Genomic DNA, 55,816 nt, shown 5'->3' with positions numbered 1-55,816 from the left:
CGCCGCTCAAGGACCTGCAAGGTCTGCTGGCGAAACTGGCCGTACAGCAACTGCCCGACGCACCGTTGCAGGCACTGCGACCCGCGATCGACCATTACTTCGCCCTGCCGGATGTGCCAAGCATTGTTGAGCAACTGCGCTCCGTTACGATTGCCGACAGCCACGATTGGGCAATGACCACCGCCAACCTGCTCGACAGTCGTTCACCGCTCGCCATGGGTGTAACGTTGGAGATGTTGCGACGCGGTCGTCAACTGAGCCTGGAAAACTGCTTCGCCCTCGAACTGCACCTGGATCGTCAGTGGTTCGAACGCGGCGACCTGATCGAAGGCGTCCGCGCCTTGCTGATCGACAAAGACAAGAGCCCACGCTGGAACCCTCCGACCGTGCAGGCGCTGGACGCCAGACAGGTTGCGAGTTTCTTCAGCGGTTTTGACCAGAGCGGGAGCTGAGCCATGCACGATATCGAATTGACCGAAGAACAAGTGATGATCCGCGACATGGCCCGGGATTTTGCCCGCGGCGAAATCGCCCCTCACGCCCAGGCCTGGGAAAAAGCCGGCTGGATCGATGATGCGCTGGTGGCGAAAATGGGCGAGCTGGGTTTGCTCGGCATGGTGGTTCCCGAGGAATGGGGCGGCACTTACGTCGACTACGTGGCCTACGCGCTGGCGGTGGAAGAGATTTCCGCCGGCGACGGCGCCACCGGTGCCTTGATGAGCATTCACAACTCGGTGGGCTGCGGACCGGTTCTGAACTATGGCACTGAAGAACAGAAACAGACCTGGCTGGCCGATCTGGCCAGCGGTCAGGCCATCGGCTGCTTCTGCCTGACCGAGCCGCAGGCCGGTTCCGAAGCGCACAACCTGCGCACCCGCGCCGAACTGCGCGACGGCCAGTGGGTGATCAATGGCGCCAAGCAGTTCGTCAGCAACGGCAAACGGGCGAAACTGGCGATTGTGTTTGCGGTGACCGATCCAGACCTGGGCAAGAAAGGCTTGTCAGCGTTTCTGGTGCCGACCAACACCCCAGGGTTTATCGTCGACCGTAGCGAACACAAGATGGGCATCCGCGCCTCCGACACCTGTGCGGTGACGCTGAACAACTGCATCATCCCCGAAGCCAACCTGCTGGGCGAACGCGGTAAGGGTTTGGCGATCGCCTTGTCCAACCTTGAAGGTGGTCGTATCGGCATCGCCGCGCAGGCGCTGGGCATCGCGCGTGCCGCCTTTGAAGCGGCGCTGGCCTACGCCCGGGACCGGGTGCAGTTCGACAAACCGATCATCGAACACCAAAGCGTCGCCAACATGCTGGCCGACATGCACACCCGGCTGAACGCAGCGCGCTTGCTGATCCTCCACGCCGCACGGTTGCGTAGCGCCGGCAAGCCGTGCCTGTCGGAAGCCTCGCAGGCCAAGCTGTTTGCCTCGGAGATGGCCGAGAAAGTCTGCTCGTCCGCCATACAGATTCACGGCGGGTACGGCTATCTGGAAGATTATCCAGTGGAGCGCTACTACCGCGATGCGCGGATCACGCAGATTTACGAAGGGTCGAGCGAGATTCAGCGGATGGTGATTGCGCGGGAACTCAAGAACTACCTGGTGTAAAAGCAAAAGATCGCAGCCTGCGGCAGCTCCTACACCGATCATCTGTAGGAGCTGCCGCAGGCTGCGATCTTTTTTGCATTACTTTCCGACGAACTCGGCCTCACGCTTGGCAATAAACGCTGCCATGCCCTCTTTCTGATCCTGTGTGGCGAACGCCGCATGGAACACCCGACGTTCAAAGCGCACGCCTTCGGACAGGCTGACTTCAAAGGCGCGGTTGACGCTTTCCTTGACCATCATTGCAATCGGCAAGGACTTCTTGGCGATCAGCGCTGCCACTTTCAACGCCTCATCCAGCAGCTCATCCACCGGCACGATGCGCGCAACGATGCCGCAGCGCTCCGCTTCCACCGCGTCGATCAAACGGCCGCTGAGGCACATTTCCATGGCTTTGGCCTTGCCCACGGCGCGGGTCAGGCGCTGGGTGCCGCCCATGCCCGGCAACACGCCGAGGTTGATTTCCGGCTGACCGAATTTAGCGTTGTCACCGGCCAGAATGAAGTCGCACATCAGCGCCAGTTCACAACCACCGCCCAGGGCAAAACCAGCGACAGCGGCAATGATCGGCTTACGGCGGTTGGCCACCCGGTCACTGTCACTGAACAGGTCGTCGAGGTAAATCCGCGGATAGGTCAGCTCAGCCATTTCCTTGATATCGGCGCCGGCGGCAAAGGCTTTTTTCGAGCCGGTCAGCACGATGCAGCCGATGTCAGGGTTCGCCTCAAGACCGTCCAGCGCATGGTTCAGCTCACTGACAATCTGCGCGTTCAAGGCGTTCAGCGCCTGCGGGCGGTTGAGGGTGATCAGACCCACGCGGCCCTGGACTTCCAACAAAATCGTTTCGTAGTTCATGCAAACGTTTCCTTTTAAAGATTGCGCGAAATGACCATGCGCTGAATATCGCTGGTGCCTTCGTAGATCTGACAGACCCGCACATCGCGATAGATCCGCTCCAGCGGGAAGTCGCTCAGGTAACCGTAACCACCGAGGGTTTGCAATGCCATCGAGCAGACCTTCTCGGCCATTTCCGAGGCGAACAGCTTGGCCATCGAGGCTTCCACCAGCGCCGGTTTACCGCTGTCACGCAGGGCGGCCGCGTAATGCACCATCTGCCGGGCGACGGCGATTTGCGTGGCTATGTCGGCCAAACGAAAGGCTACCGCCTGATGCTCGATGATCGCTTTGCCGAAACTTTCGCGCTCACGGGCGTAATCACGGGCGGCTTCGAATGCGGCGCGAGCCATACCGACCGATTGCGAGGCAATCCCGACGCGTCCGCCTTCAAGGTTGGCGAGGGCGATTTTGTAGCCTTCACCCTCCTCGCCCAGACGATTGGCCACCGGCACTTTCACGTCCTCGAAAAGGATCTGACAGGTGTCCGAGGCGTGCTGGCCGAGTTTGTCTTCGACCCGCGCAACCTTGTAGCCCGGTGAATCGGTCGGCACGATGAAAGCACTGATTCCGCGTTTGCCGGCACTTGGGTCGGTGACCGCGAAGACGATCACCACCCCGGCGTTTTGCCCGGAAGTGATGAACTGCTTGCAGCCGTTGAGCACGTAGTGATCGCCGTTCAGCCGGGCACGGGTTTTCAGGCTGCTGGCGTCGGAACCGGCCTGCGGCTCGGTCAACGCGAACGCTCCGAGCATCGCACCGCTGGCCAACGGCTTGAGGAAGCGTTCTTTCTGATCGTCGTTGCCGAACTTGAGGATCGGCACGCAACCCACCGAGTTGTGCACGCTCATGATGGTCGAGCAGGCGCCATCGCCAGCGGCGATTTCTTCCAGGGCCATGGCGTACGCCAGGTAACCGGTGTCGCAACCGCCCCACTGCTCCGGCACCAACATGCCGAAGAAGCCGAGTTCAGCCATCTCGCCGATCGCTTCTTTGGGAAAGCGGTGTTCGCGATCCCACTCGGCGGCGAACGGCTTGAGCCGTTCCTGGGCGAATTGCCGGGCCGCGTCGCTGATCTGTAGTTGTTCGTCAGTCGGGAGCATGTTGATTCCTTAATACAGGCATTCAACGGCCATGGCCGTGGCTTCACCGCCGCCGATGCAGATCGCTGCAACGCCGCGTTTCAGGCCTTTCTGACGCAATGCCGAGAGCAAGGTCACGAGGATCCGCGCGCCAGAAGCACCGATCGGGTGGCCCAGCGCACAGGCGCCGCCGTGAACGTTGACCTTGCTGTGGGGAATTTCCAGCTTGGTCATGGTGACCAGGCTGACCACGGCGAAGGCTTCGTTGATTTCGAACAGCTCGACGTCGTTCAGCGACCAGCCGGTTTTCTTCATCAGTTTCTTGATTGCGCCTACCGGTGCTACCGGGAACAGGCCCGGCGTATCAGCGAAGGCGGCGTGACCGTGGATCACCGCCAGCGGCTTCAGACCACGCTTTTCAGCTTCCGAGCGGCGCATCAACAGCAACGCCGCCGCGCCATCGGAGATCGAACTGGAGTTGGCCGCGGTCACCGTGCCGCCCTCACGGAACGCCGGTTTCAGGCTGGCGATCTTGTCCAGTTTGGCTTTCGGCGGTTGTTCGTCATCGGTGATGAGCATCGGCTGTTTGCCGACCATGACCTGCAACGGAACGATTTCGGCGCTGAAGCTGCCGTCCTTGATCGCCTGCTGGGCGCGGGTGGTCGACGCCACGGCAAATTCGTCCTGCGCTTCACGCGTGAAGCCGTTCGCCTCGGCGCAATCCTCGGCGAAGGTGCCCATCAGGCGGCCCTTGTCGTAGGCGTCTTCCAGACCGTCGAGAAACATGTGGTCGAGCACGTTGCCGTGGCCCATGCGGTAGCCGCTGCGGGCGCGGTCCAGCAGGTACGGTGCGTTGGACATGCTTTCCATCCCGCCGGCGACCACCACGTCGGCACTGCCGGCCAGCAGCATGTCGTGGGCCAGGATGGCGGCTTCCATGCCCGAACCGCACATTTTGTTCAGGGTGGTGCAACGGGTCGACTTGTCCAGCCCCGCACCGAGTGCCGCTTGCCGCGCAGGCGCCTGACCGAGGCCGGCTGGCAGCACGCAACCAAACAGCACTTCTTCCACTGCGTCAAAGGCCACCCCAGCACGCTCGACGGCTGCGCGGATCGCTGCAGCGCCCAATTGTGGAGCGGTGAGGCTTTTCAGTTCACCTTGAAAGCCGCCCATCGGGGTGCGAACGGCGCTGACGATAACGATTGGATCGTGGGTAATTGTCATGACAAATCCTCCTTATTTGGCGGCCATACGCAAGGCACCGTCGAGACGGATCACCTCGCCGTTGAGCATGCTGTTTTCTATGATATGCCTGACCAGCGCGGCGTACTCAACCGGTTTGCCCAGGCGTGGCGGGAACGGCACGCCTGCAGCCAGCGAGTCGCGGACTTCCTGGGTCATGCCGGCCATCATCGGGGTTTCGAAGATGCCTGGAGCGATGGTCATCACACGGATACCGAAGCGCGCCAACTCACGGGCGGCGGGCAAGGTCAGGCTGGCAATCGCGCCTTTGGACGCGGCGTAAGCAGCCTGGCCGATCTGGCCATCGAAAGCCGCCACCGAAGCGGTGTTGATGATCACCCCGCGTTCGCCGTCTTCATTGGCTTCGGTTTCGGCAATCGCCGCTGCCGCCAGACGCAGCATGTTGAAGCTACCGATCAAGTTGACGTTGATCACCTGGCTGAAACTGGCCAGCGCGTGCGGGCCGTTCTTGCCGAGGATTTTCTCGCCGCGGACCACGCCGGCGCAGTTGACCAATCCGTGCAGGCCGCCAAACGCTGCGACCGCTGCCTGCACCGCCGCTTCTGCTGCCGCTTCCTGACTGATGTCCGCCACGACGCAGTGTGCGCCGAGCCGTTTTGCCTGAGCGGCGACGGCTTCGGCATTCAAGTCCACCAGCATCACTTTGGCACCGGCGCCCACCAGCATTTCAGCCGTGGCCGCGCCCAGGCCCGACGCACCGCCGGTGACGAGAAAAACCTTGTTTTCGATCTGCATCATTGTTTCCTTCGGTTCAAACCTTGTGAGCCGCGGCCTCTTAAGCCTTGGCGATTTCCTGGTTGCGCAAGATAAAGCGCTGCAATTTGCCGCTTGGGGTTTTCGGCAATTCACTGACAAATTCGATTTCACGCGGGTAAGAGTGGGCCGCCAGACGCTTGCGCACATGCTGACGCAGCTCCTCGGCAAGCTCAGGCGAAGCACGGTACTGCGCACTGAGCACCACGAAGGCTTTCACCAGTTCGGTGCGCTCCGGATCCGGCTTGCCGATCACGGCCGCTTCAACCACCGAGGGATGCTCGATCAACGCACTTTCCACGTCGAACGGGCCAACCCGGTAGCCGGAAGTGGTGATGACGTCGTCGCTGCGGCCGACGAAGCTGATGCTGCCGTCCGGATTCAGCTCGACGGTATCGCCACTCAGGTAATAGTTGCCGACGAAGGCCTTGGTCGGCGCACCTTCGTAACCGGCGAACCAGCACATCGGCGATTGCGTGCGGTCGATGGCGAGAATCCCCGGCTGACCGACCGACAGTTCGTTATAAGCCTCATCCAGCACCACGATCCGGTGGCCGGGCGAAGCAAACCCTGCCGCACCGACATGCACCGGATGCTCCAGGCCGTGGTGGTTGCACAGCACCATGCCGAGTTCGGTCTGGCCGTAATGGTCGTGGATCACCACGTCGAGGTTGTCGGCAAACCAGCGGATCACTTCCGGGTTCAACGGCTCGCCGGCGCTGCTGACGATACGCAATTTGCCTTTGATCGAGCGGGCGAACTCATCGCCGCCAGCGATCAGCAAACGGTACGCGGTCGGTGAACCGGTGAGGTTGGTGATGGCGTATTTGTTGATCACCCGGCAGGTGCTTTCGAGGGTGAACGGACCATCGTAAAAGGTGATCGGATGGCCCATGGACAACGGTCCGGTTACACCAAAGTAAATGCCATAGGCCCAACCCGGATCGGCGACGTTCCAGAACGCATCTTCAGGGCGCAGGTCCACCGCGTCGCGGGTGTAGCTCTGGAACGCGACGATTGCCTTGAGCGGCACCGACAGGGCCTTCGAAGGGCCGGTGGTGCCCGAAGTGAACATCAGCAGGAACGGGTCTTCACCGCTTAGAAGCAGCGGTTCACATTGGGCGGAATAGTTGGGCAGTTCGGCCCAGAAACTGAAATCGCCGCGCACGATGCCCTGACCTTTCGGGCCGCCAACGGTGACGATGGTCGGGCAGTCGGCAACGTCATTGAGCTTTGGGCGATTGACCGCGTCGGTCACCACCACGGCGGCGCCGGAACTGTTGAGGCGGTGTTCGATGGCTTTCGGGCCGAAGGCGGTAAACAGCGGCTGATAGACCGCGCCGATACGCCAGGTGGCGAACACCACAATCAGCAATTCGACGTTGCGTGGCAACAGACCGGCGACCTTGTCGCCCTTTTTCACGCCTTGAGCCAGCAGGAAATTGGCAAAGCGCGCGGCTTTGTCCTGCAGATCGCTGAAGGTGTACGTGGCGCTGGCACCGTCGCGTCCCTCCCAGAACAAGGCAATGCGCCCCGGCAACGCATGGCGGTCGCAGCATTCAACGCAGGCGTTGAGGGCCGTCAACGAGCCTTTGAGCGCCGCCTCGACGGTGTGCTGATAGTTGAACTGTGAAGTCGCAGACAGGTAATCGCGCATTGCCAGAATCCCTCTGTATTTTTATTGGGTTGGGGGAACCGTAAAAATCCAGGAAATACTCGCTCCGCGGGCGGCGCGGGACAATGGTCAAAGCTTTCAAGTTGCGTGACTGGTTTGGCCAAGATTCAAGAGATGTGGCGCCTGGGCGGACGTCATCGCGAGCAATCGAGCGTCGACCGGCTGCTCCCACATTTGGAACGCGTTCCCCTGTGGGAGCAGCTTGCTCGCGAAGAGGCCAGACCGATCAATACAAGGTCTGGATCAGTGGGCTTCGTTAAGGATCAAGCTGCGATAGTGCCCCGGATTGGACCCCGACCATTTGCGAAACGCCTTGTAGAACGAACTGGCATCGGCGAACCCGAGCCGCGTGGCGATCTCGGCGAAGCTGATCGAAGGTTCTGCCAGCCAGACAATCGCCAGTTCCTTGCGCACGCTGTCCTTCAAACCCTGATAGGTCTGCCCTTCTTCTGCCAAGCGTCGACGCAGTGTCGAAGCGGACATGCACAGCCGCTGCGCCAGGCTCTCGGTTTCCGGCCACTGTTCGGCGGGCAGTTGCCGCAAATCGTGTTTGATCCGGCTGGCGAGGCTTTGCGGATCGCGGTACTTGACCAGGATATTGGCCGGCGCATGGGCCAAAAAGCGCTTGAGCTCGTCGCTGCTGCGCTTGATCGGAAGATCCAGGCAATCAGCCAAAAAAATCATCCGCGTGCGTGGGCGGTCGAAGCGCAGGTTTTCGGAGAACATCACCTTATAGTCATCGCAGAAGTCCGGTTCCGCGCAGCGCAGTTCGATGGCCAGAATCGGTATCCGTCGCCCGGCCAACCAGCAGGCAACGCCATGGACGATCATCCAGTAGGTGAAATAAGTGAAGGCGCGACGCGGGTCCTGGTCGTCTTCGAGCAGGACGATTTCTGCCAGGCTTTGCTGATGAACCAACTGTGCTGGCATGCGCTCCAGCATCAACGACAGAAACCCCAGCCCGGACGTCAATCCGGCCGCCAGCGTCGGCTGGGCCATGGCGCAACGGCAGAGAAACTCCAGACTGCCGGATTTCAGCTGGCGCGGGTCCATGCCAAAAAACTCGTCGTCCATGCGCCGCGCCAATAGTCGCCACAGCCGTGCATAGGCCGTGGCCGGGACGCGAGCATCAGCCACGCCAAGCAAACACGGCTCGATCCCGACCTTGAGCAAGACCTCAACGCTGACCGCACTCGACTCGCAGCTTTGCAGCAGTGCTTCGCGCACCAGATGAATGGAGATGGTGTCTTTTTCCGACATTGAACGTGGTGAACCCTGTTTTTTGTTTGTCGGCCATCTTAGCGCAGCCCGCGATCTTTTAATGTGTTCAGCCATCGTTCAGGCAAATGCTAATCATCCCTATTTAGAAATAAGTCTCATTATGTTACAAATTAGCTTCCACTCTATAGCTGACGCGGTGCTGAATGCTGGTTCCCTTTCTAATCATGCTGCGCGAAGGCGTTGAAGCGGCGTTAATCGTCGGCATCATTGCCAGTTACCTCAAGCAAACCGGACGCGGCCAATGGATGCCCGCCATGTGGATCGGGGTCTTTCTCGCCGTCGCGCTGGCCCTGCTGGTGGGCGGTGGCCTGGAGTTGGTCAGCGCCGAGTTCCCGCAAAAACAACAGGAGCTCTTCGAAGGTGTGATCGGCCTGCTGGCGGTCGGCATTCTGAGCTCCATGGTGTTCTGGATGCGCAAGGTCGCGCGCTCGATCAAACACTCGCTGCACGTTTCCCTCGATCACGCGATGGCCGGTTCCAAACACCAGATCACTGCACTGATTGCCATGGTGTTCTTCGCCGTCGCCCGGGAAAGTCTGGAAACGGTGTTCTTCCTGCTCGCGGTATTCCAGCAAAGCGAAGGTCCGGGAGCGCCTGTCGGTGCCCTGCTCGGCCTGGCGCTGTCGATCGTCATCGGGTTCCTCATCTACAGCGGCAGCATGCGCCTGAACCTGGCCGCGTTCTTCCGCTGGACCGGCCTGTTCATTCTGGTGGTGGCGGCCGGCATTCTCGCAAGCTCGGTGCGGGCACTGCACGAAGCCGGGCTCTGGAATCACCTGCAAACCGTCCTGTTCGACTTCAGCGCAACCTTGCCGATGGATGGCCCGTTGGGCTCGGTGCTGGCCGGCATGTTCGGTTATCAGGATGCACCGACCGTCAGCACCCTGGGCGCTTACCTGATTTATCTGGTGGTCGCGCTGGTGATGTTCTTCCTCCCAGGTAGCGCGCCTGCCAAACCAGCCGCCACGCCACCCTCTTCCGTTTCCAGCCATTAAGGGCATTCATGTCAAACCAGGCCCCTCTTCAAACCTCGCCTCCCCGCGCCCTGCGCTGGGCGGTGGCCGGCTCGGTGATCGTGATGATCGCTGCTGGCGGAATGTTCTACTACGCATCGCAAATGGCCGCGGCCAAGCGCCAGACCAACCATGACGAGATCACCGTCACGATCAATCCGCACAGTTGCGAGCCAAATGCTCTGACCGTCCCGGCGGGTCACAGCAGTTTCCGCATCGTCAACCGCTCGGATCGTGCCGTTGAATGGGAAGTCCTCGACGGCGTGCTGGTGCTTGTAGAGCGGGAAAACATCGCCCCCGGCCTGAGTCAGGTGGTCACCGCCAACCTGTTGCCGGGTGACTACGCGATTACCTGCGGTCTGCTCAGTAACCCACGCGGCACCCTGCACGTCACGCCCACCGCAGCATCCGATGCGGCGGCCAAGGCACAGCCGTCGATGGTGGCGTTTATCGGCCCGTTGTCGGAATTTCGGGTTTACCTGAGCAGTCAGGGCAACTCGCTGATTAACGCTGTCACCGCGTTGCAACAGGCTATCGACGCCGGTGACCTGAGCCAGGCCCAGGTACTCTACGTGCCGGCCCGCGTTGCCTATCAACGTATCGCGCCGGCGGCTCAACGTCTGGCGGAACTGGACAAGGTTATCAATGCTCGCGCCGATTACTTTGAAAAGCGCGAGCAGGATCCGGATTTCGTCGGCTTCCATCGCCTCGAATACGCGCTGTTCCAGCAACGAAAAATCGAAGGTCTGGCGCCGATCGCTCAGCGCCTGCTGACCGATGTCACCCAGCTCAAGCAACAACTGCTGGCCCAGTCGCTGCCGCCGGAGCAACTGGTGAGCATCGTCGCCCGCAACCTCCGCAACATGGCCGATGTTCGCGCCAGTAGCGGTGAAGAAGAACGTTACAGCCACATTGATCTCTACGGCTTCGCCGCCAACCTGGACGTCACCCGCAAAGTGATCGATCTGTTGCGTCCGTTACTGAGCAAGTCCGCCGCAGCGTTGCTGACCCGATTGGACACGGCCACCCACGCTCTCGATGCCGAACTCAATGGCTTGCGAGTGAAGGACGGCTACAGCAGTTACGACAGCGTCGGCGCCGATCAACGCGCACGACTCGCCGACAAGGCCAAGGCTCTGGCCGATGCACTCGATGGAATCGATCCCGCCCTTGGCCTTTCCGGCCTGTAAGCAGAAGACAAAAAATCAGATGAACGATTTAGATCAGATCAATGCCCAACGTCGCCGCGTCTTGTTGGGCATGGGCGCCGCCGGCGTCGCGTTGGCAGGCAGCACCTTGAGCTGCCCGGCCATGGCCGCCAGCCCGGCACAAGTCACTGAAGCACCGAACAGCGACAAAACCCAGGACCGCCATGACTTCCATGGCCCGCACCAGACCGGCATCGTCACGCCGCGCCCGGCATGCGGCATGCTGGTGTCGTTCGACGTACTGGCCACCGACCGCGAAGACCTCGAACGGCTGTTTCGCACGCTGAACCAGCGCATTGCGTTCCTGATGACCGGCGGCCCGGTGGCTCAGATCGACCCGAAATTGCCACCCACGGACTCGGGGATTCTCGGCCCGGTGGTGACACCCGACAACCTGACCATCACCGTGTCGGTGGGTGAATCGCTGTTCGACGAGCGTTTCGGCCTGGCCAGCGCCAAGCCCAAGCGGTTGATCCGCATGCTCGGCTTCCCCAACGATGCGCTGCAACCCGAGCTCTGCCACGGCGACCTGAGCCTGCAGTTCTGCTCCAACACCGCGGACACCAACATTCACGCCCTGCGCGACATCGTGAAGAACCTGCCGGACTTGCTGCTGGTGCGCTGGAAACAGGAAGGCAGCGTGCCGCCGCAAGCACCGGCGAAGCCTTCCGAACCTGCGCAGAGTGCGCGCAACTTCCTGGGTTTTCGTGACGGCTCGGCCAACCCCGATTCCAACGACAACAAGACCATGGAGCAGATTGTCTGGGTGCAACCGGGCAGCGATGAGCCAGCCTGGGCGGCCAATGGCAGTTATCAGGCGGTGCGGATTATCCGCAACCTTGTCGAGCGCTGGGATCGCACGCCGCTGCAAGAGCAGGAAAGCATCATCGGTCGGGTCAAAAGTACCGGCGCACCGATGGGCGGCGCACATGAAACCCAGGTCCCGGACTACGCCAAGGATCCGCACGGCAAGCTGACCAAAATGGACGCGCACATCCGCCTGGCCAACCCGCGCACTGCCGCGACCCAGGCCAACCTGATCCTGCGTCGGCCATTCAACTACTCCAACGGCGTGAGCAAAAACGGTCAGCTGGAAATGGGCTTGCTGTTCATCTGCTACCAGGCCGATCTGCACAACGGTTTCATCACCGTGCAAACCCGACTCAACGGTGAGCCGCTGGAGGAATACCTCAAGCCTATCGGTGGCGGCTATTTCTTCACCTTGCCAGGTGTTACCGGCGACAAGGACTTCATCGGTCGTTCATTGCTCAATGCCACACAACCGAAAACCACGGCTTAACCCCTAATCACAACACACCCACGGAAACGCCCCATGAAAAAGTCGCCTCTCGCTTTGCTGGTTGCCCTTGGCTTGCTCCACGCCCCACTTTCGGCTTTCGCCGCCACAGCGCCGCTGGATCTGGTGGGACCGATTTCGGATTACAAATTCTACGTCACCGAACAGCTCGACGGATTTGCCAGTCACACCCAGCAGTTCACCGACGCGGTGAAAAAAGGAGACCTGGCTACCGCTCAGAAGCTCTATGCGCCGACCCGCGTTTACTACGAGTCGATCGAGCCGATGGCCGAACTGTTCAGTGACCTCGATGCGTCCATCGACTCGCGCGTCAACGACCACGAAAAAGGCGTCAAGGCGGAAGACTTCACCGGTTTTCACCGCATTGAGTACACGCTGTTCTCCGAGAAAACCACCGAGGGCCTCGGTGAACTGGCCGACGGTCTGAATCAAAACGTCAAAGACCTGCAAACCCGCGTTGCCGGCCTGACCTTCCCGCCAGAGAAAGTGGTGGGCGGCGCGGCCACCTTGCTCGAAGAAGTCGCCGCCACCAAGATTTCCGGTGAAGAAGACCGCTACAGCCACACCGACCTGTATGACTTCCAGGGCAACATCGACGGCGCGAAAAAAATCGTCGACCTGTTCCGTCCGCAGCTCGAGAAACAGGACAAGGTGTTCGTTGCCAAAGTCGACAAGAACTTCGCCAGCGTGAACAAGATTCTGGCCAAGTACAAAACCGCCGACGGTGGTTTCGAGACCTACGACAAGGTCAAGGAAAACGACCGCAAGGCATTGGTCGGCCCGGTCAACACCCTGGCTGAAGACCTGTCGACCCTGCGTGGGAAGTTGGGTTTGAACTAACCATCGTTTCAACGTTGCCTGAACCGACGCCTTCGCGAGCAAGCTCGCTCCCACATGGGTTCTATGTTGATCACAACAGTGTGGTCAGACACAGATCCGGTGTGGGAGCGGGCTTGCCCGCGAAGGCGGTCTTACAGGCACCCATCCCCTGAAAACAACCGTTAGCCTGCTTCCTTTTATTTCAGACCCGCGCCATGATGCAGCTCTCTAACCGCCCACCCGCGAACGAGCTCTCATGTCTGCGCAACAACCGCCTCCCGTCAGCTCCATGGCGATCACCCTGCAGATCGTCTCCATCGTTTTTTATACCTTTGTTGCCTTCCTCTGCATCGGCCTGCCGATTGCTGTGTTGCCGGGCTATGTGCATGAGCAACTGGGTTTCAGCGCCATCGTCGCTGGCCTGACCATCGGCTCGCAGTACCTAGCCACCCTGCTCAGCCGCCCCATGGCGGGTCGGATGTCCGACAGCATCGGCACCAAACGGGCGATTGTGTATGGCTTGCTGGGGATCGTGCTCAGTGGCGTGCTGACATTGCTGTCGACCTTGTTGCAGAACCTGCCATTGCTGAGCCTGATGATTCTGATCGGCGGTCGATTGTTGTTGGGGATCGCCCAAGGCCTGATCGGTGTCGGCACCATCAGTTGGTGCATGGGCCAAGTGGGCGCCGAGCATACCGCCCGCTCGATTTCCTGGAACGGCATTGCCTCGTATGGCGCGATTGCCATTGGTGCGCCGCTGGGTGTGGTGATGGTCGGTCAGTTGGGGTTCGCCAGTCTTGGGATTGCCCTTTCAGTGCTGGCTCTGGCGGCACTGCTGCTGATTCGCAACAAACCTTCGGTGCCGGTGATTCGCGGTGAGCGATTGCCGTTTTGGGCGGTGTTCGGCCGCATCGCGCCCTTTGGCGCGAGCCTGAGCCTGGCCTCGATCGGCTACGGTACGCTCACCACCTTTATTACCTTGTTCTATATCAGTCGCGGCTGGACCGGCGCGGCCTGGTGCCTGACGGTCTTTGGCATCTGCTTCATCCTCGCGCGCTTGCTGTTCATCTCCAGCATCAACCGCTTTGGCGGGTTCAGCTCGGCAATCGCCTGCATGAGCATCGAAACCCTGGGGCTCGGCCTGCTGTGGATGGCGCCTTCAACGGCGGTGGCGTTGATGGGTGCGGGGCTCACCGGGTTTGGTCTGTCGCTGGTGTATCCAGCGTTGGGTGTCGAGGCGATCAAGCAAGTGCCAAGCACCAGTCGTGGCGCCGGCTTGAGTGCCTATGCGGTGTTTTTCGATCTGGCGCTGGCGATGGCCGGACCGTTGATGGGCGCAGTGGCGCTGAACCTGGGCTACTCGTGGATTTTCTTCTGCGCGGCGCTGCTGTCGATCACCGGACTGGGGCTGACCCTGATTCTGAAACGTCGTTCAGCACTCAGCCCGTCGTAAGACCCTGGCGTCTACGGGGAAGTCTGATCGGCGGTCTGCATCCCGGCCCGGCTTGGCTTGCTCAGGGTCTGAGCAAAGAAACGCCCGGCTTCGGAGAACAGGTTACGGTGAATGTCCTCACGGTCAACGCCGTCAGCATCCGTGCACAACGCCGGCATCGCCGCGAGCTGGTCCTTGGTACACGGCGCCATGAACACGAAGTGCCCGGCCCCGGCCAGCAGTTTGAAATCAGGAGCGACGGGTAGTTTGCGAGCCAGCGCTGCGGCGTTTTTATCGAGCGCGACCAGTTTGTCGCCATCGCCGCTATAGAGCAGCACCGGCACATGCACACCGGCCAAGGTATGGCGACCAAACTTCAGGCTCAATGGCGCCATCAGCAACAGAGCGTGAACCCGAGGATCGGCAACTGGCCGCAAGTCATCGCGGTCGACAATCAGTTCACCGTTGGTGCTGCAGGCGTCTCCGTCGTCAGGACGTTCTTTACAGTAACGGCGTAACCGATTCAGGTCCGGCGTGGCGCCCGAGAGAATCAATGCCGTTTCGCCACCGGCCGAATAGCCGATCACTCCGACCTCGTCGGGATTGACGAACGGTGACAGCATGGGGTCGGCCAGCGTGGCGGTAATGGCTTCGGAAATCTGGATCGGCCGCCCATAGAGGTTGCTCAGCGTGCCGAGGCGGCTGTGGTCCTTGGAGTTGTCACCGGGGTGAATCACCGCCACCACCACAAAGCCTTTGCGTGCCAGCGATGTCGCGAGGTCATGCAAGGCCAATGGGGTACCGATGTTGCCGTGGGACAGCATCAGCATCGGAAAGCGCCCAATGGCGACTCTCGCATCTTCGCTTGCTTGAATTTGATAGCCCTCGACCTTGCTTGAGTGTTCGATACCGGTCGACGGGTAAAAGGCGATGGCCCGCATCGGCTGCAAATCCAGCGGATCAAGAAACGTCAGCACATGGTAGCCAACGCTCCAATTAGTAGGGTGCGGCGCAAACGCGGCTTGCACTGTATTCAGGCTGCTGAGCAGGCAGATCAGTAACGTTGCACAAAGACGCACCATGGGATGCCCCACCTTGTTACCTGATTGGAATACCCGTTCTCTTCCAATTCCTTGGATTTAGAGCCTTGTGTAAGCGTTTGCCGCTTTCAAGGCCTATGCAGAACGGGGGCCGATAACCCGAGACTGCATAACCTGGGCCAACACCTGAAACACCAGCACTTTTAATTCAGAAACAGAAAAACTCCGTACCCCGATCGTTTTACGACGATCAGGGTACGGAGTCTAGTGGGTATTGCCTGAGCTTTTTAACTCTTTACGAAAGCCTTACGCAGCAGCGAACAGTTGCTCGCTGATGTGCGCCTGAGCGTCGCTCATGGCTTTGCTGCGAACGTCGTCACCGTAAGCCAGGCCATGGGCGCGGACGAACTCGAGGTCGGTGATGCCCATGAAGCCCAGCATGACTTTCAAGTACTCTTCGTGGCCGACGCCAGTCGCCTGACCCACGTGCATACCGCCGGAAGTCGACACCACCACGACTTTCTTGTTGCCGCACAGGCCTTCAGGACCGGCTTCGGTGTAGCGGAAAGTCTGGCCGGCAACGGCAATGCGGTCGATCCAGGCCTTGAGCTGAGTCGGGATGGTGAAGTTGTACATCGGTGCCGCGATCACCACGGCATCGGCAGCGAGGAATTCAGCCAGGGTCGAAGCACTCAGCTCGGCTTCGTGCTGTTGTGCGGCGTTACGCAGCTCAGCGGTGGTGCCGGCCGCGACCAGAGTCGCTGCGGAGAAGTGGCTGATGGCGTCGCTGGCCAGGTCGCGGTAGGTAACCACGGCTGCAGGCTCGGCGGTTTTCCAGGCCTGGACGACACTGTGGCTCAGTTGACGGGAAGCCGAGTTGTCGCCAAGGATGCTCGAATCGATGTGCAAGAGTTTCATGTGGGATCTCCAAGTGAGGATCGCCACTGGGCGATCTAGTGGGGACAATCCTACAGACGAAACCAATAGCTGATTAGTCAGCAACAATGCGATAGTTTGTCCTACTGACAGGACAATCGAGTGACACCATGCAAGACCTCAATGACCTCTACTACTTCGCCAAAGTGGTCGAAGCCGGCGGTTTCGCCGCCGCCGGGCGCGTGTTGGGCATTCCCAAGTCGCGGCTGTCGCGGCGCATCGCCGAACTTGAAGAGCGCCTGGGCGCCCGCCTCCTCCAGCGCACCACTCGCCAGCTCAAGCTGACCGCCGTCGGCGAGCGCTACTTGCGCCATTGTCAGGCAATGCTGCTGGAGGCCGAGATGGCTGACGAGGCGGTCGCCAGCATGTCCAGCGAGCCCCGAGGGCGGTTACGGGTGTCCTGCCCCGTTGGATTGGCTCACGAATTTCTGCCATCGGTCATCAGTTCCTTTCTGGAACGTTTCCCTCACGTGCAATTGGAGATGCAGTTGCTCAACCGCCGGGTCGATCTGGTGACCGAAGGCATCGACGTTGCCTTGAGAGTGCGTGAACTGGGTGACGAAGACCCGCTACTGGTCACCCGGCGCCTGCGTCAGGCGCAAATGGTGATGATTGCCAGCCCGGCCTTTCTACGCGATCACCCGATCAGCAGCCCGGAAGATCTGAAACAGGTTCCGGTGCTCGGCGCTCTGGAAGCCGATCGCTTGGTGCATCTGCGCATGCTCGACGCTCAAGGCAGGAGCTGTGACCTGACGCTGGAAGCGCGACTGGGGATCGATGATTTCATCGTGCGCAAGGCGTGTACGCTGGCGGGTCTTGGCTTCACCCTGCTGCCAATGATGTACTGCGAAGAGGAACTGGAAAACGGCTCGCTGGTGCAGTTGTTGCCCGAGTGGTCGCTGCCTGGCGGTTGGCTGCTGGCGGTCTACCCTCATCGGCGCGGTTTACTACCGGCGGTGCGCGCCTGGATTGATCATTTGACCGAAGCATTCAAAGCCTGCGGGGATCGACTGTTATGAAGGCTAAACCGATGACCGAGGAAGACGTGGCGCGTTTCTGCCTGGCGCTGCCCGGCGCGCAAGAGGATTACAAATGGGGCGGCGTGCGGGTGTTTTCAGTCGCCGGAAACAAGATGTTCGCCCTGCAAAACTTGCGGGGCGAATCATTGGCGTTCAAGGTCGACAAAGAGCTGTTTCTGGGGCATGTCGACCGACCGGGCATCGGGCCTGCGCCCTATCTGGCAAGGGCGCAGTGGATCATCATGCAAACGCCCTACCCGCTTGGCGCCGATGAGCTGCAAGGCTTGCTGCAACGTTCTCACCAGCTGGTGGTAAGCAAGTTGCCCAAGCGCGTGCAGGTCGGGTTGTTGCTTTAGAGCAAGCTAAAGAAGCCGGCGCCAAGGAACAACTGGTCGATCCAGAACACCTGATGCAGCAGCACGATGATCCAGAACACCAACTGATAGGACACTTTGCGCGTCTTGTGCCGAAACACTTGCTGGGCGAGCAAGGCACCCGGCCAGCCACCGGCCAGTTCGACTGCATGCAGCACGTTTTCCGGTGTACGCCAGTTGTCTGTCCGGGCCTTGCGCTTGTCGCTCCAGTACAGCAAGAACGCCAGCAGGCTGACAACGGCGTAGGCCGCAAGCGGAATCAGCGAAATCCCGCGCCACCCTAGAAGTATCGAGCCAAAAACCGGCAAGGCGCACAGCATCAGGAACACCAGGCCTTTGAGGCGCGGGTTTTGAATCCCGCGCCCATTGCGTGGCTCGATCATGATGTGGCGGCTGCCCAGTCGACCCAACCGAACTGCCAGGTCGCCAGAATCAGCAAGCCGAACGCGATGCGGTACCAGGCAAACGCTGCGTAGCTGTGGCTGGCAATGAACTTCAGCAAGCCCTTGACCGCGATCATTGCGAAAACAAACGCAGTGATGAAGCCGACAGCGAACACCGGGAGGTCAGCGGCCTGAAACAGGTCGCGGTACTTGTAGCCGGAATAAACCGCGGCACCCACCATGGTCGGCATGGCCAGGAAGAACGAAAACTCGGTGGCGGTTTTACGCGACAGGCCGAACAACAAGCCGCCGATGATCGTCGAGCCGGAGCGCGAAGTGCCGGGAATCATCGCCAGACACTGGGCGAAACCGACCTTCAGCGCGTCTTTCCAGGTGATCTCGTCGACAGTTTCGGCGTGCACGGAGTGCTCGCGACGCTCAGCCCACAACATGATGATTCCGCCCACCACCAGCGCCGTCGCCACGGTAATCGGATTGAACAGATATTTATGGATCACGTTGGCGAAGATCACACCCAACACCACGGCCGGCATGAAAGCGATCAACAGGTTGACGGTAAACCGTTGGGCGCTGCGCTGCGTGGGCAAGCCCGTCACCACGTCGAGGATCTTGCGGCGAAACTCCCAGACCACGGCCAGGATTGCGCCGAGCTGAATGATGATGTTGAACGCCATCGCGCGCTCGCCACCGAAGTTGAGCAAATCCGCGACGATAATCTGGTGCCCGGTACTGGAGATGGGCAAAAACTCTGTCAGTCCTTCTACAATGCCAAGAATCAAAGCCTGAACGGCGGTCCAAAGATCCATCAATCCCCCATGAAGCAATGCCTCCAAGGCATGCCCTCGTTAAAAATAGTTAATCACTTACTGCGATCAGCCAGCGTAGCTGAATGACGACGCACGCAAGATCCTCGCAAAACAGTAAAAATCTCCTGAGAAATCAGCGTGAATTCAGGTTTCTGCTGACGCGGCCGAAATCCTATCAGACATGCCTGAATAACGCTGCGCCGTAATTGGACTTGAGTAGGGTTGGCTTGGCAGCAAAAGCGTGCCTGAATGCGGGTGATCGTTTATGACAAGAACAAGAAACCGGAGTAACAAGGTTATGGATAGCTTGCGCAGTGTGTCGATCAGCCGTCGTTTGTGGCTCATCTTGATTGTGGCTGTGCTGATGCTGTTGACGTTGGGTGTGCTGATGCTCAAGCAGATCCACGATGACCTGTATCAAGCCAAGGCCCAAAAAACCCAACATGTGGTGCAGACGGCCAGTGGCATTCTGGCCTACTACCACGGCCTGGAAACCGCCGGCACCCTGACCCGCGATGCGGCGCAGAAGCAGGCCTTGAGCGTGGTGCGCGGCTTGCGCTACGACCAGAACGACTACTTCTGGATCAACGACCTGACGCCCGTGATGGTCATGCACCCGACCAATCCGAAACTCGAAGGCCAGAACCTTTCCTCGATCAAGGATCCGGACGGCTTCGCGCTGTTCAACGAAATGGTGGTCATCGCCAAGGCCAAAGGCGCCGGCATGGTTGACTATCGCTGGCCGAAACCCGGCGCCAGCATGCCGGTCCAGAAGACCTCCTACGTAAAACTCTTCGAACCCTGGGGCTGGGTCATTGGTTCGGGTGTGTACATCGATGACATGCAGGCCGAATTCTACGCACAGGTGTGGCAAGCATCGTTCGCCGGGCTTGCTATCGCCGTGTTGATGGCGCTGCTGGTGATCCTGATTGCGCGCAGTATCGTGCGCCCGCTCCAGGAAACCGTGAACGCCATGGCCAACATCGCCAGCGGTGAAAGCGATCTTACCCGTAGCCTTGATACCCACGGACAGGACGAAGTGACCGAATTGGCGCGGCATTTCAACGCCTTTACGGCAAAATTGCGTCTGGTCATCAGCCAGCTGCAACAGTCCGCCAGTGCCCTGGGGCAGTCATCCAGCGACTTGGGCAGCGATGCAGCCCAAGCCCAGGCGCGCAGCCAGCAACAATCGCAACAAATGGAACTGGTGGCGACCGCCATCAATGAAGTGACCTATGGCGTGCAGGACGTGGCCAGGAATGCCGAACACGCCGCCAGCGAAATGCGCGATGCGCAAGCTCAGGCACAACAGGGGCAAGTGAACATCGATGGGAGCTTGCAGCAGATCGATCAGCTGTCGAGCACCATCGATCAAGCCGTTGAGGTTATCCGTACCCTGGCCGCTGAAAGCACACAGATCGGCAGCGTGCTCGAAGTGATTCGCTCGATCGCCGAACAGACCAACCTGCTGGCGCTCAATGCGGCCATTGAAGCGGCCCGCGCCGGTGAGCAAGGACGGGGGTTTGCGGTGGTGGCCGATGAAGTCCGGCTGCTGGCACAGCGCACGCAAAAGTCCACGGCTGAAATCCAGTCAATGATCGAGCGCTTGCAGAACCATTCCGAGGCGGCAGTCAAAGTGATCGGCGACAGCAGTCGTGCCTCGCAGCTGACCATTGAACAGGCCGGGTTGGCCGGTGCCAGCCTGAACGCGATCGGCCAGGCCCTGCGCAACCTCAACGGTCTGAACGCTTCGATTGCCAGCGCAACCCTGCAGCAGGCGCATGTGGTCGAGGACATCAACCACAACGTCACCCAGGCCGCGGGCTTGTCTCACAGCACCGCGTTGGCCGCTGAGCAGTCAAGCGTCGCGAGCGTGCGTTTGAAAGAGCTCAGTGAACAGTTGAATGGCCTGTTGCGTCAATTTCGGGTGTAGGTCGCACGGTACAAGGTGATTCTTGTGCCGTTACAATCGGCGCCCTTTTCAACTTCACCAAGGAACCCTCATGTCAGGGCTTGAACTGTTTGCCGCCGCACTCGGCGTGATTGCCGTCTGGTTGACGGTCAAACAGAACCCCTGGTGCTGGCCGATCGGGCTGGTCATGGTGCTGCTCTATAGCTGGATCTTCTTCGAGGTGAAGCTGTATTCGGACATGCTGCTGCAGGTGATCTACGCCGGTTTGCAGCTCTACGGCTGGTGGCAGTGGACCCGCGCCGGTAAAGCGCATGATGGACGGCAAGTCACGCAACTGGACGGCCGCTCGATGGGGGTGGGGTTGGCCGTCGGTGCCGTCGGCAGTTTGCTGCTGGGCGCGGCCATGGCCCATTGGACCGACGCCGCTCAGCCCTGGCTGGACGCGGCATTGACCGGCTTCAGCCTGGTGGCGCAACTGTGGATGGCGCAAAAACGCCTGCAATGCTGGCCGCTGTGGATTGCCGTCGATGTGATTTTCGTCGGGCTGTTCATCTACAAGGGCTTGTACCTGACCGCCGCACTTTATGGGCTGTTTACGCTGATCGCCGTGCAAGGCTGGCGCGAATGGCAGGCCCATCCGGCATTGCGCGCATGAAAGTATTGGTACTCACCGGCCCGGAATCCAGCGGCAAAAGCTGGTTATCGGCAGAGCTTCAACGCCATTTTGGCGGGCTACTGGTAGGTGAATACGTCCGCTATTTCATTGAACAGAACCCTCGTGATACCTGCCTTGCCGATATCCCGCAGATTGCCCGTGGTCAAATGGCCTGGGAAGACAGCGCTCGAGCCCAGAGCCCTGCGCTGCTGATTCTCGACACACACCTGCTGAGCAATGTGCTGTGGAGCCAAACCCTGTTTGGCGAATGCCCCGCATGGATCGAAGAGGCGCTGCTGGCCAGGCATTACGACCTGCACCTGCTGCTTTCTCCCGAATCGGTTGACTGGACGGATGACGGCCAACGCTGCCAGCCGGATCCGAGTCGGCGTCTGGCGTTCTTTAACGCAACAAAAACCTGGCTGGAACAGCACCAGCAAAAACTACAGATCATCAATGGCGACTGGGTCGAGCGCCGTCGCCAGGCATTGGCTGCCGTGGGGCAACTGCTGACGCCGTGACGGCATCCCCATCAGGACTTCCCCCCGATTTCCCCCGTGTTCAGGGCTTATATGTCCGTTTCTGAAACACCCCAGTGCGGCGCAACAGCCCATATCAAGGGCCTTCATCCTCTTGTCATGCTGACTGTTAAGTCATTGGTACACCCGGCCGCAAACACTTGATTTAGAGCTATTCGACAGGTATGGCTGACTCTCGACGGCAGATCTTGTCTCACGGTTGATACAGCTCAAACATCCCATCTCCTGCCTGAATTCCTAACCTATTGAATTCAATCAATAAATAGAAAGCGGCACAGCTTCTGCTCGCTCCTTCACAACGCTGACCAAGGCCAGCGCACAAAAGAAGAGGGAGTGCCGACGTGGAGACAATCGATAAAGGCTTTATCCGCCTCCTGCTGTTCGGATGTGCGTTCAGCTCTGTCATCAGTCTGCCTGCCCACGCCGCCGATGGGATCATCGTCATCCAGCGGGAAGTCCAAACGCGTAACGCGACTCGCCCCCCCATGGTTCCCGACCCTAACCCCCTGACCGTCAATGCCAACCCGTCCAGGCAAGTCATCAGTGCAACCAACGAATTATCGGACAGTGACATTTCCGGTATCAGCAGCGGTGCAAGCATCGCCGGCACGATCACTCAAGCCACCGGCACGCTGAGCGGCAACATCAACGCTCAGTCACAGCTGCCCGGCTTGTCCGCAGGACATTCCGCAGGCTCCGGCAACGGTATTGCCAACAGGATCGACGGCACCATCCAGCAAGGCCTGGGCGCTCTGAAAATGCTATCGGGAGACCGTTGAAATGAATCGCACTCTGCTGATTCTGGCCATGTTGTGCAGTGCGCCGACCTTTGCCCAACCTCCTGCCATCGATACTGCCACCATCGACAACTCCGGCAGCCAGTACCAAGGCAACTTCTCGGTCAACCAGGCGGCTGGCGATCAGCAACAACAGGCCAACGCCCGTGCCCTCGCCATTGACACCGACGCCAGCGCCACCACGCAGATTCGCCAACGGTTGCGTACTCACGTCGATCCCAGGATCGATGCCCAGTCGGCCATTAAAGGCAACGCCTTCAGTAACGGCAATGGCGTACTGGGGGTCAACCAGAGCTCGGGCGCCAGCAACCAGCAAGCCAACGCCCTGCGGATAAGCATCAGTGCTACGCCGCAAAGTATCGACGACAGCGTCCTCATGCAACAGAACGTGGCGCTGCTCAACAACTCCGATTCAACGGATCTTACTCCTGGCCATCGCCAGGTCGCTACCAGCGACCAGGCCTTCACCGGTAGCCGTGGGGTGATCCAGTTGAATCAGAGCGCCGGGGTGGGAAACCGAACGGCCAACACCCTGAGCGTACGGGTCGCGGATTGACCCAAAAGGTAAAAAACAACACTTAACCTAAAAATAAAGTACGGAGAATCAGCATGAAACCCACAATGGCAATCAAGCCTCTGGTTTTCGCAATCGCTGCGGTAATGGCTATTGCTGCACAAGCTGGTCAGGGTGGTGACGAGCATCATCATCGTCATCACGTAAATCCAAAAGACACCACCAATGCTGGCGCCACTGCCAACGCTACAGATAAACAAACCAGCACTAACAACTACATCAGCAATGAAGGGACTAAAAACACTGCCAACATGACCAACTCGGCCACGGGTGCCTCCGGTAACGTGGGCGTCAACGTTGCAGCAGGCGACGGCAACCAACAAGACAACGCTGCGGCCATTGCCAGCGGCGATGGCTCGTTTGTCTTCGGGTCTGTGGTGGCAACCGCCAAGGTCACGCAAACCCAACGCAACAACGAGGTCGACAACCAATCCACCAACAACAGCGCCAATATGAGCGGTTCGGCCAACGGCGGCAGCGGCAACCTGGGCATCAACATGGCTGCTGGCGACCTTAACCAACAGAAAAACACCATGGCGATCGCTGTGTCTGGCGGTAAGCACGCTACCGCAACCGCGAGTGCTGATCAAACTGGCCCAGGCCTGACGGTGTATAACAACGCCGATCGGACGTACCGCCTGGATACGCTGTCGCGTACCACTACAGTCGACCGTGATGAGTCTTTCAGTAAATCCTCCTCATCGCACTCTGCTTCGGACTTTACCAAGCATCTTGATACGGCCTTTAGTTCGGACTTTGATGCGAAATCCTCTTGGAAATCTGCCAGCGCCTCTGCTTCTCACGCAGCTGTGAAAGCTAATCTGGATGTGGACGTGGACGTGGACCTTAGCTCTAGCAGGAATCAGGGTCGCCATCACAGCAGCAGCAGTGCGAACTTCGACGCGGATATCGATGCATCGCTCAGCGCATCGATCGACAAATCAAACAAAACATCGCACAGCGCATCGAAAAGTGTATCGATCGACAAATCGGGCAGCACATCGTTCGACGCATCTGGCAGCGAATCGAAAGACAAATCTCGTAGCTTCAGCGAGTCCAGTTCTTTCGACTTGAGCAACACCGTGTCCTGGCAAGTGCTGACCCCAACTGGCTGGGCAAACCCTGTGACCAACACTGCTAACCTGAACGGTTCGGTGAATGGTGGCAGTGGCAACCTGGGCGTCAACGTGGCTGCCGGTGCTGGCAACCAGCAAAGCAACTCGCTGTCCATTGCATCCGGTTGCAGAACCTGCCTGTAAACAAAGCTCCAGAGTCTGGAGAGCCCCCTTCGGGGGGCTTTTTTTCACTCTTGCACGAGGGCTTCCGATCATGCGCATTTTCGCCCTGGCGCTCCTGGTCTTTCTGGCTGGCCTGAGCGAAGCGGGACAAATCCCGCTTTCCGTCTTGCCGGGTGGAGCGGTCGTTTTCAAACCGGTCCAGAGCATGCGTGAGCGCAAATTTGCCGACCTGGTCCAACAGAAAACCGACTTCAGTTGCGGTGCAGCTTCCCTGGCGACCATATTGCGCCAGGCCTATTGGCTGGACGTAACCGAGGCACAAGTCATCGAAGGCATGCTGGCTCACTCCGACCAGAATCTGGTTCGCGTCCAGGGCTTCTCCATGCTCGACATGAAGCGTTACGTGGAAAGTATCGGCATGCGGGCCCGTGGTTACCGGGTAACGCCGGAAGGTCTGACCAGTGTCGCCATTCCGGTCATCGTGCTCATGGACATCCGCGGCTACAAGCACTTCGTGGTCATGCAAAAAGCGGAGAAAGACTGGGTGTATATCGGTGATCCGGTACTCGGTCACAAACGCTTCAAGTTCGACGACTTTGTCAAAAGCTGGAACGGCATCATCTTCGCCGTCATAGGCCAGGGCTACGAAAAGACCAACGTCTTGCGCGAACCACCTTTGCCACTGACCGCCAAGAACCGCATCAACACCTTCAGCCCGGTGCGGGACGCAGAGTTGATGGATTTCGGATTCATCCAGAGCGACTTTTTCTAATGACAAGGGAGCACGAAGCTCCGGGAGTATCCAATGAAGACTCCATACTGGCTGGCCGTCGTTTGCCTGGCCGCCAGCCTGCCAACACAAGCACTCACGTTCAAACCGATTGAACTCAAGGATCAGGAGTTGGCGACCCTTCGCGGCCGGTTTGTCATGCCGGGCCGGATCATCAGTTTCGGGGTTGTCATGACCAGTACCTGGCAAAATGCCAGCGGTGAAGTGATCGGGGCAACCTCCTCGATGCAGATTCAAGAATCGACCATCAAGCCACAGTTCTATGTGTCGATGATCGACAAGAAAGGTGATGGTTCGCCGGTCTCCCAGGGTTCTGGCAATGTCAGCGGCGGCGGCGGTCTCAGCACCACCCAGGGTGTAACCCAGGTCGTGCGCGCCGCAGGCGACTACAATAGCGCCTACAACAATGTCGACATCAACGTCAAAGAAGCCAACCAGGCACCACAAATGGATACCCAGGGCCAGCCATTGGCCGCCGGCACGACCCTGTCCGCTTCCAACGGTGCCGGGACTTTCAGTATGTCGTCGAGTAGCGCTGGCGTGCAGTTGAGCATCCAGGCCAACAACAATCAGGGCAGTACCGTGCAACGCCTTGCCCAGGGCAGCCTGATGCAGAACGCGACCTTGCTCGGCGGAAGAAACCAGGTGAACAACCTGACGTCCCTCAATGTTGTCCTGCGCAACAACCTGCCGACCGTCGGGGCGCTGGACTGCAGTCTGGACCAACTAAAAGGCCTACGCACTCTCGGATACTGATCTACGCTCAGTCTGGTCAAATGTAGTCAGAAGGGACGGCTAACCCATGCACAGATCGTTCGCGTTCAGAGCTGTCGTTTGTTTGAGTACCCTGGTCCCGGCCACATTGCTGCAAGCAGCACCGGACCCCCAGGTAGAAGCCCTAAAACAAGAACTCATGGAGCTGAAACAGCGTTACGAAGCACAACAGAACGCGCTGATGGTACTTGAGCAGCGCGTTAAACAAGTCGAAGAAACACCTGCAACGCCTGCTCCCAAGCGCCTGACTCGCTCCCCTGCCGAACAGACCACAGGCGCCAAGGCCGTGGCCACGGGTGCCCCTGGGACCAGTTCGTATGGGCAGTCGCTCAAGGAGGACTCGGGACCGGCGCAAAGCGTGTCCAACCTGTATGACGAAGCCAGCGGCTTCTTCGGTGGTGGCAAGTTCAGTCTCGAAACGGGCATGACCTATACGCACTATGATACCCGTGCATTGGTGCTCAATGGCTTTCTGGCGCTTGACTCGATTTTTCTCGGCAACATCAACATTGACCGCATCAAGGCCGACAACTGGACCCTGGACCTGACAGGCCGCTATAACGTGGCGCAACGCTGGCAATTCGACATCAACGTCCCGATCGTCTATCGAGAATCGACGTACTCCTCTGGTGGTGCAGGAGGCGCAGCCCCGGTCTCATCCGACGCCACCGTTAAGCGCGATCCGACCATAGGCGATGTCAACTTTGGTGTTGCCTACAAGTTCCTGGATGAATCGGAAAGCCTGCCCGACGCGGTCGTCACTCTGCGAGTCAAGGCGCCGACCGGTAAAGATCCGTACGGAATCAAGCTGGTCAAAGACCCGGGCAACGACAATTTGTCGGTACCTCAGTCACTCCCTACCGGCAACGGTGTCTGGTCGATTACCCCGGGTATCTCGCTGGTCAAGACCTTCGACCCTGCCGTGCTCTTCGGCAGCCTGTCCTATACCTACAACAAGCAGGATTCCTTCAGCGATATCAGCCCCACTGTAAATTCCACGGTCCCGGGAGACGTGAAACTGGGCGATTCCTGGCAGATCGGCGCCGGCATTGCGTTTGCCTTGAACGAGAAAATGAGTATGTCGTTTTCGTTTTCCGACCAATTCGCCCGCAAAAGCAAAGTCAAACCAAGCGGCCAGGACTGGCAAACAATCCCGGACAGCGACTACAACGCTGCCAACTTCAACATCGGCCTGACCCTGGCGGCAACCGACAAACTGACGATAGTCCCCAACCTCGCCATCGGCTTGACCCAGGACGCACCGGCCTTCTCCTTCAGCCTGAAATTCCCGTACTACTTCTAAACACCACACAAGAAAAAGGCCCGCTGCGACGCACATCGCAGCGGGCCTTTGCATTTCACCGCCCTAGCGGATCTGATGCTTGTGCAGCAATCGGTAGAAAGTCGGCCGTGAAACCCCCAGCACCCGAGCCGCCACGCTGAAGTTGTCACTGTGCCGGTTCAGTACGTCGCATAATGCCTGGCGTTCGGCGCGGGTCTTGTAGTCTTCGAGGGTACCCATCGGCGTGGTGATCACCTGTTGGCTGATCAGCCCCAGATCCCGCGCCTCGATCTGTCGGCCTTCAGCCAGCACCAACCCTCGACGCACGCGGTTCGCCAGCTCACGAACATTGCCCGGCCAATCGTGTTTGCCCATGGCAATCAGCGCGTCTTCGCTGAAACTGCGCGGCCGACGTCCGGTTTCCTGGCTGTAGAAGTGGGAAAAATGGTTGGCCAGCATCGGCAGATCGCCGTGACGCTCGCGTAGCGGTGCAGTAACCACCTGCAGGACGTTCAGTCGGTAGTACAAATCCTCGCGAAAACGTTTGGCTTCAATCGCGGACTCCAGATCCACGTGGGTGGCCGCCAGTACCCGGACATCCACCGAAATGAGCTGACTACCGCCGACCCGTTCGATGTGTTTTTCCTGAAGGAAACGTAACAGGTTGGCTTGCAGTTCGAGCGGCAAATCGCCTATCTCATCCAGAAACAAGGTACCGCTATGGGCGGCTTCAATGCGTCCGACTTTACGTTGATGGGCGCCGGTAAACGCGCCCTTTTCGTGACCAAACAGCTCGGACTGAATCAGATGTTCGGGGATCGCACCACAGTTGATCGCGACAAACGGTTTGCTGCGGCGTTGCGACTGACGGTGCAGGATTCTGGCGACCAGCTCTTTACCGGTGCCGCTTTCCCCTCGTATCAACACCGGCGACTCGGTAGGCGCCAATTTGCTCAGCAATTTGCGCAATTCACGAATCGGCCGGCTGTCGCCCAGCAGTTCATGCTCGGGCTGGTTGACGTGAATCGTGCCCTGACCGCGCAAACGCGCCATACCGAATGCCCGTCCAAGGGTTACTTGCACCCTGGAGACGTCGAACGGCAAGGTATGAAAATCGAAAAACCATTCGCAGACAAAATCGCCGGCATTCTGCAACCGCAGGACCTCCTGATTGAGAACAGCGATCCATTCAGTACCGCTGCGGCTGATCAGCTCCTTGACGGCTTCAGGACGCTCAAGATGTAAAGGTTGAAGACGCAGCAGGCCGACATCACAGGAACGATCGGCGGCGTTCTCCAGGGTACAGCTGTCGACATCCCAGCCGATCGTACGCAGGCCGGGTAATAAGCGATGGCAGTCGTCACACGGATCAACCACTAGCAAACGTCGCAATGCGGGCGTTTCGATCATGACTGTTCCTTGGCGCCAAAAAAATAAGAAAAGTTATTGGAAACAGTCGTTTGGCAGTCCTGAATGTAACGTTAGCAAGATATTGACGCTGCCTTGTATCGTTTAACTATAAGGTTAACGTCGTTTTCGTTATAAAACACACCTACGTCAGTTACCTGACGGGTTTGAACCTTTCATCCAGCTTTCAACGCAGCCCTTGCAGTTGAACTTATAAAAGAAAGTTGAAATTTCTTTTGATTGTGTGTGACCCGCCCCCCTGTTGCGCGCATCAGTACTAGTAACCAGCCGAACGGTAAGCCCAACTGACGGCACATCACTTGATTGGGCACAGACGAGAGAAAACCCCATGAACGCCCCGCTCCGTATCAACGAAGCTCTTTTGATTGCCGACCGCGCATTTAAACCCTTCCAATGCGTGGCCTGGGCCCCACAGGACGGCACTGGCGAACTCAGCCTGACCGTCATCGACCGCACCAGCACCCGTATCGGCCGCAAGCAGATCCCCAGCAGCGCCTACACCGACCCGGCTCAACTTGAATCCTTGCTGGAACAGGTTCGCGCCGAATTGAGCGAGGAAGGTTATCAGCTGCAATCCTGGACAATGCCGCAGTAAATGAAGTGTGCGGATCATGGCGAAGTGATCCGCACTTTTTATCGAAACACTTCAGGTATCCCTGCCTCTTTCTGCCTTCAAGAACTTGATCTTCCCTGACTATTACGGCAAGTTGCGTGCTTCTTGATAGAAGGAACAGCCGATGTCCGGCTTAATGACCCAGGCGTTTGCGCACAACTTCCTTGGGCATTCACCGCGCTGGTACAAAGCGAGCATTCTCGCCTTCCTGATCCTCAACCCGCTGGTACTCTGGACAACAGGTCCGGTGGCAGCGGGCTGGATGCTGGTGGCCGAGTTCATGTTCACCCTGGCCATGGCACTCAAGTGCTACCCGCTGATGCCAGGTGGCCTGTTGATGGTCGAAGCGTTGCTGCTGCGCATGACGACACCTGAAGCCCTGTATGACGAGCTGCAACACAACTTTCCGGTGATCCTGCTGCTGATGTTCATGGTAGCGGGCATTTACTTCATGAAAGACCTGCTGCTGTTTCTCTTCTCTCGACTGTTGCTTGGGGTTCGTTCCAAGGCGTTGTTGGGGCTGATGTTCTGTTTTCTGTCAGCGTTTCTTTCGGCATTTCTCGATGCACTGACGGTGACCGCCGTGATCATCAGTGCGGCCGTCGGGTTCTACTCGGTCTATCACCGCGTGGCTTCGGGCAATGACCCACGGCAGGACAGCGAATTCAGCGACGACCACAACCTGCCCGCCCTGCATCACGAAGACCTTGAGCAGTTTCGCTCATTCCTGCGCAGCCTGCTGATGCACGGCGCGGTGGGCACGGCGCTCGGCGGTGTCTGCACCTTGGTGGGCGAGCCACAGAACCTGCTGATCGGCCATGAGATGGGCTGGCACTTTGCAGCGTTCTTCCAAAAAGTCGCACCGGTCTCGCTGCCGGTGCTGGTGGCGGGCCTGGTGACCTGTGTGTTGCTGGAGAAACTGCGCTGGTTCGGTTACGGCACTTTGCTGCCGGACAACGTCCGCGCGGTGCTGGCCAACTATGCGGTACAGGACAATGCCGAACACACGGCCCGCCAACGCGCTGCCCTGTGGGTACAAGGCGTAGCCGCACTGATTCTGATTGTCGGGCTGGCGTTTCACATTGCCGAGGTCGGGCTGATCGGCTTGATGGTGATCGTCTTGATCACCGCGTTCACCGGCATCACTGAAGAGCACCGGATCGGCAATGCCTTCAAGGATGCGATGCCATTTACGGCCTTGCTGGTGGTGTTCTTCGCCGTTGTGGCAGTGATTCACGATCAGCAACTGTTCACGCCGCTGATCCAGTGGGTGCTGGCCCTGCCGGCAGATCAGCAACCGGGCATGCTGTTTATCGCTAACGGTTTGTTGTCAGCGATCAGCGATAACGTGTTCGTGGCGACGATCTACATCACGGAAGTCAAGCAGGCCTTCATCTCTGGCCATATGAGCCGCGAGCATTTCGAAACCCTGGCGATTGCCATCAACACCGGCACCAACCTGCCTAGCGTGGCAACACCCAATGGTCAGGCGGCGTTTCTGTTTTTGCTGACCTCGGCGATTGCCCCGCTGATTCGGTTGTCTTACGGGCGCATGGTCTGGATGGCTTTGCCGTACACCATCGTGATGGGAGTGTTGGGCTGGTATGCGGTCAGCTACTGGTTGTAACACTGACCCTGTGGGAGCGGGCTCATCCAAGGCTGTGCCAGACGCGACCGTCACGAGCCAGTAACTCATCAGCGGCATCCGGGCCATTTTCGCCAGCAGCGTAGGGTTGCACGCTGGCGTCCTCCTTCCAGGCATCGAGAAACGGCTGAACCGCGCGCCAGCCATTTTCGATGTTGTCAGCGCGCTGAAACAGCGTCTGATCGCCGGTCAGACAGTCATAGATCAAGGTTTCATATCCGGTGGAAGGCTGCATTTCGAAGAAGTCCTTGTAGGCAAAACCCAGCTCGATGTTGGCCATGTTCAGCGCCGGCCCGGGACGCTTGGCCAGCAGGTCGAACCACATGCCTTCATTAGGCTGAATCTGGATCCTCAGGTAAGTCGGTTGCAGCTCATCGACTTCGGTGTCGCGAAACTGCGCGTAGGGCGCAGGTTTGAAACAGATGGCGATTTCCGTGTCGCGGACGCTCATCCGTTTGCCGGTACGCAAGTAGAACGGCACGCCGACCCAACGCCAGTTGTCGATCATCACCTTGAGTGCGACATAGGTTTCCGTCGAGCTGTCTGATGCGACGTTAGGTTCCTCGCGATAACCGGCCAACGGTTTGCCAGCGATTTCACCGGCGACATACTGACCGCGTACCGAGTTGGCTCGCGCCTCTTCGGTGGACCAGGGACGAATCGCCCCCACCACTTTGGCTTTTTCACCTCGCACCGCATCGGCACCGAATGCCGCCGGCGGTTCCATCGCGACCATCGCCAGCAACTGGAACAGGTGATTGGGCACCATATCCCGCAGAGCGCCCGTGTGTTCATAGAAACTGCCACGGGTTTCGACACCAACGGTTTCGGCGGCGGTGATTTGTACGTGATCGATGTAATGGTTGCTCCAGAACGCTTCGAACAGGCTGTTGGAGAACCGGCTGACCAGTATGTTCTGCACCGTCTCCTTGCCCAGGTAATGGTCGATCCGGTAGATCTGCTTTTCCGTCATGACCTTGAGCAAACACGCGTTCAAAGCCTCGGCGGTATGCAGGTCGGAGCCGAAGGGTTTTTCGATCACGACCCGACGGAAGGCGTCGTCGCTCTCCACCAGCAGCCCGGACGAACCCAGACGGCGCACCACTTCACTGAAAAAGCGCGGCGCGGTGGCCAGATAGAACACCGCGTTGCCGGTACCACTCTCGGCGATTTTTGCGCCCAGCGCCTGATAGGTGCTGTCGTCGAGAAAATCACCCTGAACATAGCTGATGCCCTTGGCCAGTTTGGCCCAGAGCACCGGATCCAGAGGGTCATGGCCGACCTTGTTGGCCACTTCGGCGCGAATGAAGTCTTCAAGCTTTTTGGCGAAATCCACGTCGCTGATCGCATTGTGATCGACACCGATGATCCGCAGTCCATCACCGAGCAAACCGTCACGACTGAGGTTGTACAGCGCCGGCATCAGCAAGCGCTTCACCAGGTCGCCGTGGGCACCGAACAGGAACAACGTGGTCGGCGGTGCGGGGTGTGCCTTGGATTTCTTGCGGATCGCGGTCATTTTTTCGGCGTCTCGACATGGCCACCAAAGCCGAAGCGCATGGCCGAAAGGATTTTGTCGCCATAGGCGCCTTGCTGACGCGAGCGGTAACGGGAAAACAGTGAACTGGACAGCACCGGTACCGGCACCGCTTGCTCCATCGCCGCTTCGATGGTCCAGCGACCTTCGCCGCTGTCGGCGACGGAACCGGAGTAACCGTCAAGCTTCGGATCGCTGGCCAGGGCATCGGCCGTCAGGTCCAGCAGCCAGGACGAGACCACGCTGCCACGACGCCAGACTTCGGCAATGTCGGCCACATTCAGATCAAAACGCTGGTCTTCCGGTAGGTTCTCCGAGGCTTTGGTCTTGAGGATGTCGAAGCCTTCGGCAAATGCCTGCATCATCCCGTACTCGATGCCGTTGTGAATCATCTTCACGAAGTGCCCGGAACCTGCGGGGCCGGCGTGAATGTAGCCACGTTCGGCACGATCATCTTCGGCGACCCGGTCCTTGGTCCGCGGGATATCGCCCAGGCCTGGCGCCAGCGCGTCGAACAATGGATCGAGGCGATCAACCACGTCAGCGTCACCACCGATCATCATGCAGTAGCCGCGCTCCAGCCCCCAAACGCCGCCGGAGGTGCCAACGTCGATGTACTTCAGGCCTTTTTCCGACAAGGTTTTCGCGCGGCGGATGTCGTCCTTATAGAAGGTGTTGCCGCCATCGATGATCACATCGCCGGCGTCCAGTAACTGGCTCAAGGTGTCGATGGTTTCTTCGGTCGGCGCGCCCGCTGGCAGCATGACCCAGACCGCTCGGGGTTTATCCAGTGCCGCGACCAGCGCTGGCAAGTCCGCAACGCCAGTGGCGCCCTCTTGACTCAGGGTGTCAACGAACGCGGTGTTGCGGTCATAGACCACAGTGGTGTGCCCATTGAGCATCAAGCGCCGCGCAATGTTGCCGCCCATGCGGCCCAGTCCGATAATCCCCAGTTGCATGTGCTGATGCTCCTTACTACAAATAAAAGTGTGCCAAAGGTTATAGCGCAATGAGCCTGATTAAGGTTAGTCCAGAGCGCTGCAACATGGTTTCCGGACGATTTGCCCGAGCTATAGGGATAACGTCCCAAACGTTGGCGAAGACACAAGGACAACAAAAAATAGAAAAGTTCCCTTGATCGCCGATAAAAACCAAAATCGGCGCTGATAGTGATTCGAAAATGAAAAAGGGCATCCCCTGGAGATGCCCTTTTTCGTGATCGCGTCAATGGCAGGTGCGACTGGCTGTCTCAGCGTCTATTTAAAGCGCCTTGATCCAGAACAGCATACGGCCGTGAGCTGAATCGAACATCCCCGCAGAAAATCCGAACTTGCTGTAGGAGCCCTGCGCGACGGCGTTGCCCTCCAGCACTTCCAGAGTGATTTTGCAGCAGCCGCGCTGACGGGCAATGTCCTCGACCTTTCGCAGCATTTTCTGGCTCAGACCCAACCCGCGGAATTTTCCGACCACTGCTACGTCGTGGACGTTGACCAGTGGACGGCAGGCGAAGGTCGAGAAACCTTCGAAGCAATTCACCAGCCCCGCCGGCTCCCCGTGAACAAACGCCAGGACACTGAATGCATGGGGTCGCTTGGCCAGTTCGCCAGGCAATTGCTGCAACACATCCGCCGATAACGGCGTGCCACCGCCCATCGGGTCTTCAGCGTAGTGGTTCAGAACAAAACTGATCGCTTCGGCGTGTATCGGGTTGGTGTAGCTGGCCTGGAGTACCAGGATATCTGCGGATTCCATTTCCATCCTCGATCGAACAATGAGTGTGCATCCCTGCGCGCATCGCGCTGTCAGCGCTGGGCTAACCGACATTAGCGTGCCGGGAGCACTGCGGACAACTGCCAAATCACCACGGAGAGACGTTTTATCGGCAATTCAGTACGGGACACCTCCCTTTGTCGTTCTCAGGCACAAAAAGCAGGAGTTTTCCGATTTTTTCGAAAGCTAAATACACAAGATAAACACAACAGGCAGAACGACAGGTCATAAACATCGCTACACCGCAGATAAACAGGGCCTTTGCGGGCTTGGCTCGATGAATGACCTGCTGTAGGACGCCTACAGCAAGGTTTTATTAGTCAACCAAAAGCATTGACAGAGGATCTGGTTCCGGTAAACCTTGTATCCAACGCAAACAAAAAACATGAGATTGCCAACCATGAGCCACTCCCCTTTCCCTCTCGTCGAGATCAGCGGTACCCCTTTCGAACGCGGCGTTCAATACGGTCAAGCCGTCAGTCAGCGGATTCACAAAAGCATCGAGATCTACTCTGTCCAACTGCTGAAGATGGGTTACACCTGGGCCGACATCCGTGGCTTCGCCAATGAGTTCGTACCCAGCATCGAAGCATTCGAGCCGGAGTACGCTCAGGAAATGCGCGGCATTGCCGAGGGTGCCGGCTGCGAATTAGAAGCCATCGTGCTGATCAACGCCCGCACCGAGATCATTCAGTTGGGCCGGCGCAAGGCGCGCCTGCCCGATCCGGACGGTTGCACCGGGGCGGTGATTCTGCCAACGGCTTCGGCCGCAAACGAAGTGATTCACGGACAAAACTGGGACTGGCGCGCGGAATGTGCCGAGAGCGCCATCGTGCTGAAAGTCCTGCGCGAAGACGGCCCCGATGTACTGACCTTCACCGAGGCTGGTGGCCTGGCCCGCAACGGGATGAACTCGATCGGCACCGCCATCACCGCCAACTACCTGGAATCCGAACGCGACTACACCCAGGTCGGCGTGCCATTGCCATTCATTCGACGCAAGGCGCTGGAGGCCGCGCACTTTGCGCTGTCGATCAAGGTGGTCGCCACCACCGCCAAATCCACCTCCAACAACATGATGCTCAGCCACGCCGGTGGGTACGCGATCAATTTTGAATGCGCCCCGGACGAAGTCTTCCCGATTCAAGCCGAACAGGGATTGCTGGTGCATGCCAACCACTGGCAGAGCCCGGTGGCACTGGGCAAGTTGCGTGAAGCCGGATTGAACAGCGTGCCGGAAAGTCTCTACCGCGATGTGCGCGTGCGGCAGATCCTCAGCGAAACGCCTGGGCAATTGACCGCCGAGCACCTGAAAAAAGCCTTCTTCGATGACTTCGGCACCCCTTGGGCTGTCTGCCGCCCGCCGCTTTCCAACATGGCCGGCAACCTGTCGGCCACGGTCGCCATGGTGGTGATGCGCCCGGCAAAAGGTTTGATGGAAGTAGCACCTCTACCGGCCGTGAACCGCGAATTCACCGCCTACTCGCTGGCAATGGAGGGCGACATCAACCGGTACCTCAAGTAACTCACGCGACACCCACGCCCTCCGGGCGGCACGACAAGAACAATGACAATAAACAACTAACGGTTTGCGACTTCTGCCGGTTCCAACCGTCGCAAACCGCCAAAGGAGCATCACTCCCGTGCATACATTCACTCGTATCGCCCTGACGCTAGGGTTCAGCAGTCTCGCCCTTGGCAGTCTCAGCGCCGAGGCCGCCAGCACCTTGCGTGTAGCGCTCAACGCGGACATTCGCAGCACCGATCCCGGCGTCAATCGCGACGAAAACACCGACGCGGTGGTGCTGCACATCGTCGAAGGCCTGGTGGCCTACCGCGAGGACGCCTCGGTCGGCCCGCTGCTGGCGATCAAGGTCGAGGTCTCGGCCGATGGCCTGGAATACCGCTTCACCCTGCGTGACGGGGTGAAATTTCATAACGGCGCCCCCCTCACTTCTACCGACGTACTGTGGACCTGGAAACGTTATCTCGACCCGCAAACCCAGTGGCGCTGCCTGGCAGACTTCGATGGCCGAGGCGTGGCGAAAGTCGCCGATATCAGCGCGCCCGATCCATTGACCGTGATCTTCACCCTGGACAAACCCAATGGCTTGTTCCTTGCGCAAATGGCCCGTTCCGATTGCGGCGGTACCGGCATCCTGCACCCGTCTTCTGTTGATGCCAGCGGCAAATGGCAAGCGCCGATCGGCACCGGGCCGTTCAAGCTCGCCGAATGGAAGCCGGGGCAATACGTCGATCTACAGCGTTTTAGCGACTACAGCGCCCGTCCGGAGACGAGCCCCGACGGCTACACCGGCAACAAACAGTCCTTCATCGACGACCTGCGTTTCATGGTCATTCCCGATGCCGCCTCAGCCAAAGCCGCACTGCAATCCAAAGGCGTCGATGTGCTGCCCGATGTCACGGTGATGGACGCCCGCGAACTCGGGGCTTTGCCAGGCATCAAGACCTCCAGCAGTGCCAACATGTCGCTCAATGCCCTGCTGTTCCAGACCCGCGACCCATTGCTCAAGGACGTGCGCATTCGCCGCGCCATTGCGCTGTCGCTGGACAGCGAACAAATGGTCCAGGCACTCACCGAAGGCACCTCTCACGCCAACAACTCGGTGGTGCCGGATACCAGCCCTTACCACAAGGACGTACAGAAGCAAGGCTACAAAGCCAACATCGAAGAAGCCAAACGCCTGCTCAAGGAAGCCGGTTACAACGGCCAGCCGCTGAAAATCATCACCAATAAACGTTACCAGAGCGTGTTCGACATGGCGGTGCTGAGCCAGGCCATGGCCCAGGCGGCCGGGTTGAACATCGATATCGAAACCCTCGAATGGGGCACGCAACTGGAGCGCTACCAGAGCGGTGCGTACCAGATCATGGCGTTTTCCTATTCGGCACGCTTCGACGCGGCGCTGAACTTCGAGTCGGTGATGGGTGACAAGAATCAGCAACCGCGCAAGGTCTGGGACAACCCCGAGGCGCAGGGCTGGATGCTTGAATCCATGCGTGAAATCGCTCCGCTCAAACGTCAGACGCTGTTCGACCAGTTGCACCAACAGATGCTCGCCGATGTACCCATGGTGGTGATGTACAACGGCAGCACCGTCGGCGCCTTTCAGGATCGGGTCGAAGGTTACCGCTCCTGGCCCATCGCCAAACCGCGCCTGTGGGGCGTGAAACTGGCTGAGTAGGAGATCGATCATGTTGCGATTTATCGCTCAACGCCTGGCACTGTCCGTACCGACCCTGTTGCTGATTTCGGTGGTGGTGTTCGCACTGATCCGCTTCATCCCCGGCGACCCGGCGCTGTTGATGCTCGGCGATATGGCCGATCCGCAGAGCCTGGCCACTACCCGCGCAGCACTGGGACTGGATCACTCGATTGGCGTGCAGTTCGTCTATTGGTTGCAGTCGGTGCTCAGTGGCGACCTTGGCGTGTCGATCACCAGCAAACAACCGGTGCTGGAGCTGATCCTCGACCGCTTCTCGGTCAGCGCCAGCATCGTGTTGGTGGCCGTCCTGCTGGCGGCGCTGATTGCCGTTCCAGCAGGCTTGCTCGCTGCCTGGAAACAGGACAGCGCGCTGGACCTGGGGCTGGTCACCGGCGCGACCCTGCTGCTGTCGATTCCCAGCTTCTGGCTCGGCTTGCTGTTGCTCTACGCGTTCGGGATCAAGCTCAACTGGCTGCCCGTGGTGGGTTATGTGCCGTTCGCGCAGAACCCCGGTGAAGCCATGACCTATCTGGTGCTGCCGATTGTCACCCTGACGCTGGTGGAGTTGGGGGCCATTACCCGGATGGCCCGTGCCAGTACCATCGAAGTGCTACGGCTGGAATACATCGCCCACGCCAGAGCCAAAGGCTTATCGGAACGTGCGGTGCTGTGGCGTCACGCGTTGCCAAATGCCTTCGCGCCAACCTGGACCCTGATCGGCTTGATCCTCGGCAATTTGCTGGGCGGTATCGCGGTGCTGGAAACGGTGTTCACCCTGCCGGGCATCGGCCGTTTGATGGTCGACGCCATCTACGCTCGCGACTACCCCGCGCTGCAAGGCTGCCTGCTGTTGATCACCTTCATCTACGTGGCGGTCAACCTGCTGGTGGACCTGCTCTATCCACTCTTCGACCCAAGGGTGAAGCTATGACCGCGCGCCTGTCTTCCGTGTCCGTAAGCGCTACACCTGCGCGTCGCCCGCTGCGTTGGCCACCGGCGAACGCCTTGATTGGCGGCACGTTGCTGGTGTTGTTAATCGGCATGGCCCTGCTCGGTGTGTTCTGGACACCTTGCGATCCGCTGAAAATCGACTTGCTGTCCCGCCTCAAAGCGCCCTCGGCGCTGCATTGGCTGGGCACCGACGAGTTTGGTCGCGACGTGCTCAGCCGGCTGATCATCGGTGCGCGCACCAGTTTGTGGATCAGCCTGCTGACCGTATGCATGGCGCTGTTTTTCGGCAGTGTGATCGGCATGCTCGCCGGCTACCTGCGGGGTTGGACCGATCGCATTCTGATGATGATCAACGATGCACTGCTGGCCTTCCCCGGCATTCTGATGGCGTTGGGATTGATGGCGATCATCGGTGCCAGCCAGTACGGCATCATCCTGGCCTTGAGCATCGCCTACACGCCGTCGGTGGTTCGAGTGGTGCGTGGCAGTGTGCTGTCGCTGCGTGAACGCGAGTTCATCGAAGCCTCACGAGTGATCGGCAATTCGGAGTTCTACACGCTGTACCGACACGTCGCCCCCAATTGTGTCGCGCCGCTGTGCGTGCTTGCCACCAGCATGTTCGGCTGGACACTGCTGTCGGAAAGCGCCTTGAGTTTCCTTGGTCTGGGTGTTCCGCCACCCGCGGCGACCTGGGGCAACATGCTCGCCGCCAGCCGCCCGTACATTGCCAACGCTACCTGGCTCGGCCTGTTCCCGGGGTTGTTCATCGCCCTGGCGCTGGTCGCCATCAACCTGTTCGGCGACGCCCTGCGCGACCGCCTCGACCCACGGATGAGCCGTTGATCATGCCCAGTCAAAAACCCTTGCTTGAAGTTGACCACCTGCTGATCCGCGCCGGTGCCGAAGGCCCGCTGGCGGTCAACGATCTGAGTTTCACTGTCGCGCCCGGCGAGATTGTCGCGCTGGTGGGTGAATCCGGGAGCGGCAAGACCATGGCCGCGCGCGCAGCGATTGGCCTGCTGCCGCTGCCGATGGAGGTCTGTGGCGGTGCGATCCGCTTTGAAGGCCAGCACCTCAATCAACTGAATGGCGCGCAATGGCGTGACATCCGCGGCGCGCGAATCGGCATGGTCTTTCAGGAGCCGATGGTCTCACTCAACCCGGCCATTCGCATCGGCGAGCAAATGGCCGAAGGTCTGCGCCTGCACACCGACCTGAACACGGCACAGATTCGCCAACGCTGCGTGGACATGCTCACGCGCATCGGCATCGCCGATCCCGAGCGCTGCCTGAGCGCCTATCCCCATGAGTTCTCGGGCGGCATGCGCCAACGGATCATGCTCGCTTCGGTGATGCTGCTGCGTCCGGCGCTGCTGATTGCCGACGAACCCACCACCGCGCTCGATTGCCTGGCACAGCTGGACGTGATCGAACTGATGCTGGAGCTGACCCGCGAACAAGGCACGGCGATCCTGTTCATCAGTCATGATCTGTCGCTGGTGGCGCGTTATGCCCACAAGGTTGTGGTGATGCGTCACGGTCAGGCGGTGGAGCAAGGTTCAATCAACACCATTCTGCTGGCTCCACAACACGCCTACACCCGCCAATTGCTCGAAGCGCTGCCCAAGCGCGGCGAACTGGCCGTGTTACCGGCGGCCGACAAACCCCTGGTGGAAATTATCGGCGTCAGCATCGAGCATCCAGGTCATGCACGGTTCTGGGGAAAATCGCAGCCCAAGCGCGCCGTGCACAGCGCCAACCTGTGCATCGCTCCGGGTGAAACCCTGGCGTTGGTCGGGGGCAGCGGCTCGGGAAAAACCACGCTGGGCCGTGCGCTGGTGGGGCTGGTCAAACCCTGTGCCGGCGAGATTCGCTTCAAGGGCATCGATATCCTCAAGGCCGGTCAGCGTGAGCATCGGCTGCAATGCCAGATGATCTTTCAGGACCCCTACTCGTCCCTCGATCCGCGGATGCGCATTGGCGAAACCCTCGCCGAACCGTTGCGTCATTTACCGGAGCTGAGCGCAGAACAAAAACGTCAGCGCGTCGCCACCACGCTGGTGGATATCGGTTTGTCGGAAGCGTTCATGGAGCGGCTTCCCCATCAGTTGTCGGGCGGTCAACGACAGCGGGTGGCCATCGGCCGAGCGCTGGTGCGGCACCCGCAACTGGTGATCGCCGACGAACCGATTTCGGCGCTGGACATGACCATCCAGAAGCAAATCCTCGAACTGTTCGAGCGCTTGCAGGCGCAGTACGGCTTTGCTTGCCTGTTCATTTCCCATGACCTGGCGGCTGTCGAACGCATCGCCCATCGGGTGGCGGTCATGCACCAGGGTCATATCGTGGAAATCGGCAGCCGTGAGGCGGTCTTCGATAAGCCCTTGCATCCCTACACCCGCCAATTGCTGGCAGCCGCGAGCCCACTGGAACAGTTAATGGGTGGCGGATACCGCCTACGACCAAAACCCGAAACCCTGCTGCCCACACGCTAGCGATCACTGACTTCACCTCAGGCGCCTTCAGAAACCACTGAGGGCGCCCAAGGCGAAGCCATGCCCGAGAAAACAACAAAGAGCCCTCACAGGAGCCAACACCATGAACGCACGACTCATGCAGCACTTGACCTTGATCGGCGGCACCAGCCTGCTGCCAATGGCCGCCGAAGCGGAATTCCTCAAGGACAGCAAGGCCACGCTGGACCTTAAAAACTACTACTTCAACCGCGATTACCGCGAAGGCGATGGCCAGTCCAAGCGTGACGAATGGGCCCAGGGATTTCTGCTGAACCTGCAATCGGGTTACACCGAAGGCACGGTCGGCTTTGGTCTGGATGCGCTCGGCATGCTTGGGCTGAAGCTCGACTCCAGCCCCGATCGCTCCGGCAGCGGTTTGTTGTCCCGAGAAAGCCAGGCCGAGCCCGGCAAACCGAGCTACGCCAGGCGTGCCCACGACAGCTATTCCAAGGTGGGCCTGACCGCCAAGGCCCGGGTGGCCAAGAGCGAACTGCGCATTGGTCATTTGCTGCCCGACCTGCCGCTGCTGCAACCGAACACCAGCCGGGTGCTCCCGCAGACCTTCGAAGGTGGCCTGCTCAGCTCCCGCGACATCAAGGGCCTCACGTTGCGCGGCGGGCAGATCGATCGGGTCAAACAGCGGGAATCCACCGACTACGAAAAAATGGGTTTGACCAGTCAGAGCGGGGCTTACAAGAGCTCGGCAAAAAGCGACGAGTTCCGTTTCGGCGGCGCGGACTACCAATTCACCCCAACCCTGACCGGCAGCTATCACTACGCGCAGCTTGAGGACATTTATCAGCAGCACTACGTCGGCCTCAAGCACAGCCTGGCGCTGGGCGGCGGCACGCTGAAAAGCGATATCCGCTATTTCAGTGCCGACGAGGCCGGCGCAGGGCTGGCCGGCACCGTCGACAACCGCGCCTTGAGCACCCGCTTCATGTATGCGATTGCCGGGCATTCCATCGGTGGCGGCTTCCAGCAGCAGTACGGTGAAACACCGTTTGCCTACGTCGACGGCAGCAACACCTACCTGTTCACCGAGTACCAACTGAGCAACTTCTCGCAAACCAAAGAACGTGCCTGGCACGCCCGCTACGATTTCGACTTCGCTGCCGTGGGCATACCGGGGCTGCTGTTCTCCACGCGTTACGCCAAGGGCGATCAGGCGCAGATCAGGAAATTTGTCGGTGAAGGTCGGGAGTGGGAGCGTGACATCGACCTGGGCTACACCATTCAGAGCGGCCCGTTGAAGAACGTCAGCGCCCGCTGGCGCAACGGTATGAGCAAGAGCAACTACCAGCGCGACACCAACGAAAACCGCTTGATCCTAAGTTACAGCGTCAAGCTATGGTAAGACCAAGTTGAGGATCGCAGGCTGCGCACGTTCTGGGGCGTGGCCTGCGGTCATTCAGGCTTCGGCAAAACGCTGCAATTGCATTTCTTTCAGCCGGCTATGGGTCCGGCGAAACGGGAACTCCAGATACCCCTCGGTGTACAGCTCATCCATCGGCACCTGCGCGTCGAGGTACAGCGGTACTTTGCGGTCGTAGCACTCGTCGACCAGCGCGATGAAGCGCCGCACGCTGTCGTCATGTACCGACAATTGCGGCAGTTCGCGGTCACCGGCCTCGACGCGCTCAGCGCCATCCTCGGTGCCTCGGGCAATGCGGCCGGGGCGCTGATGGGCGCTGAGATTGGGGACTTCGCTCAACAGAATAGCGCTGAAGCGATCACACAGCGCCATGAAGTCCATCGCCGCGAACGGTTGCTCGCACAGGTCCGCGTAACGGCACCAGAGCACGGTTTCACTGGCCTTGACGGCAATCAATGAGCGATAGCCAATGATCACCGGGGCGCTGGACACCGGCTGTCCTTCGGTCAGGGTGTTGAACACCTCGCTCATCGGATCAGGCTGACCCGGCGCACTGACCCAATACCGTTGCAGACCAATTCCCGGATGCAATCGGTGATCTTCACCACCGTCCACCGCCACCACCCGCATGTGGCTTTTGATCGCGGCAATCCCCGGCAAAAAACGCTCACGGTTGAAACCGTCTGCGTACAGCTGTTCCGGTGGTTGATTGGAGGTGCAGACCATCACCACGCCTTCGTCGAACATCACCTGGAACAACCGCCCGAGAATGAGCGCGTCGCCGATGTCGTTCACGAACAACTCGTCAAAACACAGCACCCGCACGTCCCGGGCCAGCTCACGGGCCAGCGCTCGCAGCGGGTCGACGGTGCCGGTCAGTTGAAACGAGCGCTGGTGCACCCAGCCCATGAAATGGTGAAAATGCTGACGTCGGGCGGGTACGCGCAGGCTCTGGTAGAACTGGTCCATCAACCAGGTCTTGCCCCGCCCGACCGGGCCCCAGAGATAAACCCCGGTGATCGGCGTTCGGCCCTGATGCAAGGCTTCGTGGCACTGCTGCAATGCCTGAACGGCGTGTTCTTGCGCGGCATCCGGCACGAAGCCTTTTTGCTTGATCGCGTACTGATAAGCACTGAGGGGCGAATCGAAGGTCATACCGGTCTGTTTCGCAGCGGAAAGCGCGAAGTATGGCACCGATAGAACCGACCGCGCCTACAACGAAATATCCAGCCGGGCAATTTTGCCCTGCTCGTTCAGGCGGAATACATAGCGCAGTTCCAGCGGACTGCCGGGGAACGTGCCGGAAATCAGGTTGCTGACCAGTACTTTGCCGGTGCGTTGCTGCACGTCCAGCACTTCGACCCGAGGCTGGTAACGGCGCGCGGTGTCTTCCATCCATTGCGCGATGGCGTGGGTGCCGACCTGATGGGCGCCTTCATCGAAAACGTTGGCGTCCTCGGCGAAAAAACTGGCGACTGCCGAGCTGTCACGGGCATTGGCGGCAGCGATATAGGCGGCAATGGCGGGTGCGAGTGAAACGGCTGGGTTCGACATGGTACGGCTCCTTGTTGGTTGATTCTGGAGCCATTTTAAAGCAGCGCTGTGTCAGTTCTTGTCAGGAGTGAAACGCCCCGCTTCATCCAGTTGCATCGCCTTGCGCCAGGCCCGCAACAGGTCACTGCGACGCCCAGGATAGCGTTCACCCAGCTCTCGGGCGGCGGCAATCCGGTCGGTGCGAAAGGTTCGAAAAGCCTCGCGCAACTCGCACCAGGCGACGATCACGCGCGCCTCATTCATAAAACCCAGCGCCAACGGCCAGATCAGCCGCTGGCTCGGGGTTTTGTTCACGTCCGCGTAATCGATCTGCAACTTGGCTTGCGCACGAATCGCCTGGCGGAACACGTTCAACTCCACGGCGTTTTGCGGATAACCGTAACCCGGCGGCCCCGGCAATACCGTCGGATTGCGCAAGGCTTCCTGAGCGTCCGGCGCCAACACGGCGGCAATCTTCGCCAGAGCATCGGCGGCGGCTTTGCTCAGCACCTCATCGCCACGCTGATCGACATAGCGCAACCCCAGCACCACCGCTTCGGTCTCGTCGGCATTGAGCATCAGCGGTGGCAGAAACAAACCGCTGCGCAGCACGTAGCCGATGCCTGCTTCGCCAAAGATCGGCGCGCCGAGGGCCGTCAGCTCGGCGATATCGCGGTACAGCGTGCGCTCCGAGATCTCCAGCTCACTGGCCAGTGTCGCCGCCGTCACCGGACGACTTTTACCGCGCAGCACTTGCAATAAGGTCAACAACCGACTGGTACGCGACACGATCAGCCTGCTCTGTGGAATGAAGGTCGACGGAGCTTAGCAGAGGCCACTGTCAGAAACTGTCAGCAGAGCCGCACTGCGTTAGCAATCGACCTTCCACTTGGCCCGGCACCGTGCGCAGATGCCGGGAGAGGCGCAGCTGGCGTTTGAAGAAGGATTTACTGACGCGTTTAATTTGTCGGCCAATGGATAAACCACAGGCTACAACGCCTTGCGTCGTGACCTACACCTGCGCCAGAATCCGCCGGCTTGTGCGCTTGGGTCCTCGCCTCTATCGTTTCCGTGTCGCTGAAAATCAGCGATCGGGTTTGGTAGCCCGGGTAAGGCGCACAGCGCCGACATTTCCAATCAGTGGGCGATTTCTTTTTGCCTGCTGTTTGTTATGGCGGCTGTGCGCAGGGCGCCTTCGGGTGCGCCGGTTTCCTTACCCGGTCTACCAACCTGCGTTCAGTCGCCACCCTATCGTTTGGTAGCAATAGGTTGCGACTCCACTTTTAAGTAAGGAGATTCGCCATGTTCAAACCAACACCCAATCCCCCCGAAACCGACCCCGTTTCCCCCTACGCTTCCCTCGATTCAAAAGAGCTCCACGCCGCTGCGCACCGTGCGCTCGATCACTACCTGGTACTGCCTGAGACCAAGGCATTGCTATCCGACCGACGCCCCGGCTGCATTTTCGTCATTGCCCCCGACGTCGACAGCGAAACCCTGCTGGCCCACGCCTGCGAGACCCTCGCCTCGGCCAATGTCATGGCCAGCGATCTGGCGTTTGACCTCGACGGTCCGAAGCGCAATACCGCACTGGCGATTCAGCAGATGATTTCCCTGGCCGAGTTGGCGGTGAATCGCGCACTGGATCGCCTCGATCCACTTGATCCGGCGTAGGAGCTGGCGCAGCCTGCGATCTTTTTGGCATCCGGAAGCTACAATCCTCACGGTCATGGAAAACCCGGATGTCATGCCCCACGGCGAACCACTCAAGCCTTCCGTGGTCGCACAGGTGAACCGCTAACGCTGCTCGAGGGTCGAGCCACTGGCGGTTCGACCCTTATTTTTTCGAGAGCTCGTTCATGCGCAGATTCCTCGCTTTAAGCCTTTCCCTGCTCTTGCTCAGCCTGAGCGCCTGCGCCCTGTTCCCCAATCGTGATCCGCTGAACGTCAATGTGGTCGGCATCGAACCCTTGCAAAACCAGGACCTGGAAGTGCGTTTTGCAGTGAAACTGCGTCTGCAAAACCCCAACGAAACCCCCATCGACTACAACGGCGTGGCCCTGAGCCTGGAGGTCAATGGCCAGCCCTTGGCCTCGGGCGTGAGCGATCAGCGGGGGTCGATCCCGCGTTACTCCGAGGCGATCATCAGCGTGCCAGTGAGTATTTCTGCGTTCTCCGTGCTGCGCCAAACCCTAGGCCTGAGCAAGACACAATCCCTCGACAACCTGCCTTATGTGTTGCGCGGCAAATTGGCCGGTGGTGCATTCGGCACTATGCGCTTCGTCGACAAAGGCACACTCAACCTGCCGGGTTCGACAGCGGGCACTTGGTAAACCGCGCCTCAGATAAACCGCACACCGGGTTTGGCCCGTTCATCCACGGTCAACTCGAACACGTCCGGGCGCGCGTAGTGCCCGACCACGTCGTAGTCGTAGCGCGCACGAACCAGTTCGTCGGTGTCGATCTCGGCCGTGAGCAACCCCCCGCCGCCCAGCAGTGGTCCGGCCAGCACGTCGCCCATTGGGCCGATAATCACACTGCCACCGGCAATCAATGGGCGCTCGGCCGGCCAGTTGGCAATCTCCACACCCAAAGCGTGCGGTGATGGCTGGACCTGGCAGGCGCTGACCACGAAACAACGTCCTTCATGAGCGATGTGGCGCATGCTGACCTGCCACATTTCGCGCTCGTCGACCGTTGGCGCGCACCAGACTTCCACACCCTTGGCATACATCGCGGTGCGCAGCAGCGGCATCATGTTTTCCCAGCACACCGCTGCGCCAATGCGTCCGACCTGGCTGTCGATCACCGGCAGTGTCGAGCCGTCGCCCTTGCCCCAGATCAACCGCTCGGTGCCGGTGGGCATCAGTTTGCGGTGCTTGGCCACCAAGCCGTTTTTTGGCTCGAGGTACAACGCTGTGCAGTACAAGGTGCTGCCTGAACGCTCGATCACACCCAGCACCAGATTCGCCCCGGTTCGCGCAGATAACCCGGCCAAGGCTTCGGTTTCGACGCCCGGCACATCGATGGCATTGGCGAAATAGCGCGCAAACGCCTCACGACCTTCCGGCAATCGATAACCCAACTGCGTGCCGAAGCCTTCGCCTTTGGGGTATCCGCCGAGCAGAGCCTCGGGCATGACCACCAGCCCGGCGCCGGACTCGATGATCGCCTGTTCATACGACAGAATCTGTTCCAGGGTCTCGCCCTTGCCACCTGGCAACGAACCGATTTGCAACGCAGCAACGATGGATTTTGGCATCGAGATAACTCCCTGAGCATTGAGGTATTGCTCATTCTCCGGCCACCGCCGATCATGAATAAAGCCCCGCTCACTGCTGAAAGATATGAGCCAAATGAATATCGCCGACATTGACCTCAACTTGCTCAAAGTCTTCGAAGCCCTGCACGACGAGTCCAGCGCCAGCCGCGCCGCGCTGCGTCTGGGCGTCACGCAGTCTGCGGTGAGTGCGGCATTGCGCCGGCTGCGCGATGTGTACGCCGATCAGTTGTTCGTGCGCACCGGACGTGGTTTGGCGCCGACATTGCGCGCTAATCAATTGAAACCGGTAGTCAGCGACGCGCTGAACAAATGCCGACAAAGCCTGGCGATGGTCGATCCGGCAGCCAACCAGTACGAAGGGCGTTCAGTGATTGTCGGTTTATCGGATGATTTCGAGATTGCCTATGGCCGGCGATTGATCGAGGAAATCGCCCGACGTGCGCCCAAACTGCGGCTGATCTTTCGTCAGACCCACAGCCAGATCGTTGCTCAGGCCTTGATGGAGCGCAGCGTTGACCTGGCGATCACCGCGGGCGGTTTTGCCGAGCGCTTGCTCAGCCGTCAGGTGCTGGGTGAAGGCAGCTATCAGTGTCTGGTCGACCCCGACAGCCTGGCCGACGGACAACAGGAAATAGGCCTCGACGAGTTTGTCGCTCGTGAGCACATTCTGGTGTCGTCTGGAGGGTTTATCGGCATTACCGACGAGGGTTTGGCGGGGCTGGGATTGAGTCGGCGAGTCTGTGCGTCGACCACGCATTTTGCCGCGCTGCCATTCCTGCTCAAGGGCAGCCGGGCCGTGGCGACGATCCCGGCCCATGCGGCGCAGAGCATCGCCGCACTCAGCGGGTTGGCTTTGCTGCCCTGCCCGCTGGCACTGCCGCGCTATCCGATCGAACTGGGCTGGCGTACCAACAGCCAACTCGACCCGCTTCTGCTGAAAGTGCGTGAAGCGATTGTCGCCAGTTTCAAGTCACACTGAATGAGCTGAAGGTTACTTGGCGGCCATCAAGCGGTTAACTTCGCTGCGGACCATGTTGGCGTATTCCGGCGGTGACATGGCGTCCAGTTCGGAACGCACCCATTCAGACCATTTACCTTTGCGCTTGGAACGCTCGCCGAACAAACGTGCCGCTTCGCCTTTGGATTTGCCTAGGTTGCTCTGCCAGAGGTCGAACAGACGGGACTTTTCATCTTCAAGCGCAGCGCGCTCGGCAAGGGGCTTGTCGGCCAGATTGAAGCTCATGGGAGTTACCTGCTGCATAAAATAGGCGACATCTTACACTGTAGGCAGAAATTTCCGGGGGCGGATTTTCCATTGGCGTTGAGTTCCAGGGCAAAAAGACTGCAACTTTTCTGCTACACCTACACTCCATTGACCACTGCCCATTGACCTGCAAGGAGTCACCCGATGGCCCGAAAAACCCCAGTGCAAGCAAACGACGAGCAAATCAAGGATCAAGTCTTCAGTGAGCTTCAAGCGCTGATCGAAGAGTCGGAAAAACTGCTCAAAAGCAGTGCCTCACTGGTCGGCGAAGAAGCAGAAAACCTGCGCGGACAAGTCGCGCTGAAACTGCGGCTGGCACGCAATTGCGTGTCCAGCGTGCGTGAACGCACCCAGCCGGTGGTCGAGGCGACCGAAACCTACATCGGTGGTCACCCTTGGCAAACCGTAGCGATCTCGGCCGGCTTTGGTCTGGTGGTGGGTTTACTGCTGGGTCGTCGCTGAAGAAACGACAAAGGCGAGCCATTAGCATAACGTTCTGTATAGCGAAGCAAGTCCAGTGTGGGAGCGAGCTTGCTCGCGATGACGGTTTTACATTCGACATCAATGTTTACTGTCACACCGCAATCGCGAGCAAGCTCGCTCCCACATTCGATCTTTGCTGTTTCGGAGCTTGTGTTCGCTTAACTAAATTGGCATTACGTCATGGCTCGCCTTTTCCACATCAATTGCCCGCCAATTCCCGCAATTGCGCCAGGGTCTGCGCATCGAGCGTGATGCCCCCAGCCAACGACTTCGCCCGCTCGCGATGACGTCGGTCACCCGGCAAACGCCGCAGCCCCACTCCATGCATTTGCCTGACCAGTTCCTGACTGCGTTCAGCGAAACTCTGCCCGGCGGCTTTGCTCGGATCGATCACGATCAGTAACTGGCCGGTCCACGGTGTTTTCGCCCCGGGATGATTGGACCAGTCGAACTCGAACGAGAAGTTGCCACCGGTCAACGCGGCCGCCAGCAGTTCGACCATCATCGACAACGCCGAGCCCTTGTGCCCGCCGAATGGCAGCAATGCACCGCCCTCCAGAATCGCTTTCGGGTCCTGCGTTGGCTGGCCCAGGCTGTCCACGCCCATACCGGGCGGCAGACGCTCACCCTTACGTGCAGCGATCTGCACATCGCCATGGGCGATGGCGCTGGTGGCCAAGTCAAATACTATCGGGTCGGCCCCTGCGCAGGGCGCCGCAAACGCAATCGGGTTCGTGCCAAACAATGGACGATCGGCGCCGTGCGGCACCACGCAGGTCATGCTGTTGACCACACTCAGCGCCACCAGGCCTTCATAGGCAAAGGGCTCGACATCCGGCCAAAGTGCAGCGAAATGGTGGGAGTTACGGATCGCCATGACCGCGATCCCGGCGCTGCGGGCTTTCTCGACCAACAATGCGCGACCTGCGGCCAACGCCGGCTGGGCGAAGCCGTTGTCGGCGTCCACCCGGACAAAACCCGAGGCCACGTCCTCGACTACCGGAACCGCCTTGCCATTGACCCAGCCGCTGTTCAATGTCGAGACATAGCCCGGGATCCGGAACACCCCATGACTGTGGGCACCATCGCGTTCGGCGCCGGCACAGTTTTCGGCCAGTACCCTGGCGACTTCCATAGAGGTGCCATGCCTTAAAAATATCGACTCCAGAAGGCCAACCAATTCTTCGTACGACAAGTGTGGCGAGACTGCATTGACTGCATGATCGTGTGGCACAGACATCTGAAGCTCCGGATTTATTATTGGAGTGGGCAACAGCGTACATAGACCTAGCGAGCTGATTAAACACCGTTTCCCGAGTCCTCTGTCAACCTTCCTCGTTCAACGCTGCCAAGACGCCCCGCGGGCCTGATCATCAAATACACAGGCGCCAGCGATGCACTAACTATCTACCACCGTTCGATGTTTCCTGTGCCCTAGCCTTGCGCTTTCTTCTTGCGACGCGCATCCGTCGCCTCAAGCCGAGACCAGAGCAATGACCGACCGACCGTTACCGCTTTTTTTTCCTGAAGCACTACGCGCCACCAAAACATTGAGCCCACGAGTCAGAGCCATGGGGTTCACACTCGCGGACCTGACCTGGCTACGTAACATTGAACTGGCGACCCACGCGCTTCGCACCGCGCAAACATCGCCGATGACTGTTGAGAACATCCTGCTGAATGTGGCCGGTTCGGACCCCGAACCCTTGCCGGTAGCTTCATGATGCACCCGGTACCCAATAGCACGCAGGCTATTCTCTACACACCCTATGGCGGGCTGCTGAAGTTTGATGACCGACCGGCGCTATTGAGGGCACTGGACGACACACTGAAAGATGCTGAAGCGCGTACGGATCTGTTGAGCTTTCTGCCCATTTCCCGACGCGACTCACTCACGGTCAACGGCCCGTTCACGCTGACTGGCCAAGTGATCCTGGCGTGCACGCGCTGCGAATAGTCCTTCGATTGTGTTGGCGGTACAGGCCGCCCTGTCTCGATTAAGAAATTTCAAAGCGCTCAATCGTCCCTTGATTTGAAAATAGCAGCACTGCCTTCAGGTAGCGTTGAGCAACAACGCACTTCTCTGGAGGCCATCAAGTCTGATCTGGCCCATGCAATGTCGGTGGGGATTCGGGGTGAAGCCACTCTTCGCGTGCTCACCAAGACACTGCGAGCAGACGAAAAAGCGATCATCGATACCGTGCTCAACCCGGACAAACCGACTCGCAATCAAAGGGACAAGCTGCACGGGTTTCGACCAGATGCCTGGTCATTGATGCTTGAGTGCTCGAATGAGCCGAATCTGATACCGCTGGCAAACTGCTTTTTGCTGACCGAACGTGGTGGACTTGACCCGTCCACCTCCGGTCGGGCGATCCTCTGGACGCCTGGGCGTGGGCTCGAATCCTTCAGTTCCATCGCCAGCGCCAAAGTCGAATTGGGTAGACGTCTTTTGGATAACAATAAACGACTGTCGCTCCTGGAGAATCTTCCCCGCACGCAATACCGTCCGCACCGGACTTACACACTCGAGTCTTTTCGACTGATTGAAAGCAATGTGCTTCAGGACCGCCAGCAATCCGCCATCGAGCATTATCTGGACGCCAGGAAACACACCCTCTCGCTAAAGTTACCCGCCGCCTCGGTACTGGCTGATGTTGAGCAACACAAGCGCGCGCCCACCCCACTCAACCTGAAGCGTGCGACGCAAATTGCCGAGGCAATCATCACGCAACAGTCGCTACCCGTCTGGCTGGGGGCGGCACCCAACAGCGACGTGCAACGCCATGTGGAACTCCTGGAGCAGTATCGGCACAGCATCGAGAGCAGCGAAGACTACCTGCATGGCATAAAGCCGTTGACTGACTACGTCCGCGAACAGCTCAAGGCACTGATGAGGCAGCGATTCCCGCAAGCCAGCCTTGATCCAGACCAATTGAAGGTGACGCCTAATCCGGCGTCGGCGGGTGCTGTGCAAACATTGACCGATTTCGCGCTGAACCCGACCCACGCGTTGCAGAATCTCGATTTCAGTATTACGTCAAAAAATGCCCAAACGCTCCCGACAGACCTGGATGCCAGCGAAGTCAAAAGGCTGTTGCAGCAGCTGGATATCAAGACGGCATACCGCCAGTTCCTTACAGAGAAATTGGCGAGCAACGCAACAGACGTCGCCTCCCGACAACAACAGTTCATCAAGCAGTTGCCTTGGCAACTGTTGCTGCATGCCCACGCGCTGAAACTGCAGGAAAAACTCACAGAACGCGGCTTCGGCTTGATTCAGCAGGTGCTGGACATGCCGGACGCCCTGGCACGCGCAGCCGTAACCGGTGCCAACGCCATCGTTCGTCCATTGGAATTGATCGCAAGCGAAGGCGCCGCGGCAGTCAAAACATCAGGGCTCTACCTGATAGGTGAAAGCGCCTCAGGGCCGCAGATTCTTTACGCACCTTACGACAAACATCTGGGGCTCACCGAATATGAAAATGAAGCCAGCGTCCTGAGCGCCATCAAACGTCCGGGGGCCTTGCAGGATCTTGTGCTCAGACGCCTGCCCGATCCGCATAAGGCAACCTACGAAAACGTGTTGGCAAGTAGCAGCAATACGGTTATTCGGCTGGCGTCCAACCCTATCGATGGAAACCTGTTGCACCAGCTATTCATCGATAACAAAGACCTGCTGTCACACCTGCTCGGCAGTCGGACTCAGCGTAGCGCAGAGTCCGACTGGGAAGCGCTCAAAGCGTTGTTCTCCAAAGGCATCGCATTCGGCCTCCAGTTTTTGCCTGGCAAACTGGCATTCCCCCTCATGCTCTGGGAAAGCTACACGTCCTTCAAACAGTCGGCCGAAGCCCTTCAGGACCATCACTGGAAGACGGCGCTGAGGACCTTTATCAACGGCGTGGCGCAAATGGTCGCGCTGGGTAAGTTACTTCGCGAACCCGCCGCCTCGACTGCCGAGCCGGTTGTGCACAGCGAACCCATAGTCGAAACGCCTTTCGTTGCCACTGACGTGTCCAAGGTCGATGTCACTTCACCTTCACGCACCCTGCTACAACCCTTTGAAGCCACAGGTGTCGAGTTGAAAAAGCTGGGGGCAAAGGCTGCTGACGGCACTTACCTTGAGTCAACGACCAAACGCAAATACGCCCCTGTCGATGGCAAGGTGTATCAAATCAAAAAGTTCGGTGTGGCATCACGTATCGTCGATGCTCAACGCCAGGGCCCTTATCTTCAGAACAGTGGCACGCAGTGGCTACTGGACCCGGACGTGTATAGCGTTCATTTCGGTAAAGCCATGTCACGGCTGCACAACACACATCAGCCTCGCTCCGTAGCGCGACACTTTATCAACGTCCAGGCCCAAGGCATGGAAGCCATCCATCGGTTCCACCCGGAAAAGGCCCGGATGATTCAACAGGCGCTGGATATGGCGCGTTTCTACGCATTCAACAGTTTGCATAATCTGGTTCAATTGAAAGCGTCCACCTCCGGAACACGGCTGGATGGTTTTCTCAAAGAGTTCTTTAACGTGCCGACGATCGATGGCGCCATTCTGAAAAAGATCAAGGACACCATCGTTCCGTTGTGCGAGGCGCTGGTGGACCCGACACTGGACAGACTCGATCACAATCGCTTTGTCGTCGGCTCGAACCGCTATCCCGAGGATAAGGTGATCGCCTTCGTCATCGCAGCAGATCAGCAACAAAGGGTGCACTTCACCGAATTATTCTTCAATCAAGGCCTGAGTGTTTATGAACATGCACTGACAGAGCCTTTTGATGTCGTTGCCCATGCTCAGGCAGCCACGTTGATCCATGAGTTTTCGCACCTGTTTTCCAATACCATTGACATCGCATTGGTGGAATCCAGAAGGCCCTTTAGTGACCTGATCTCGACAGTTCTCATGCATAACAACCTGTTGAAACAGGCTCAAGAGCAGTTTCAGCGCGAGGCATTGTCGATACACACCCCCCTCGATGAGTTGTTCGCCTATTGGAACAGCGAGCTGAATACCTGGCAGGACCTCGATGACATTCCCGAAGCTAAAAAACTGCGTGACCGGATAACGGCCATCACCGGCACCCGCAGCATGGCCGAAGCCCGACAGGCATTTCGTGACCCGGTTTCAGCAGAGCGGCGGATCGACACCATCCTTATCAATGCCGACTCTGTTGCGCGGCTGATCTGCGAAATGGGGCGTCGGCTCGATCCGGTACCCTTGGTCGTAAATTGATGCCCATGAGTCATGCGTCAACAGCCGCTTCGGCAATCATCAGCAACCCGGTTTGATTGACCATTTTTCACACCCACTCAGGATAATGCTCGGCCATATCCTGACGTGGGACATCACGGTAACGATTCAGGATGAAAAAAATTTAACCGTCCATCCCCGGCAAAACCGGGCATCTCACCTTGCGCTGACGTGCTTCCGACAATTTTTCTACATACGAGCCTTCATAATTTACGCAGCTCATTCGTCATCAGTTAATGAGAGCGCCCATCACTTTTTCCTGATCAGGCTCTGAAAAGGAGTTATTGCATGTACAACTCGCAACTGCCAACGGATGGCAACCCTGCGCCAAACGGTTCGCTGAATCTGGACGCTGGCGCGTTCGCCAAAAACGCCGAACGCCACAATAATGAGCGCATCCGGCAACTGCTCAAAAGCTTCGGCCTGCGAACCAGCCTGATTCGCCTGAAAGTCATCGACGCGCTACTGACCGCCGCAGAGAACGATCATCCTCTGGGGGTGCGAGGTGTGCACAGCCACTTGCTGGAGATGGATATTCCCCTGTCCTTTCTCAGTGTTCGCGAAGTGTTGAAGCGACTGTGCAGCGAAGGCGTGGTGGTCTTGAACCCCGACAAAAGCTACAGCCTGCACCCGCAAGCGGCTGCCGTGCTCTACGGCAGTCAATGATGCGTTGCCACGTTGCCTAAGGTTTGACCTTGCGACGCATCACACCGTTGATCACCACCACGATCACCGCCACACCGATGGCGATGTACTGGAACAGCTTTTCGCTGATCATTCCAGCGTTCTGCAGGTACGACAGACCAAACATGATCCCCAGCACGACAAGGGAGATCAGAATCGAATATTTCAAACGTTGCGACTGGGTCATTGCGGGTTCCTGAACCTGAAAATGTGTATCCGGTTTGTATCCTGATGCATGCCAAGTCCCTACGCTTCTTCGGGGATGAGCGGCTGCAAACGGGGTCTCATGTTACAGCCCATGAAGCATTTTGGCTCCATGCGGTTCAAACGATGAGGATTGAGAAATGTTCCGTCGAATCACAGTGCTGATTCCCCTGCTGATTATCCTGACCATGAGCGGTTGCGTATGTTTCCCACGCGGAGGTGGCTGGCATGGCGACCACCGCTACTACCATGATGGCTACTACCGTTGAGCTGTATTAAGGGGGGCGTTCATATCATTAAGTGCTCCCATGCCCTCACCCTCTGACAACTACTGATAACGTCAGGATAAAAGCCCGCCACTGAGCGTAATGCTGTTCACTTAAGCATTTGAGTCCACGCCGGGCTTCCTAGAAAATCCGATGCCAGATCTCTGGCATCGGATTTTTTATGTCTGTTCAACAGGACCTGCTCGACCTCGGCGACCTTTTCGACTTCTCCGACCTGAGCACCTTCACCCAAAACATCCCCGTCGAGTGGGTGGCGTCAGCGCTGGATCTTTCCACGCAG

General features: G+C 59.0%; 56 protein-coding genes (1 of these 56 cut by a window edge). 35 read left to right on the top strand and 21 right to left on the bottom strand.

The annotated features are described in order from the left end of the window. Positions 1–452, top strand: partial view of an enoyl-CoA hydratase/isomerase family protein gene (locus AC1RPZ_RS00280; RefSeq protein WP_493133683.1) — the end only. The gene continues 655 nt to the left of window position 1, outside the view; 452 of the gene's 1,107 nt are visible here — the last part of the coding sequence; the start codon falls outside the window, past its left edge; it ends in the stop codon at positions 450–452. Between the two features lie 3 nt (positions 453–455). Then, positions 456–1,607, top strand: coding sequence for an acyl-CoA dehydrogenase family protein (locus tag AC1RPZ_RS00275; protein ID WP_493133678.1), 1,152 nt, complete (start codon positions 456–458; stop codon positions 1,605–1,607). A 78-nt stretch (positions 1,608–1,685) separates the two neighbouring features. Here AC1RPZ_RS00275 and AC1RPZ_RS00270 read toward each other — a convergent pair whose 3' ends face one another. The 6 genes from AC1RPZ_RS00270 to AC1RPZ_RS00245 form a co-directional block, all read right to left on the bottom strand. Next, on the bottom strand, positions 1,686–2,459 hold the full coding sequence (locus AC1RPZ_RS00270; protein WP_493133674.1) for an enoyl-CoA hydratase: 774 nt from the start codon (positions 2,457–2,459) through the stop codon (positions 1,686–1,688). Between the two features lie 14 nt (positions 2,460–2,473). Next, the gene (locus AC1RPZ_RS00265) at positions 2,474–3,601 is read right to left on the bottom strand and encodes an acyl-CoA dehydrogenase (RefSeq protein ID WP_493133670.1); all 1,128 of its coding nucleotides are present in this window, start codon (positions 3,599–3,601) and stop codon (positions 2,474–2,476) included. 9 nt (positions 3,602–3,610) lie between these two features. Continuing rightward, positions 3,611–4,804: an acetyl-CoA C-acyltransferase gene (locus AC1RPZ_RS00260; RefSeq protein WP_493133668.1), complete on the bottom strand. Its 1,194-nt coding sequence runs from the start codon at positions 4,802–4,804 to the stop codon at positions 3,611–3,613. 12 nt (positions 4,805–4,816) lie between these two features. Continuing rightward, positions 4,817–5,578 carry an SDR family NAD(P)-dependent oxidoreductase gene (locus tag AC1RPZ_RS00255; RefSeq protein WP_019690523.1) on the bottom strand — a complete coding sequence of 254 codons (762 nt, stop codon included), beginning with the start codon at positions 5,576–5,578 and terminating at the stop codon, positions 4,817–4,819. A 40-nt stretch (positions 5,579–5,618) separates the two neighbouring features. Next, the gene (locus AC1RPZ_RS00250; protein WP_493133667.1) at positions 5,619–7,253 is read right to left on the bottom strand and encodes an AMP-binding protein; all 1,635 of its coding nucleotides are present in this window, start codon (positions 7,251–7,253) and stop codon (positions 5,619–5,621) included. A 261-nt stretch (positions 7,254–7,514) separates the two neighbouring features. After that, positions 7,515–8,531, bottom strand: a complete 1,017-nt coding sequence (locus AC1RPZ_RS00245; protein WP_493133665.1) for an AraC family transcriptional regulator — start codon at positions 8,529–8,531, stop codon at positions 7,515–7,517. A gap of 164 nt (positions 8,532–8,695) precedes the next feature. On the opposite strand from AC1RPZ_RS00245, the gene efeU reads away from it, so the two are divergent. The 5 genes from efeU to AC1RPZ_RS00220 all read left to right on the top strand — a co-directional run bounded on the left by efeU (position 8,696) and on the right by AC1RPZ_RS00220 (position 14,363). Then, positions 8,696–9,547, top strand: a complete 852-nt coding sequence (gene efeU / locus AC1RPZ_RS00240; protein ID WP_493133663.1) for an iron uptake transporter permease EfeU — start codon at positions 8,696–8,698, stop codon at positions 9,545–9,547. 8 nt (positions 9,548–9,555) lie between these two features. Then, positions 9,556–10,755: an iron uptake system protein EfeO gene (gene efeO / locus AC1RPZ_RS00235; protein WP_493133661.1), complete on the top strand. Its 1,200-nt coding sequence runs from the start codon at positions 9,556–9,558 to the stop codon at positions 10,753–10,755. A 19-nt stretch (positions 10,756–10,774) separates the two neighbouring features. After that, complete coding sequence (efeB, locus tag AC1RPZ_RS00230) at positions 10,775–12,073, top strand: iron uptake transporter deferrochelatase/peroxidase subunit (protein ID WP_493133657.1); 1,299 nt, start codon at positions 10,775–10,777, stop codon at positions 12,071–12,073. A gap of 33 nt (positions 12,074–12,106) precedes the next feature. Next, positions 12,107–12,931 carry an iron uptake system protein EfeO gene (gene efeO, locus AC1RPZ_RS00225; RefSeq protein WP_493133653.1) on the top strand — a complete coding sequence of 275 codons (825 nt, stop codon included), beginning with the start codon at positions 12,107–12,109 and terminating at the stop codon, positions 12,929–12,931. A gap of 235 nt (positions 12,932–13,166) precedes the next feature. Beyond that, on the top strand, positions 13,167–14,363 hold the full coding sequence (locus AC1RPZ_RS00220; RefSeq protein ID WP_493133648.1) for an MFS transporter: 1,197 nt from the start codon (positions 13,167–13,169) through the stop codon (positions 14,361–14,363). An 11-nt stretch (positions 14,364–14,374) separates the two neighbouring features. On the opposite strand, the gene AC1RPZ_RS00215 is transcribed toward AC1RPZ_RS00220, so the two are convergent. Both AC1RPZ_RS00215 and AC1RPZ_RS00210 read right to left on the bottom strand, forming a co-directional pair. Further along, entirely contained in the window at positions 14,375–15,424 is a 1,050-nt protein-coding gene (locus AC1RPZ_RS00215) for an alpha/beta hydrolase family protein (protein ID WP_493133644.1), read from the bottom strand. A gap of 264 nt (positions 15,425–15,688) precedes the next feature. Beyond that, the gene (locus tag AC1RPZ_RS00210; RefSeq protein WP_493133640.1) at positions 15,689–16,300 is read right to left on the bottom strand and encodes an FMN-dependent NADH-azoreductase; all 612 of its coding nucleotides are present in this window, start codon (positions 16,298–16,300) and stop codon (positions 15,689–15,691) included. Between the two features lie 128 nt (positions 16,301–16,428). Between AC1RPZ_RS00210 and AC1RPZ_RS00205 the strand changes: the two genes are divergently transcribed. Together AC1RPZ_RS00205 and AC1RPZ_RS00200 are read left to right on the top strand one after the other, a co-directional pair. Then, positions 16,429–17,337, top strand: coding sequence for a LysR substrate-binding domain-containing protein (locus tag AC1RPZ_RS00205; protein ID WP_493133635.1), 909 nt, complete (start codon positions 16,429–16,431; stop codon positions 17,335–17,337). Further along, complete coding sequence (locus AC1RPZ_RS00200; protein WP_493133633.1) at positions 17,334–17,693, top strand: MmcQ/YjbR family DNA-binding protein; 360 nt, start codon at positions 17,334–17,336, stop codon at positions 17,691–17,693. The genes AC1RPZ_RS00205 and AC1RPZ_RS00200 overlap by 4 nt, the downstream gene beginning before the upstream one ends. Here AC1RPZ_RS00200 and AC1RPZ_RS00195 read toward each other — a convergent pair. Beyond that, positions 17,690–18,094, bottom strand: coding sequence for a DUF1294 domain-containing protein (locus AC1RPZ_RS00195; RefSeq protein WP_493133631.1), 405 nt, complete (start codon positions 18,092–18,094; stop codon positions 17,690–17,692). The two genes, AC1RPZ_RS00200 and AC1RPZ_RS00195, sit on opposite strands and share 4 nt — an antisense overlap. Beyond that, a complete protein-coding gene (locus AC1RPZ_RS00190; RefSeq protein ID WP_493133629.1) occupies positions 18,091–18,921 on the bottom strand; it encodes an undecaprenyl-diphosphate phosphatase in 831 nt (276 codons plus the stop codon). The genes AC1RPZ_RS00195 and AC1RPZ_RS00190 overlap by 4 nt, the downstream gene beginning before the upstream one ends. Before the next feature lie 298 nt (positions 18,922–19,219). On the opposite strand from AC1RPZ_RS00190, the gene AC1RPZ_RS00185 reads away from it, so the two are divergent. The 9 genes from AC1RPZ_RS00185 to fapF all read left to right on the top strand — a co-directional run bounded on the left by AC1RPZ_RS00185 (position 19,220) and on the right by fapF (position 27,503). Then, positions 19,220–20,854, top strand: coding sequence for a methyl-accepting chemotaxis protein (locus AC1RPZ_RS00185; protein ID WP_493133627.1), 1,635 nt, complete (start codon positions 19,220–19,222; stop codon positions 20,852–20,854). 70 nt (positions 20,855–20,924) lie between these two features. After that, positions 20,925–21,488, top strand: coding sequence for a nicotinamide riboside transporter PnuC (gene pnuC / locus AC1RPZ_RS00180; RefSeq protein WP_493133625.1), 564 nt, complete (start codon positions 20,925–20,927; stop codon positions 21,486–21,488). Further along, positions 21,485–22,009, top strand: coding sequence for an AAA family ATPase (locus AC1RPZ_RS00175; protein WP_493134757.1), 525 nt, complete (start codon positions 21,485–21,487; stop codon positions 22,007–22,009). The genes pnuC and AC1RPZ_RS00175 overlap by 4 nt, the downstream gene beginning before the upstream one ends. A gap of 359 nt (positions 22,010–22,368) precedes the next feature. Next, entirely contained in the window at positions 22,369–22,806 is a 438-nt protein-coding gene (gene fapA, locus AC1RPZ_RS00170) for a functional amyloid chaperone FapA (protein ID WP_493133623.1), read from the top strand. Between the two features lies 1 nt (position 22,807). Next, a complete protein-coding gene (fapB, locus tag AC1RPZ_RS00165) occupies positions 22,808–23,380 on the top strand; it encodes a fibril amyloid subunit FapB (protein ID WP_493133621.1) in 573 nt (190 codons plus the stop codon). A gap of 53 nt (positions 23,381–23,433) precedes the next feature. Beyond that, positions 23,434–24,657 (top strand): amyloid-like fimbrin subunit FapC, encoded by a 1,224-nt coding sequence (gene fapC, locus AC1RPZ_RS00160; RefSeq protein WP_493133619.1) that lies wholly within the window; start codon positions 23,434–23,436, stop codon positions 24,655–24,657. 70 nt (positions 24,658–24,727) lie between these two features. Then, positions 24,728–25,408, top strand: a complete 681-nt coding sequence (gene fapD / locus AC1RPZ_RS00155) for a fibril amyloid maturation endopeptidase FapD (protein ID WP_493133617.1) — start codon at positions 24,728–24,730, stop codon at positions 25,406–25,408. A gap of 33 nt (positions 25,409–25,441) precedes the next feature. Then, on the top strand, positions 25,442–26,182 hold the full coding sequence (gene fapE, locus AC1RPZ_RS00150; protein ID WP_493133615.1) for a fibril amyloid subunit FapE: 741 nt from the start codon (positions 25,442–25,444) through the stop codon (positions 26,180–26,182). A gap of 46 nt (positions 26,183–26,228) precedes the next feature. After that, complete coding sequence (gene fapF, locus AC1RPZ_RS00145) at positions 26,229–27,503, top strand: fibril amyloid transporter FapF (protein WP_493133613.1); 1,275 nt, start codon at positions 26,229–26,231, stop codon at positions 27,501–27,503. Between the two features lie 63 nt (positions 27,504–27,566). On the opposite strand, the gene AC1RPZ_RS00140 is transcribed toward fapF, so the two are convergent. After that, positions 27,567–28,892 (bottom strand): sigma-54 dependent transcriptional regulator, encoded by a 1,326-nt coding sequence (locus AC1RPZ_RS00140; RefSeq protein ID WP_493133611.1) that lies wholly within the window; start codon positions 28,890–28,892, stop codon positions 27,567–27,569. 346 nt (positions 28,893–29,238) lie between these two features. On the opposite strand from AC1RPZ_RS00140, the gene AC1RPZ_RS00135 reads away from it, so the two are divergent. Then, positions 29,239–29,505: a hypothetical protein gene (locus AC1RPZ_RS00135; protein ID WP_493133609.1), complete on the top strand. Its 267-nt coding sequence runs from the start codon at positions 29,239–29,241 to the stop codon at positions 29,503–29,505. Between the two features lie 142 nt (positions 29,506–29,647). Next, entirely contained in the window at positions 29,648–31,150 is a 1,503-nt protein-coding gene (gene nhaB / locus AC1RPZ_RS00130; RefSeq protein WP_493133607.1) for a sodium/proton antiporter NhaB, read from the top strand. A gap of 22 nt (positions 31,151–31,172) precedes the next feature. On the opposite strand, the gene zwf is transcribed toward nhaB, so the two are convergent. From zwf to AC1RPZ_RS00115, 3 genes are all read right to left on the bottom strand, one after another. Then, positions 31,173–32,687 carry a glucose-6-phosphate dehydrogenase gene (zwf, locus tag AC1RPZ_RS00125; RefSeq protein WP_493133606.1) on the bottom strand — a complete coding sequence of 505 codons (1,515 nt, stop codon included), beginning with the start codon at positions 32,685–32,687 and terminating at the stop codon, positions 31,173–31,175. Next, positions 32,684–33,688 (bottom strand): phosphogluconate dehydrogenase (NAD(+)-dependent, decarboxylating), encoded by a 1,005-nt coding sequence (gene gnd / locus AC1RPZ_RS00120; protein WP_493134755.1) that lies wholly within the window; start codon positions 33,686–33,688, stop codon positions 32,684–32,686. Before gnd ends, zwf begins: the two co-directional genes overlap by 4 nt. A 277-nt stretch (positions 33,689–33,965) precedes the next feature. Next, the gene (locus AC1RPZ_RS00115) at positions 33,966–34,457 is read right to left on the bottom strand and encodes a GNAT family N-acetyltransferase (protein ID WP_493133604.1); all 492 of its coding nucleotides are present in this window, start codon (positions 34,455–34,457) and stop codon (positions 33,966–33,968) included. A 418-nt stretch (positions 34,458–34,875) separates the two neighbouring features. Here AC1RPZ_RS00115 and AC1RPZ_RS00110 point away from each other — a divergent pair, with 418 nt between their 5' ends. From AC1RPZ_RS00110 to AC1RPZ_RS00085, 6 genes are all read left to right on the top strand, one after another. Further along, entirely contained in the window at positions 34,876–36,000 is a 1,125-nt protein-coding gene (locus AC1RPZ_RS00110) for a C45 family autoproteolytic acyltransferase/hydrolase (protein ID WP_493133600.1), read from the top strand. 118 nt (positions 36,001–36,118) lie between these two features. Continuing rightward, a complete protein-coding gene (locus AC1RPZ_RS00105) occupies positions 36,119–37,681 on the top strand; it encodes an ABC transporter substrate-binding protein (protein ID WP_493133598.1) in 1,563 nt (520 codons plus the stop codon). A gap of 10 nt (positions 37,682–37,691) precedes the next feature. Then, entirely contained in the window at positions 37,692–38,633 is a 942-nt protein-coding gene (locus AC1RPZ_RS00100; protein ID WP_493133596.1) for an ABC transporter permease, read from the top strand. Further along, on the top strand, positions 38,630–39,496 hold the full coding sequence (locus AC1RPZ_RS00095; RefSeq protein ID WP_493133594.1) for an ABC transporter permease: 867 nt from the start codon (positions 38,630–38,632) through the stop codon (positions 39,494–39,496). The genes AC1RPZ_RS00100 and AC1RPZ_RS00095 overlap by 4 nt, the downstream gene beginning before the upstream one ends. A gap of 2 nt (positions 39,497–39,498) precedes the next feature. After that, complete coding sequence (locus tag AC1RPZ_RS00090; RefSeq protein WP_493133592.1) at positions 39,499–41,148, top strand: dipeptide ABC transporter ATP-binding protein; 1,650 nt, start codon at positions 39,499–39,501, stop codon at positions 41,146–41,148. 103 nt (positions 41,149–41,251) lie between these two features. Further along, positions 41,252–42,526 (top strand): OprD family porin, encoded by a 1,275-nt coding sequence (locus AC1RPZ_RS00085; protein WP_493133590.1) that lies wholly within the window; start codon positions 41,252–41,254, stop codon positions 42,524–42,526. 54 nt (positions 42,527–42,580) lie between these two features. Here the strand turns inward: AC1RPZ_RS00085 and zapE are convergent, their stop codons facing one another. From zapE to AC1RPZ_RS00070, 3 genes are read right to left on the bottom strand one after another with little or no spacing between them, the layout of a single operon-like run. Beyond that, a complete protein-coding gene (gene zapE / locus AC1RPZ_RS00080; protein ID WP_493133588.1) occupies positions 42,581–43,699 on the bottom strand; it encodes a cell division protein ZapE in 1,119 nt (372 codons plus the stop codon). 57 nt (positions 43,700–43,756) lie between these two features. Next, positions 43,757–44,098: a nuclear transport factor 2 family protein gene (locus AC1RPZ_RS00075; RefSeq protein ID WP_145016865.1), complete on the bottom strand. Its 342-nt coding sequence runs from the start codon at positions 44,096–44,098 to the stop codon at positions 43,757–43,759. 51 nt (positions 44,099–44,149) lie between these two features. After that, positions 44,150–44,866: a helix-turn-helix transcriptional regulator gene (locus tag AC1RPZ_RS00070; protein ID WP_493133586.1), complete on the bottom strand. Its 717-nt coding sequence runs from the start codon at positions 44,864–44,866 to the stop codon at positions 44,150–44,152. Positions 44,867–45,379: 513 nt separating this feature from the next. On the opposite strand from AC1RPZ_RS00070, the gene AC1RPZ_RS00065 reads away from it, so the two are divergent. Then, positions 45,380–45,751, top strand: a complete 372-nt coding sequence (locus tag AC1RPZ_RS00065; RefSeq protein WP_493133585.1) for a DUF6124 family protein — start codon at positions 45,380–45,382, stop codon at positions 45,749–45,751. 185 nt (positions 45,752–45,936) lie between these two features. After that, positions 45,937–46,410, top strand: coding sequence for an LEA/WHy family protein (locus AC1RPZ_RS00060; protein ID WP_493133583.1), 474 nt, complete (start codon positions 45,937–45,939; stop codon positions 46,408–46,410). A gap of 8 nt (positions 46,411–46,418) precedes the next feature. Here the strand turns inward: AC1RPZ_RS00060 and AC1RPZ_RS00055 are convergent, their stop codons facing one another. Then, complete coding sequence (locus AC1RPZ_RS00055) at positions 46,419–47,339, bottom strand: carbon-nitrogen hydrolase family protein (RefSeq protein ID WP_493133581.1); 921 nt, start codon at positions 47,337–47,339, stop codon at positions 46,419–46,421. Positions 47,340–47,424: 85 nt separating this feature from the next. Here AC1RPZ_RS00055 and AC1RPZ_RS00050 point away from each other — a divergent pair, with 85 nt between their 5' ends. Further along, the gene (locus AC1RPZ_RS00050) at positions 47,425–48,339 is read left to right on the top strand and encodes a LysR family transcriptional regulator (RefSeq protein WP_493133579.1); all 915 of its coding nucleotides are present in this window, start codon (positions 47,425–47,427) and stop codon (positions 48,337–48,339) included. A 12-nt stretch (positions 48,340–48,351) separates the two neighbouring features. Here the strand turns inward: AC1RPZ_RS00050 and AC1RPZ_RS00045 are convergent, their stop codons facing one another. After that, positions 48,352–48,603 carry a hypothetical protein gene (locus AC1RPZ_RS00045; protein ID WP_262111038.1) on the bottom strand — a complete coding sequence of 84 codons (252 nt, stop codon included), beginning with the start codon at positions 48,601–48,603 and terminating at the stop codon, positions 48,352–48,354. Positions 48,604–48,768: 165 nt separating this feature from the next. Here AC1RPZ_RS00045 and AC1RPZ_RS00040 point away from each other — a divergent pair, with 165 nt between their 5' ends. Continuing rightward, a complete protein-coding gene (locus tag AC1RPZ_RS00040) occupies positions 48,769–49,086 on the top strand; it encodes an ElaB/YgaM/YqjD family protein (RefSeq protein ID WP_493133577.1) in 318 nt (105 codons plus the stop codon). A gap of 220 nt (positions 49,087–49,306) precedes the next feature. Here AC1RPZ_RS00040 and AC1RPZ_RS00035 read toward each other — a convergent pair whose 3' ends face one another. Continuing rightward, the gene (locus AC1RPZ_RS00035; RefSeq protein ID WP_493133575.1) at positions 49,307–50,347 is read right to left on the bottom strand and encodes an Ldh family oxidoreductase; all 1,041 of its coding nucleotides are present in this window, start codon (positions 50,345–50,347) and stop codon (positions 49,307–49,309) included. Positions 50,348–50,678: 331 nt separating this feature from the next. On the opposite strand from AC1RPZ_RS00035, the gene AC1RPZ_RS00030 reads away from it, so the two are divergent. The 4 genes from AC1RPZ_RS00030 to AC1RPZ_RS00015 all read left to right on the top strand — a co-directional run bounded on the left by AC1RPZ_RS00030 (position 50,679) and on the right by AC1RPZ_RS00015 (position 55,027). Further along, positions 50,679–50,831 (top strand): hypothetical protein, encoded by a 153-nt coding sequence (locus AC1RPZ_RS00030; RefSeq protein WP_493133573.1) that lies wholly within the window; start codon positions 50,679–50,681, stop codon positions 50,829–50,831. Beyond that, positions 50,828–51,064, top strand: coding sequence for a hypothetical protein (locus AC1RPZ_RS00025; RefSeq protein ID WP_493133571.1), 237 nt, complete (start codon positions 50,828–50,830; stop codon positions 51,062–51,064). The genes AC1RPZ_RS00030 and AC1RPZ_RS00025 overlap by 4 nt, the downstream gene beginning before the upstream one ends. A 75-nt stretch (positions 51,065–51,139) precedes the next feature. After that, entirely contained in the window at positions 51,140–54,343 is a 3,204-nt protein-coding gene (locus tag AC1RPZ_RS00020) for a dermonecrotic toxin domain-containing protein (protein WP_493133569.1), read from the top strand. 306 nt (positions 54,344–54,649) lie between these two features. Continuing rightward, the gene (locus AC1RPZ_RS00015) at positions 54,650–55,027 is read left to right on the top strand and encodes a fe2+ zn2+ uptake regulation protein (protein WP_493133564.1); all 378 of its coding nucleotides are present in this window, start codon (positions 54,650–54,652) and stop codon (positions 55,025–55,027) included. Positions 55,028–55,043: 16 nt separating this feature from the next. On the opposite strand, the gene AC1RPZ_RS00010 is transcribed toward AC1RPZ_RS00015, so the two are convergent. After that, a complete protein-coding gene (locus AC1RPZ_RS00010; protein ID WP_493133561.1) occupies positions 55,044–55,232 on the bottom strand; it encodes a hypothetical protein in 189 nt (62 codons plus the stop codon). 157 nt (positions 55,233–55,389) lie between these two features. On the opposite strand from AC1RPZ_RS00010, the gene AC1RPZ_RS00005 reads away from it, so the two are divergent. Continuing rightward, positions 55,390–55,518: a hypothetical protein gene (locus AC1RPZ_RS00005; protein ID WP_493133559.1), complete on the top strand. Its 129-nt coding sequence runs from the start codon at positions 55,390–55,392 to the stop codon at positions 55,516–55,518. Positions 55,519–55,816: the final 298 nt, after the last annotated feature.

The sequence above is a fragment of the Pseudomonas sp. GW822-FHT02D10 genome (assembly GCF_058802345.1).
Note: the sequence above shows the minus strand (reverse complement) of the source record. Positions and strands in the feature narration are given on the sequence as shown.

Coding starts and splice junctions, on each gene's coding strand:
- AC1RPZ_RS00275 (WP_493133678.1), top strand. CDS start 456: ATGCACGATATCGAATTGACCGAAGAACAAGTGATGATCCGCGACATG.
- AC1RPZ_RS00270 (WP_493133674.1), bottom strand. CDS start 2,459: ATGAACTACGAAACGATTTTGTTGGAAGTCCAGGGCCGCGTGGGTCTG.
- AC1RPZ_RS00265 (WP_493133670.1), bottom strand. CDS start 3,601: ATGCTCCCGACTGACGAACAACTACAGATCAGCGACGCGGCCCGGCAA.
- AC1RPZ_RS00260 (WP_493133668.1), bottom strand. CDS start 4,804: ATGACAATTACCCACGATCCAATCGTTATCGTCAGCGCCGTTCGCACC.
- AC1RPZ_RS00255 (WP_019690523.1), bottom strand. CDS start 5,578: ATGCAGATCGAAAACAAGGTTTTTCTCGTCACCGGCGGTGCGTCGGGC.
- AC1RPZ_RS00250 (WP_493133667.1), bottom strand. CDS start 7,253: ATGCGCGATTACCTGTCTGCGACTTCACAGTTCAACTATCAGCACACC.
- AC1RPZ_RS00245 (WP_493133665.1), bottom strand. CDS start 8,531: ATGTCGGAAAAAGACACCATCTCCATTCATCTGGTGCGCGAAGCACTG.
- efeU (WP_493133663.1), top strand. CDS start 8,696: ATGCTGGTTCCCTTTCTAATCATGCTGCGCGAAGGCGTTGAAGCGGCG.
- efeO (WP_493133661.1), top strand. CDS start 9,556: ATGTCAAACCAGGCCCCTCTTCAAACCTCGCCTCCCCGCGCCCTGCGC.
- efeB (WP_493133657.1), top strand. CDS start 10,775: ATGAACGATTTAGATCAGATCAATGCCCAACGTCGCCGCGTCTTGTTG.
- efeO (WP_493133653.1), top strand. CDS start 12,107: ATGAAAAAGTCGCCTCTCGCTTTGCTGGTTGCCCTTGGCTTGCTCCAC.
- AC1RPZ_RS00220 (WP_493133648.1), top strand. CDS start 13,167: ATGTCTGCGCAACAACCGCCTCCCGTCAGCTCCATGGCGATCACCCTG.
- AC1RPZ_RS00215 (WP_493133644.1), bottom strand. CDS start 15,424: ATGGTGCGTCTTTGTGCAACGTTACTGATCTGCCTGCTCAGCAGCCTG.
- AC1RPZ_RS00210 (WP_493133640.1), bottom strand. CDS start 16,300: ATGAAACTCTTGCACATCGATTCGAGCATCCTTGGCGACAACTCGGCT.
- AC1RPZ_RS00205 (WP_493133635.1), top strand. CDS start 16,429: ATGCAAGACCTCAATGACCTCTACTACTTCGCCAAAGTGGTCGAAGCC.
- AC1RPZ_RS00200 (WP_493133633.1), top strand. CDS start 17,334: ATGAAGGCTAAACCGATGACCGAGGAAGACGTGGCGCGTTTCTGCCTG.
- AC1RPZ_RS00195 (WP_493133631.1), bottom strand. CDS start 18,094: ATGATCGAGCCACGCAATGGGCGCGGGATTCAAAACCCGCGCCTCAAA.
- AC1RPZ_RS00190 (WP_493133629.1), bottom strand. CDS start 18,921: ATGGATCTTTGGACCGCCGTTCAGGCTTTGATTCTTGGCATTGTAGAA.
- AC1RPZ_RS00185 (WP_493133627.1), top strand. CDS start 19,220: ATGGATAGCTTGCGCAGTGTGTCGATCAGCCGTCGTTTGTGGCTCATC.
- pnuC (WP_493133625.1), top strand. CDS start 20,925: ATGTCAGGGCTTGAACTGTTTGCCGCCGCACTCGGCGTGATTGCCGTC.
- AC1RPZ_RS00175 (WP_493134757.1), top strand. CDS start 21,485: ATGAAAGTATTGGTACTCACCGGCCCGGAATCCAGCGGCAAAAGCTGG.
- fapB (WP_493133621.1), top strand. CDS start 22,808: ATGAATCGCACTCTGCTGATTCTGGCCATGTTGTGCAGTGCGCCGACC.
- fapC (WP_493133619.1), top strand. CDS start 23,434: ATGAAACCCACAATGGCAATCAAGCCTCTGGTTTTCGCAATCGCTGCG.
- fapD (WP_493133617.1), top strand. CDS start 24,728: ATGCGCATTTTCGCCCTGGCGCTCCTGGTCTTTCTGGCTGGCCTGAGC.
- fapE (WP_493133615.1), top strand. CDS start 25,442: ATGAAGACTCCATACTGGCTGGCCGTCGTTTGCCTGGCCGCCAGCCTG.
- fapF (WP_493133613.1), top strand. CDS start 26,229: ATGCACAGATCGTTCGCGTTCAGAGCTGTCGTTTGTTTGAGTACCCTG.
- AC1RPZ_RS00140 (WP_493133611.1), bottom strand. CDS start 28,892: ATGATCGAAACGCCCGCATTGCGACGTTTGCTAGTGGTTGATCCGTGT.
- AC1RPZ_RS00135 (WP_493133609.1), top strand. CDS start 29,239: ATGAACGCCCCGCTCCGTATCAACGAAGCTCTTTTGATTGCCGACCGC.
- nhaB (WP_493133607.1), top strand. CDS start 29,648: ATGTCCGGCTTAATGACCCAGGCGTTTGCGCACAACTTCCTTGGGCAT.
- zwf (WP_493133606.1), bottom strand. CDS start 32,687: ATGACCGCGATCCGCAAGAAATCCAAGGCACACCCCGCACCGCCGACC.
- AC1RPZ_RS00115 (WP_493133604.1), bottom strand. CDS start 34,457: ATGGAATCCGCAGATATCCTGGTACTCCAGGCCAGCTACACCAACCCG.
- AC1RPZ_RS00110 (WP_493133600.1), top strand. CDS start 34,876: ATGAGCCACTCCCCTTTCCCTCTCGTCGAGATCAGCGGTACCCCTTTC.
- AC1RPZ_RS00100 (WP_493133596.1), top strand. CDS start 37,692: ATGTTGCGATTTATCGCTCAACGCCTGGCACTGTCCGTACCGACCCTG.
- AC1RPZ_RS00095 (WP_493133594.1), top strand. CDS start 38,630: ATGACCGCGCGCCTGTCTTCCGTGTCCGTAAGCGCTACACCTGCGCGT.
- AC1RPZ_RS00090 (WP_493133592.1), top strand. CDS start 39,499: ATGCCCAGTCAAAAACCCTTGCTTGAAGTTGACCACCTGCTGATCCGC.
- AC1RPZ_RS00085 (WP_493133590.1), top strand. CDS start 41,252: ATGAACGCACGACTCATGCAGCACTTGACCTTGATCGGCGGCACCAGC.
- zapE (WP_493133588.1), bottom strand. CDS start 43,699: ATGACCTTCGATTCGCCCCTCAGTGCTTATCAGTACGCGATCAAGCAA.
- AC1RPZ_RS00075 (WP_145016865.1), bottom strand. CDS start 44,098: ATGTCGAACCCAGCCGTTTCACTCGCACCCGCCATTGCCGCCTATATC.
- AC1RPZ_RS00065 (WP_493133585.1), top strand. CDS start 45,380: ATGTTCAAACCAACACCCAATCCCCCCGAAACCGACCCCGTTTCCCCC.
- AC1RPZ_RS00060 (WP_493133583.1), top strand. CDS start 45,937: ATGCGCAGATTCCTCGCTTTAAGCCTTTCCCTGCTCTTGCTCAGCCTG.
- AC1RPZ_RS00055 (WP_493133581.1), bottom strand. CDS start 47,339: ATGCCAAAATCCATCGTTGCTGCGTTGCAAATCGGTTCGTTGCCAGGT.
- AC1RPZ_RS00050 (WP_493133579.1), top strand. CDS start 47,425: ATGAGCCAAATGAATATCGCCGACATTGACCTCAACTTGCTCAAAGTC.
- AC1RPZ_RS00045 (WP_262111038.1), bottom strand. CDS start 48,603: ATGAGCTTCAATCTGGCCGACAAGCCCCTTGCCGAGCGCGCTGCGCTT.
- AC1RPZ_RS00040 (WP_493133577.1), top strand. CDS start 48,769: ATGGCCCGAAAAACCCCAGTGCAAGCAAACGACGAGCAAATCAAGGAT.
- AC1RPZ_RS00035 (WP_493133575.1), bottom strand. CDS start 50,347: ATGTCTGTGCCACACGATCATGCAGTCAATGCAGTCTCGCCACACTTG.
- AC1RPZ_RS00030 (WP_493133573.1), top strand. CDS start 50,679: ATGGGGTTCACACTCGCGGACCTGACCTGGCTACGTAACATTGAACTG.
- AC1RPZ_RS00025 (WP_493133571.1), top strand. CDS start 50,828: ATGATGCACCCGGTACCCAATAGCACGCAGGCTATTCTCTACACACCC.
- AC1RPZ_RS00015 (WP_493133564.1), top strand. CDS start 54,650: ATGTACAACTCGCAACTGCCAACGGATGGCAACCCTGCGCCAAACGGT.
- AC1RPZ_RS00010 (WP_493133561.1), bottom strand. CDS start 55,232: ATGACCCAGTCGCAACGTTTGAAATATTCGATTCTGATCTCCCTTGTC.
- AC1RPZ_RS00005 (WP_493133559.1), top strand. CDS start 55,390: ATGTTCCGTCGAATCACAGTGCTGATTCCCCTGCTGATTATCCTGACC.